The 57671-nt window shown below is 35.9% G+C and carries 56 protein-coding genes, 1 tRNA gene and 2 pseudogenes (2 of these 59 only partly in view); 28 read left to right on the plus strand and 31 right to left on the minus strand.

Annotated elements, in window-relative coordinates; genetic code table 11:
• The 4 genes from argS to AC3QLY_RS14540 all read left to right on the plus strand — a co-directional run.
• Positions 1-1710, plus strand: partial view of an arginine--tRNA ligase gene (gene argS / locus AC3QLY_RS14525; RefSeq protein ID WP_074419356.1) — the 3' portion only. The gene continues 78 nt to the left of window position 1, outside the view; 1710 of the gene's 1788 nt are visible here — the last part of the coding sequence; the start codon falls outside the window, past its left edge; it ends in the stop codon at positions 1708-1710.
• Positions 1711-1790: 80 nt separating this feature from the next.
• A tRNA-Leu gene (locus AC3QLY_RS14530) sits at positions 1791-1874 on the plus strand.
• Between the two features lie 141 nt (positions 1875-2015).
• Positions 2016-3272, plus strand: a complete 1257-nt coding sequence (locus AC3QLY_RS14535; RefSeq protein WP_074419357.1) for a DUF2130 domain-containing protein — start codon at positions 2016-2018, stop codon at positions 3270-3272.
• Positions 3273-3280: 8 nt separating this feature from the next.
• A complete protein-coding gene (locus AC3QLY_RS14540) occupies positions 3281-4381 on the plus strand; it encodes a hypothetical protein (protein WP_074420260.1) in 1101 nt (366 codons plus the stop codon).
• Here AC3QLY_RS14540 and AC3QLY_RS14545 read toward each other — a convergent pair.
• Positions 4373-5002, minus strand: a complete 630-nt coding sequence (locus AC3QLY_RS14545) for a 4'-phosphopantetheinyl transferase family protein (protein WP_074419359.1) — start codon at positions 5000-5002, stop codon at positions 4373-4375. The two genes, AC3QLY_RS14540 and AC3QLY_RS14545, sit on opposite strands and share 9 nt — an antisense overlap.
• 129 nt (positions 5003-5131) lie before the next feature.
• Between AC3QLY_RS14545 and dcd the strand changes: the two genes are divergently transcribed.
• Positions 5132-5668 carry a dCTP deaminase gene (gene dcd / locus AC3QLY_RS14550; protein ID WP_068241373.1) on the plus strand — a complete coding sequence of 179 codons (537 nt, stop codon included), beginning with the start codon at positions 5132-5134 and terminating at the stop codon, positions 5666-5668.
• On the opposite strand, the pseudogene AC3QLY_RS14555 reads toward dcd, so the two are convergent.
• The 3 genes and pseudogenes from AC3QLY_RS14555 to AC3QLY_RS14565 form a co-directional block, all read right to left on the minus strand.
• A pseudogene (locus AC3QLY_RS14555) lies at positions 5665-5742 on the minus strand (tryptophan-rich sensory protein); the annotation flags it as partial. The gene dcd and the pseudogene AC3QLY_RS14555 sit on opposite strands and share 4 nt — an antisense overlap.
• Before the next feature lie 52 nt (positions 5743-5794).
• Positions 5795-6103: pseudogene (locus AC3QLY_RS14560) on the minus strand (TspO/MBR family protein).
• A 9-nt stretch (positions 6104-6112) separates the two neighbouring features.
• Positions 6113-7204: a DUF3810 domain-containing protein gene (locus AC3QLY_RS14565; RefSeq protein ID WP_074420964.1), complete on the minus strand. Its 1092-nt coding sequence runs from the start codon at positions 7202-7204 to the stop codon at positions 6113-6115.
• Positions 7205-7297: 93 nt separating this feature from the next.
• Between AC3QLY_RS14565 and AC3QLY_RS14570 the strand changes: the two genes are divergently transcribed.
• The 3 genes from AC3QLY_RS14570 (at position 7298) to plsX (ending at position 9224) form a co-directional block, all read left to right on the plus strand.
• Positions 7298-7840 (plus strand): YceD family protein, encoded by a 543-nt coding sequence (locus AC3QLY_RS14570; protein ID WP_218330334.1) that lies wholly within the window; start codon positions 7298-7300, stop codon positions 7838-7840.
• 26 nt (positions 7841-7866) lie between these two features.
• Positions 7867-8061, plus strand: a complete 195-nt coding sequence (rpmF, locus tag AC3QLY_RS14575) for a 50S ribosomal protein L32 (protein ID WP_068241381.1) — start codon at positions 7867-7869, stop codon at positions 8059-8061.
• 212 nt (positions 8062-8273) lie between these two features.
• A complete protein-coding gene (plsX, locus tag AC3QLY_RS14580; RefSeq protein WP_074420962.1) occupies positions 8274-9224 on the plus strand; it encodes a phosphate acyltransferase PlsX in 951 nt (316 codons plus the stop codon).
• Between the two features lie 53 nt (positions 9225-9277).
• On the opposite strand, the gene AC3QLY_RS14585 is transcribed toward plsX, so the two are convergent.
• Both AC3QLY_RS14585 and AC3QLY_RS14590 read right to left on the minus strand, forming a co-directional pair.
• Positions 9278-10360: a mechanosensitive ion channel family protein gene (locus tag AC3QLY_RS14585; RefSeq protein WP_218330333.1), complete on the minus strand. Its 1083-nt coding sequence runs from the start codon at positions 10358-10360 to the stop codon at positions 9278-9280.
• A gap of 149 nt (positions 10361-10509) precedes the next feature.
• Positions 10510-11139 carry a WbqC family protein gene (locus tag AC3QLY_RS14590; protein WP_218330332.1) on the minus strand — a complete coding sequence of 210 codons (630 nt, stop codon included), beginning with the start codon at positions 11137-11139 and terminating at the stop codon, positions 10510-10512.
• Positions 11140-11492: 353 nt separating this feature from the next.
• Between AC3QLY_RS14590 and AC3QLY_RS14595 the strand changes: the two genes are divergently transcribed.
• A complete protein-coding gene (locus tag AC3QLY_RS14595; protein WP_218330331.1) occupies positions 11493-11843 on the plus strand; it encodes an LEA/WHy family protein in 351 nt (116 codons plus the stop codon).
• Between the two features lie 5 nt (positions 11844-11848).
• Here AC3QLY_RS14595 and AC3QLY_RS14600 read toward each other — a convergent pair whose 3' ends face one another.
• Together AC3QLY_RS14600 and pyrE are read right to left on the minus strand one after the other, a co-directional pair.
• Positions 11849-12262, minus strand: coding sequence for a hypothetical protein (locus tag AC3QLY_RS14600; protein ID WP_218330330.1), 414 nt, complete (start codon positions 12260-12262; stop codon positions 11849-11851).
• A gap of 33 nt (positions 12263-12295) precedes the next feature.
• Positions 12296-12928 (minus strand): orotate phosphoribosyltransferase, encoded by a 633-nt coding sequence (gene pyrE / locus AC3QLY_RS14605; protein WP_074420966.1) that lies wholly within the window; start codon positions 12926-12928, stop codon positions 12296-12298.
• A gap of 116 nt (positions 12929-13044) precedes the next feature.
• Here pyrE and AC3QLY_RS14610 point away from each other — a divergent pair, with 116 nt between their 5' ends.
• Positions 13045-13461: an NUDIX hydrolase gene (locus AC3QLY_RS14610; RefSeq protein ID WP_074420957.1), complete on the plus strand. Its 417-nt coding sequence runs from the start codon at positions 13045-13047 to the stop codon at positions 13459-13461.
• Here the strand turns inward: AC3QLY_RS14610 and AC3QLY_RS14615 are convergent.
• From AC3QLY_RS14615 to pyrR, 4 genes are read right to left on the minus strand one after another with little or no spacing between them, the layout of a single operon-like run.
• Entirely contained in the window at positions 13458-13892 is a 435-nt protein-coding gene (locus AC3QLY_RS14615) for a hotdog fold thioesterase (protein WP_317196278.1), read from the minus strand. The genes AC3QLY_RS14610 and AC3QLY_RS14615 overlap by 4 nt on opposite strands.
• A 4-nt stretch (positions 13893-13896) precedes the next feature.
• Positions 13897-14367 carry a pantetheine-phosphate adenylyltransferase gene (gene coaD, locus AC3QLY_RS14620; RefSeq protein ID WP_074420956.1) on the minus strand — a complete coding sequence of 157 codons (471 nt, stop codon included), beginning with the start codon at positions 14365-14367 and terminating at the stop codon, positions 13897-13899.
• A 44-nt stretch (positions 14368-14411) separates the two neighbouring features.
• Complete coding sequence (locus AC3QLY_RS14625) at positions 14412-15338, minus strand: aspartate carbamoyltransferase catalytic subunit (protein WP_492989918.1); 927 nt, start codon at positions 15336-15338, stop codon at positions 14412-14414.
• A 28-nt stretch (positions 15339-15366) separates the two neighbouring features.
• Complete coding sequence (gene pyrR, locus AC3QLY_RS14630) at positions 15367-15894, minus strand: bifunctional pyr operon transcriptional regulator/uracil phosphoribosyltransferase PyrR (protein ID WP_074420954.1); 528 nt, start codon at positions 15892-15894, stop codon at positions 15367-15369.
• A 63-nt stretch (positions 15895-15957) separates the two neighbouring features.
• Between pyrR and recF the strand changes: the two genes are divergently transcribed.
• Together recF and AC3QLY_RS14640 are read left to right on the plus strand one after the other, a co-directional pair.
• Positions 15958-17040: a DNA replication/repair protein RecF gene (recF, locus tag AC3QLY_RS14635; protein ID WP_492989920.1), complete on the plus strand. Its 1083-nt coding sequence runs from the start codon at positions 15958-15960 to the stop codon at positions 17038-17040.
• An 18-nt stretch (positions 17041-17058) separates the two neighbouring features.
• Positions 17059-17340 (plus strand): DciA family protein, encoded by a 282-nt coding sequence (locus AC3QLY_RS14640; RefSeq protein ID WP_068241404.1) that lies wholly within the window; start codon positions 17059-17061, stop codon positions 17338-17340.
• Between the two features lie 8 nt (positions 17341-17348).
• Here the strand turns inward: AC3QLY_RS14640 and AC3QLY_RS14645 are convergent, their stop codons facing one another.
• The 4 genes from AC3QLY_RS14645 to AC3QLY_RS14660 all read right to left on the minus strand — a co-directional run bounded on the left by AC3QLY_RS14645 (position 17349) and on the right by AC3QLY_RS14660 (position 20763).
• Positions 17349-17771 (minus strand): CBS domain-containing protein, encoded by a 423-nt coding sequence (locus tag AC3QLY_RS14645; protein WP_218330327.1) that lies wholly within the window; start codon positions 17769-17771, stop codon positions 17349-17351.
• 188 nt (positions 17772-17959) lie between these two features.
• Positions 17960-19000: an ABC transporter permease gene (locus AC3QLY_RS14650; protein WP_218330326.1), complete on the minus strand. Its 1041-nt coding sequence runs from the start codon at positions 18998-19000 to the stop codon at positions 17960-17962.
• Positions 19000-20103: a BT_3928 family protein gene (locus AC3QLY_RS14655; protein ID WP_218330325.1), complete on the minus strand. Its 1104-nt coding sequence runs from the start codon at positions 20101-20103 to the stop codon at positions 19000-19002. Before AC3QLY_RS14655 ends, AC3QLY_RS14650 begins: the two co-directional genes overlap by 1 nt.
• Before the next feature lie 123 nt (positions 20104-20226).
• The gene (locus AC3QLY_RS14660; protein WP_218330324.1) at positions 20227-20763 is read right to left on the minus strand and encodes a DUF1599 domain-containing protein; all 537 of its coding nucleotides are present in this window, start codon (positions 20761-20763) and stop codon (positions 20227-20229) included.
• 151 nt (positions 20764-20914) lie between these two features.
• Between AC3QLY_RS14660 and folP the strand changes: the two genes are divergently transcribed.
• On the plus strand, positions 20915-21748 hold the full coding sequence (gene folP, locus AC3QLY_RS14665) for a dihydropteroate synthase (protein ID WP_218330323.1): 834 nt from the start codon (positions 20915-20917) through the stop codon (positions 21746-21748).
• Positions 21749-21796: 48 nt separating this feature from the next.
• On the opposite strand, the gene AC3QLY_RS14670 is transcribed toward folP, so the two are convergent.
• Together AC3QLY_RS14670 and AC3QLY_RS14675 are read right to left on the minus strand one after the other, a co-directional pair.
• On the minus strand, positions 21797-22723 hold the full coding sequence (locus AC3QLY_RS14670) for an FKBP-type peptidyl-prolyl cis-trans isomerase (RefSeq protein WP_074417759.1): 927 nt from the start codon (positions 22721-22723) through the stop codon (positions 21797-21799).
• 52 nt (positions 22724-22775) lie between these two features.
• A complete protein-coding gene (locus AC3QLY_RS14675) occupies positions 22776-23783 on the minus strand; it encodes a DHH family phosphoesterase (RefSeq protein WP_218330322.1) in 1008 nt (335 codons plus the stop codon).
• Positions 23784-23919: 136 nt separating this feature from the next.
• On the opposite strand from AC3QLY_RS14675, the gene AC3QLY_RS14680 reads away from it, so the two are divergent.
• Positions 23920-24336 (plus strand): nucleoside-diphosphate kinase, encoded by a 417-nt coding sequence (locus AC3QLY_RS14680; protein WP_068241422.1) that lies wholly within the window; start codon positions 23920-23922, stop codon positions 24334-24336.
• Between the two features lie 212 nt (positions 24337-24548).
• On the opposite strand, the gene AC3QLY_RS14685 is transcribed toward AC3QLY_RS14680, so the two are convergent.
• The 3 genes from AC3QLY_RS14685 to AC3QLY_RS14695 form a co-directional block, all read right to left on the minus strand.
• Complete coding sequence (locus tag AC3QLY_RS14685) at positions 24549-25349, minus strand: DUF6089 family protein (RefSeq protein ID WP_492989923.1); 801 nt, start codon at positions 25347-25349, stop codon at positions 24549-24551.
• A gap of 196 nt (positions 25350-25545) precedes the next feature.
• Positions 25546-26469, minus strand: coding sequence for a lipoyl synthase (gene lipA / locus AC3QLY_RS14690; RefSeq protein WP_081301400.1), 924 nt, complete (start codon positions 26467-26469; stop codon positions 25546-25548).
• Positions 26470-26639: 170 nt separating this feature from the next.
• Complete coding sequence (locus AC3QLY_RS14695) at positions 26640-27458, minus strand: hypothetical protein (RefSeq protein ID WP_218330320.1); 819 nt, start codon at positions 27456-27458, stop codon at positions 26640-26642.
• 40 nt (positions 27459-27498) lie between these two features.
• Between AC3QLY_RS14695 and AC3QLY_RS14700 the strand changes: the two genes are divergently transcribed.
• Positions 27499-27909, plus strand: a complete 411-nt coding sequence (locus AC3QLY_RS14700) for an OsmC family protein (RefSeq protein WP_074417754.1) — start codon at positions 27499-27501, stop codon at positions 27907-27909.
• Here AC3QLY_RS14700 and AC3QLY_RS14705 read toward each other — a convergent pair whose 3' ends face one another.
• The 4 genes from AC3QLY_RS14705 to AC3QLY_RS14720 all read right to left on the minus strand — a co-directional run bounded on the left by AC3QLY_RS14705 (position 27910) and on the right by AC3QLY_RS14720 (position 31931).
• Positions 27910-29211: a DUF2851 family protein gene (locus tag AC3QLY_RS14705; RefSeq protein WP_228733063.1), complete on the minus strand. Its 1302-nt coding sequence runs from the start codon at positions 29209-29211 to the stop codon at positions 27910-27912.
• A gap of 38 nt (positions 29212-29249) precedes the next feature.
• A complete protein-coding gene (locus AC3QLY_RS14710) occupies positions 29250-29828 on the minus strand; it encodes a Maf family nucleotide pyrophosphatase (RefSeq protein WP_074417753.1) in 579 nt (192 codons plus the stop codon).
• 43 nt (positions 29829-29871) lie between these two features.
• Positions 29872-30813 carry a geranylgeranylglycerol-phosphate geranylgeranyltransferase gene (locus AC3QLY_RS14715; RefSeq protein WP_074421038.1) on the minus strand — a complete coding sequence of 314 codons (942 nt, stop codon included), beginning with the start codon at positions 30811-30813 and terminating at the stop codon, positions 29872-29874.
• 329 nt (positions 30814-31142) lie between these two features.
• Positions 31143-31931 (minus strand): Rossmann-like and DUF2520 domain-containing protein, encoded by a 789-nt coding sequence (locus AC3QLY_RS14720; RefSeq protein ID WP_074421039.1) that lies wholly within the window; start codon positions 31929-31931, stop codon positions 31143-31145.
• Between the two features lie 14 nt (positions 31932-31945).
• Here AC3QLY_RS14720 and AC3QLY_RS14725 point away from each other — a divergent pair, with 14 nt between their 5' ends.
• Together AC3QLY_RS14725 and topA are read left to right on the plus strand one after the other, a co-directional pair.
• Positions 31946-32812, plus strand: coding sequence for an alpha/beta hydrolase (locus tag AC3QLY_RS14725; RefSeq protein WP_074421040.1), 867 nt, complete (start codon positions 31946-31948; stop codon positions 32810-32812).
• A 128-nt stretch (positions 32813-32940) separates the two neighbouring features.
• On the plus strand, positions 32941-35493 hold the full coding sequence (gene topA, locus AC3QLY_RS14730; protein ID WP_288096745.1) for a type I DNA topoisomerase: 2553 nt from the start codon (positions 32941-32943) through the stop codon (positions 35491-35493).
• 64 nt (positions 35494-35557) lie between these two features.
• On the opposite strand, the gene AC3QLY_RS14735 is transcribed toward topA, so the two are convergent.
• Entirely contained in the window at positions 35558-36625 is a 1068-nt protein-coding gene (locus AC3QLY_RS14735; RefSeq protein WP_218330319.1) for a fatty acid desaturase family protein, read from the minus strand.
• Between the two features lie 226 nt (positions 36626-36851).
• On the opposite strand from AC3QLY_RS14735, the gene AC3QLY_RS14740 reads away from it, so the two are divergent.
• Both AC3QLY_RS14740 and AC3QLY_RS14745 read left to right on the plus strand, forming a co-directional pair.
• Positions 36852-37724, plus strand: coding sequence for a transglutaminase family protein (locus AC3QLY_RS14740; RefSeq protein WP_074417745.1), 873 nt, complete (start codon positions 36852-36854; stop codon positions 37722-37724).
• Positions 37725-37936: 212 nt separating this feature from the next.
• The gene (locus AC3QLY_RS14745) at positions 37937-38434 is read left to right on the plus strand and encodes a methylated-DNA--[protein]-cysteine S-methyltransferase (RefSeq protein WP_074417744.1); all 498 of its coding nucleotides are present in this window, start codon (positions 37937-37939) and stop codon (positions 38432-38434) included.
• A 5-nt stretch (positions 38435-38439) separates the two neighbouring features.
• Here AC3QLY_RS14745 and AC3QLY_RS14750 read toward each other — a convergent pair whose 3' ends face one another.
• The 3 genes from AC3QLY_RS14750 to recG form a co-directional block, all read right to left on the minus strand.
• Positions 38440-39483 (minus strand): PorP/SprF family type IX secretion system membrane protein, encoded by a 1044-nt coding sequence (locus AC3QLY_RS14750; RefSeq protein WP_081300457.1) that lies wholly within the window; start codon positions 39481-39483, stop codon positions 38440-38442.
• 4 nt (positions 39484-39487) lie between these two features.
• Positions 39488-43177 (minus strand): DUF7948 domain-containing protein, encoded by a 3690-nt coding sequence (locus tag AC3QLY_RS14755; RefSeq protein ID WP_492989930.1) that lies wholly within the window; start codon positions 43175-43177, stop codon positions 39488-39490.
• Positions 43178-43283: 106 nt separating this feature from the next.
• A complete protein-coding gene (gene recG, locus AC3QLY_RS14760) occupies positions 43284-45395 on the minus strand; it encodes an ATP-dependent DNA helicase RecG (protein ID WP_492989932.1) in 2112 nt (703 codons plus the stop codon).
• Positions 45396-45524: 129 nt separating this feature from the next.
• Between recG and AC3QLY_RS14765 the strand changes: the two genes are divergently transcribed.
• The 4 genes from AC3QLY_RS14765 to AC3QLY_RS14780 all read left to right on the plus strand — a co-directional run bounded on the left by AC3QLY_RS14765 (position 45525) and on the right by AC3QLY_RS14780 (position 50391).
• Positions 45525-47138, plus strand: coding sequence for an amidase (locus AC3QLY_RS14765; RefSeq protein WP_074417741.1), 1614 nt, complete (start codon positions 45525-45527; stop codon positions 47136-47138).
• A 169-nt stretch (positions 47139-47307) separates the two neighbouring features.
• Positions 47308-48600, plus strand: coding sequence for an MgtC/SapB family protein (locus AC3QLY_RS14770; protein WP_074417764.1), 1293 nt, complete (start codon positions 47308-47310; stop codon positions 48598-48600).
• A 79-nt stretch (positions 48601-48679) separates the two neighbouring features.
• Positions 48680-49675 (plus strand): tryptophan--tRNA ligase, encoded by a 996-nt coding sequence (gene trpS, locus AC3QLY_RS14775; protein WP_074417740.1) that lies wholly within the window; start codon positions 48680-48682, stop codon positions 49673-49675.
• An 80-nt stretch (positions 49676-49755) separates the two neighbouring features.
• Positions 49756-50391, plus strand: a complete 636-nt coding sequence (locus AC3QLY_RS14780; RefSeq protein WP_068241453.1) for a deoxynucleoside kinase — start codon at positions 49756-49758, stop codon at positions 50389-50391.
• 94 nt (positions 50392-50485) lie between these two features.
• On the opposite strand, the gene pckA is transcribed toward AC3QLY_RS14780, so the two are convergent.
• Positions 50486-52099, minus strand: coding sequence for a phosphoenolpyruvate carboxykinase (ATP) (pckA, locus tag AC3QLY_RS14785; RefSeq protein ID WP_492989935.1), 1614 nt, complete (start codon positions 52097-52099; stop codon positions 50486-50488).
• A 318-nt stretch (positions 52100-52417) separates the two neighbouring features.
• Between pckA and AC3QLY_RS14790 the strand changes: the two genes are divergently transcribed.
• Positions 52418-53815: an FAD-binding oxidoreductase gene (locus AC3QLY_RS14790; RefSeq protein WP_288096369.1), complete on the plus strand. Its 1398-nt coding sequence runs from the start codon at positions 52418-52420 to the stop codon at positions 53813-53815.
• A gap of 63 nt (positions 53816-53878) precedes the next feature.
• A complete protein-coding gene (locus AC3QLY_RS14795; RefSeq protein WP_218330315.1) occupies positions 53879-54544 on the plus strand; it encodes a hypothetical protein in 666 nt (221 codons plus the stop codon).
• Here AC3QLY_RS14795 and AC3QLY_RS14800 read toward each other — a convergent pair.
• The gene (locus tag AC3QLY_RS14800; protein ID WP_218330314.1) at positions 54513-55064 is read right to left on the minus strand and encodes an LOG family protein; all 552 of its coding nucleotides are present in this window, start codon (positions 55062-55064) and stop codon (positions 54513-54515) included. The two genes, AC3QLY_RS14795 and AC3QLY_RS14800, sit on opposite strands and share 32 nt — an antisense overlap.
• A gap of 106 nt (positions 55065-55170) precedes the next feature.
• On the opposite strand from AC3QLY_RS14800, the gene AC3QLY_RS14805 reads away from it, so the two are divergent.
• The 3 genes in view from AC3QLY_RS14805 to AC3QLY_RS14815 are tightly spaced (at most 12 nt apart) and all read left to right on the plus strand, a layout consistent with a single transcriptional unit that may run on beyond the window.
• Positions 55171-56628, plus strand: a complete 1458-nt coding sequence (locus AC3QLY_RS14805; protein WP_218330313.1) for a sodium:solute symporter — start codon at positions 55171-55173, stop codon at positions 56626-56628.
• 4 nt (positions 56629-56632) lie between these two features.
• Positions 56633-57271 carry an O-methyltransferase gene (locus AC3QLY_RS14810; protein ID WP_218330312.1) on the plus strand — a complete coding sequence of 213 codons (639 nt, stop codon included), beginning with the start codon at positions 56633-56635 and terminating at the stop codon, positions 57269-57271.
• Positions 57272-57283: 12 nt separating this feature from the next.
• Positions 57284-57671: the 5' portion of a glucosaminidase domain-containing protein gene (locus AC3QLY_RS14815; RefSeq protein WP_218330311.1), read on the plus strand. It continues 698 nt past the right edge of the window; the window shows 388 of its 1086 coding nt (coding positions 1-388); it begins with the start codon at positions 57284-57286; its stop codon lies beyond the right edge, outside the window.

Below are 57671 nucleotides of genomic sequence, written 5' to 3' on the forward strand. Positions count from 1 at the left end.
CAGGTATTGGTCAATGACACCAAACCTGAATTTACCGGCGATTACACCATTGTATTATTTGCCTTTACCAAAACATTACAAGTTTCGCCCAACCAAATTGGCGAGCAAATTGGCAACTACCTGCTGCAAAACCATGCCGAACTTTTTGCTGGTTACAACATCATTAAAGGCTTTTTAAACTTAACCATTCAACCGGCATATTGGCAGCAATTTTTGAACCATAACTGGCAAAATGTACAATTTGGGCTATCTACCCCTAAACATGAAAAGATTTTGGTGGAGTACTCCTCACCCAATACCAATAAGCCTTTACACCTGGGGCATTTACGTAATAATTTTTTAGGATGGGGCATTGCAGCCATTTTAGAAGCCAATGGATATGATGTAATTAAAACCTGCATTGTAAACGATAGGGGTATTCATATTTGTAAGAGTATGGTTGCCTGGTTAAAATTAGCTAATGGTGCTACTCCAGAAACTACCCATACCAAAGGCGACCATTTTGTGGGTAAATACTATGTTTTATTTAACGATTTATATAAAGCCGAAGTTGAAAGTTTAATAGCCGCCGGACATAGCCGTGAATGGGCCGAAAAAAACGCACCCATTTTGCTGGAAGCACAGCAAATGCTGGTAGAATGGGAAGCCGGCAATAAGGAAGTAATTGCCTTATGGAAAAAAATGAATGAATGGGTTTACCAGGGATTTGATGAAACCTATCAAAAAATTGGCAGCGATTTTCAAAAAATTTACTATGAAAGCAAAACCTATATTCTGGGTAAAAAACTGGTAGAAGAAGGTTTGGCAAAAAAAATATTTTATACCAAAAAAGATGGCAGCGTATGGATTGATTTAACTGCAGATGGTTTAGATGAAAAAATTGTACAACGAAAAGATGGCACTTCTGTTTATATAACGCAAGATATTGGTTTGGCTGAACAACGAGAAGCAGAGTTTCACCCGTCTAAAACCATTTATGTGGTAGGTGATGAACAAAACTACCATTTTAAAGTGCTCAAATTAATTTGCGAAAAATTAGGATTACCCTCTGCCCAACAAATTTATCATTTAAGCTATGGAATGGTTGAATTGCCGCATGGTAAAATGAAAAGCAGGGAAGGTACAGTAGTAGATGCCGATGATATTGTAGCAGAAATGATACAAATTGCCCAACAAAAAACAGAAGAACTGGGCAAGGTAAATGATTTTACCGCAGAAGAATTACAACAATTATATCACACCATTGGTCTGGGTGCTTTAAAATTCTTCCTGCTTAGGGTTGACCCTAAAAAGAAAATGATTTTTAATCCGGAAGAAAGTATTGATTTTCATGGTTTTACCGGCCCGTTCATACAGTATACCTATGCCAGAATTAAAAGCATTTTAAGAAAAATTAACCAACAGGAAGCGCTACAAAATACAAGTGCTACCAGCTTGCAATTAAGTGCACTTGAAATTGAATTAGCTAAATTATTAGAACAGTTTCCCGGGTTTATTGCCGATGCCGCCAATACACTCAACCCATCTGTTGTAGCCATTTATGTGTTCAATTTATCCAAAATATTCAATTCATTTTATGTAGATCATCCCATTGCACAGGAAACCAACCCCATGCAAAAACAGTATAGAATTCAATTGGCTACCTTAACTGCACATGTTATCAAAACATCCTTACGATTGCTGGGTATTCAGGTACCGGAAAGAATGTAGAAATAAAATAATAATAGCCAAAAACTAAATTGCAGGCAAACATTCAAATACTTATTTTTGCGCTCCTGAATACAATAGCTGCGGAGGTGGCGAAATTGGTAGACGCACTACTTTGAGGTGGTAGCGCCTTCACCGGCGTGGGAGTTCGAATCTCCTCTTCCGCACATTTTCTTCAAAACATACCAACCATTGTTGTAACCAACAGTGGTTTTTTTGTGTCTTTATTTTAATAGAAAGCAACCCACCACTTCCCGGCTCCTCTTGAATTATGTTTACATTTGTCCAGGAATAAAAAATAAGCATATATGTCATCTTTTATCATTACTTGCCCCAAATGCAATCATCAGTTCGAGCCCGGCGAATCAATCAGAGAAGAAATTCAAAACGAATTGCGTAAACAAATGGTGGAATGGCAAAAAACAAAAGATCAGGAATACAAAAACAAGGAGGCTACTCTTCAAAAACAATTAGAAAACAGAGAAATTGAATTTAATAAAATTTTAATTGAACAAAAACAAAAATTACAAACAGAATTAGAAAACAGCATTCAACAACGCATTGCAGCAGACTTTGAAAACAAATTGCAATTGTTGCAAAAAAGCGAAATGGAAACCCGCGAAAAATTAAGAATTGCCAACGAAAAAGAAATTCAATTTTTACAAAAAGAACAAGCCTTACAGCAAAAAGAAACGGAATTAGAATTAACCATACAGCGAAAATTGTTAGATGAAAGAGAAAAAATAAAACATGAATTGCTGCAGGTAGAACAGGAAAAAATGAATTTAAAAGAAGAACAATACCAACTGCGGATGAAAGAATTAGAAAAACAAATTGAAGATCAAAAAAAGTTGGTAGATGAAATGAAACGCAGAGCCGAACAGGGCTCCATGCAATTACAAGGCGAAGTGCAGGAATTGTTGTTAGAAGATGTATTAAGAAACACCTTTCCTTTTGATGTGATTAGCGAAGTGGGCAAAGGGGTAAAAGGGGCAGATTGTATTCAAACCGTACGAAACCAAATGGCGAATACTTGCGGAAAAATAATTTATGAAAGCAAACGAACAAAAGATTTTAATAAAGAATGGATTGAAAAAATTAAAATTGACATGCGCAATTTAGGTGCCGATGTTGCAGTAATTGTAACACAGGCAATGCCAAAAGAAATGGACCGCTTTGGTGAAAAAGAAGGCATTTACATCTGCACTTTTTCTGAAGTAAGAAGTGTGGCCTTATTATTAAGAAATGCATTAATCAAAATTGCAGAAGCCAAAAAAAGCCAGGAAAACAAAGGTGAAAAAATGACCATGCTGTACGATTATCTTACCGGGGCCGAATTTGGAGAACAATGGAAGGCCATTAGTGAAGGATTCATTCAAATGAAACTTTCCATTCAACAGGAAAGAATTGCCATGGAAAAACTTTGGAAAGCCAGAGAAAAACAATTGGAAAAAGTTTTGCTAAATGCAGCACATATTAAAGGTTCGGTAGAAGGTATTGCAGGCAGCGGAGCAGTAAACCTGAATTTAATTGACGATGAATTCAACCTCTTATTACCCGATTAAAATTGGATATGACAAAAGAAAGTATAGAAACCGCTGAAAACTTTTATAAACCCAGCAGAAAGAAACCAATTTATCCAATTCAAAAAGAATTAAGGCATTATTTAATGCGCTTTGGTAGAGAATTGCAATTGCCGGCTCTATATAACGATTTAACCCGATTTACCTACACTTTACCCATTAAAGATAAAAGTGGAAATGATACTTTTTGGGAAAGTGCTATTTATGATATGCGTGATTTGGAGCTTTTGAAAGAAAACTTAGTAAAAAATTATGCCATTTTAAAAACCAAAGGCGATTATAGTTTTATTAATCATTTAGATGTTGCAGGTATTGATTTTTGTTATTTTGGCAACAGTCAGCCTTTCCGAATAAGAATCATTAATAAGTTCAACGACAACCAGGATCACTATTATATTAAACAAGCAGATGCCAGCCGGGTATATGGACTTGAATTGGAACATTTGTTATCGCCTAACCGTATTACCTATTTTACCTGTAAAAACACATTAATTGAAGAACATATACCAGGCATTCCAGGCGATAAATTTATTTCCAATTACTTACATGCACCTGATTTAAATGCTATTCGACTGGCAAAGGAATTTGTAAAATTTAATGAACGTTGTTTTACCCATTTATTGGGCGATATGCGCAGCTATAATTTTGTTGTGAATATTACACCCGATATTGAAGGTTATCAATACCGTATTCGTGCAATTGATTTTGATCAGCAATCCTATGAAGGAAGAAAAAACTTGTACCTGCCACAATTTTTTAAAGAAAATAATGCCTTTGTTGCTTTGGTAGCTAAGTATTTGAATAAAGAATCCATTTCGCAATACCAGGCTGAAGAAAAAACACTGATGGCTTTCAGGTTATCTTCCGCTAAATATAGAATCAAAGAATTATTGGATATTATGAGTAATGACATGATTTCAAAACCGGAAAAAATTAACCAGCTGAAACAAGAGTTGAGCGAACATTTTGAACAACCTGTATTCTTAAAAGCACATACAATGGGGCAAATTGTAAAAATGCAACTGAAACAAAACCTCAAAAAAAGTTTGGCTTTAATACCTAGGCAAGCTACTCCCGGAAAATCATTGTAATGCCGGCGTAGTAAGCCATACCATACACAATTGTTGCAAAAAACGATAATGAAGTAATAATGGTTGTGTTATATCCAGATTTTGAAAGTTGGCATGCAGGGTTTGGGTAATACTGTCTGTTGATTCAATACGCAACATTTCTTTAAAATCAATTTTACCCATCCCCCACCATTTGTACATGGCTTCTTTGGCACTCCACAATAAAGTTGTGGTCGCAATTAAATCGCCACCATACCGAACAAATAAAAATTCATCGGGGTGCATGAATTTGGTACTAATGTTTACAATCTTTTCTTGGGGCATTTCAATATCAATTCCTACTCTTTCATACCTGCTAACAATGGCCGCGGCATAATTACCACAATGCGAAATAGAAAAATGGTATTGTTCATCTGGTAAATAGGGCTTTCGGGTATCGGCTATTAAAATTTCATCATAAGGAAAATCATCAAATAAAAAAGGCAGTAAATATCTGCCAGCGGCATGTTGCAGCTGTTTATGTTTATGGGTAACTTTATGCTGAACAGGTATTTCTTTCAAAAAAAAATCCAATGGTTCTGTTATTTGCCAAATGGCCAGTCGGGTATTTTCGTTAATATTTTGTTGATAAAACAAGGGCATAAAAAAAGGAATAGTTCTTCATGCAGAATTACGAATTATATTGCACTATACAATGTAATTAAAACAGGAATGGGTAATTGGCCATTACATAAAAATGCTTTGAATCAACCATTTAAATAGTCAACACACATGATTTTATCGGATACACGAATTTTGGAAGAGATGGAAAAAGGTACTATCAAAATTGTACCCTTCCAACAAGACTGTTTAGGGAGTAATAGTTATGATGTGCATCTGGGCAGTACTTTAGCCACATATAAAGACCATATTTTAGATGCAAAACTACACAACACAATAGAGTATTTTGAAATACCCGATGAAGGCTTTGTATTGTATCCGCATATATTTTATTTGGGTGTTACTGCTGAATATACCGAAACCCATGCTCATGTGCCATTTTTGGAAGGCAAATCATCCACCGGACGGCTTGGTATAGATATACATGCCACTGCAGGTAAAGGAGATGTTGGATTTTGTGGCAACTGGACACTTGAAATTTCAGTAAAACAACCGGTTAAAATATATAAAGGAATGCCCATTGGTCAATTAATATATTTTCCTGTTGAAGGTGATATTGCTGTGAAATACAACCAAAAATTAAATGCAAAATACAGCCACCAACCCAATAAGCCCATTGAAAGTATGATGTGGAAAAACAGTTTTTAGTTTAACATAATAGCTCCGTTCAATATGGCTGCAAAACTTACCCAGGCAATATATGGTATTAATAACCACGCTGCCCATTTTTGAACGAAGCGCTATAAATGATGGTCAGTAAAATAAACAACCGCATCAATAGTATTTCTGCAAGCGCCCATCCGGTTTTATGCAAATAAAAAATATAAATGACCAGACAATATTTAGCAAGAATTGTATAACAAACAATAATATAGCCTTTTGCTTTTTAGGTGAAGCAGCACTATTTTAAAGCAAATAAAAAGAAACGCCCATAGAGGCATATAAAAATGTCCACACCGGAGCAAACAAACCATTGGGCGGATTAATAAAGGGTTTATTCAAATGGGCATACCAATTTGTGGTGCAGTAACAATGCCACCTGCTGCCCCTAAAACCATAATAGTAATGAGTGCAACAATGAATTTTTAAGCATTAAATTTTTTTATATTTTTTTTGAAAAGCTATTAACAAACCCACTACTTCATTATAACTGTTAATACCGTTCTTTTGTTGATTCGCTCTTAAATAAACATCATACAAATCCATTATCTGTGGGGCAATACTGTTTTGTTCCTGCATAAAAAACCGATTGACCCGCTTAAAATCATTTCTAACCAAGGTATCTAAAGCCGGAGTAGCATCCGGAAAGGTATTTCTCAACAATAATTCATTGTATACATATTTATACAATTCACTGTAACAGGAATAAGCAACATAGGCATTTCCAGATTCTCTGGCAACCAAATAGCCTACAAAATTGGCTTCTTCTTCACCGGCATAACCAATTTGATGTGCCATTTCATGCAATACAGTGTAAGGAATTAATATGCGGGGCATATCGGCCCTTATCTGTGCTTCGCCGGTAAAGGGATTATAATAGCCCCCCCATCCAAAATATTTTGCCCACGGTGTAAACAAACTGTTTTTAATACTTCGGTAATGGTATTGAATAAATGGATACAGTTTTGAAGCCTGTTGATAGTATGTTGGTGCCTGCCAATATAAAGTTATTAAATCAGGAGATGGCAATATTGAATCCTGACCTATTTGTTGTCTTAGGCTGTTTAACTTTACAGCTAAACTGTCTCGCAACACACACAATTCATCATTTGTATAAGGATTTACCTGTAAATGTAGCTGATAAGCAATACCCAATCGATGATAATTCAATCCCCAACTCAACATAAACCAGACATAGGCAACCACAACAATTTTCAATAAATTTTTAAGTATTAACCAAATTTGTGCGCCATTTTTTCGAACCAGGCAGATTTTTATCAATCGAATAACTGAATAACACAAATAAAGACCTATTAAAATATACAAAACATCACCCAAACTAAATGGCAACCAGCCGGTTAACCATCTTAATATTTGGGCATACCCAACATATAGGTGTGTACTGTATAGTTTTTCAACAAAATTTGGATAAAATGTGGCGAACTGAATACTGCCAATCAGAATAATGAGAACATTCCAGATAAAATTTTGCTTTACCAAAAACTGTTTATTTCTTAATTTCATTATCAATTTACCGGGTCACTGAATATGGTATAATAATTTCCTTTTGCTCTTTCAATACGATATTGTACCTTTGCCCACCCTAAAAAACAAACCATGAGCCATAACAGGGAATTTGAAATAGCTTTTGTTGGGTTGAAATCAGGGCTTCATGTTTTTGAATATAGGGTTGAAGATAAGTTCTTTACAGCTTATGGACATCAGGATTTTACCAATTGCAATGCAAATATCAAACTAAGCCTCGATAAAAAGAATGGCTTTATGCAATTGAAATTTGATATTGATGGCACGGTAGATATTCAATGCGACCGGTGTGGCAATCCACTAACCAAACTACTTTGGGATGAATTTAATATTGTAGTGAAAATGGTGGAAGAACCTGATTTAATGAATCATCAGGAAGAAGACCCGGATGTATTTTATATTGGCAAAGGTGAAAGTCATTTGCTGATTGCAGACTGGATTTATGAATTCATTAATCTTTGTTTGCCCATTCAAAACATGTGTAACCCCGATGAATACGGCGGAACATTATGTAATAAGATTGTTTTAGAACAACTCAAAAAAATGGAAGAACAGGTCAATAACGGAAACAATCCCCTATGGAAGGGATTGGATCAAATAAAAGGTTTAGAATAATTTTTTGAAAGTATAAATTTTAGGTTATGCCCAATCCAAAACGCAGACATTCTCAACAACGTAGTGCAAAAAGAAGAACGCATTACATTGCAGAAACCGTTACTTTAAGTAAAGACACCACTACCGGTGAAACGCATGTACGCCATCGTGCACATGTAAGTGAAGGTAAATTGTATTACAAAGGAAAATTAGTAGCTGAAAAAGCACCCTTAAAAGCTTAATTTTCTATTACATAAATGCATACTGCTACTTGTTTTGTAACGAATAGCAGCTTTTTTTGTTTTTATCAATACCTTTACCGAAGCATATATTGTCTACAAACCTTACAGTAGTAGATTTTCAGCAATATAATATTCATCAACGTTTAAACGTTTAGCCACACAGAGTTCCATAACAGGCATTTCTTGTTGAGCAATAAAACAGACTGAATCAAATGAATATAGGAATAGATTTAATGGGTGGAGATTATGCTCCTTTAGAAGCTGTAAAAGGCATTCAAGAGTACTTGCATTCCGGTAATTATCCGCATAAAAATAATATTACCATCACAGCCATTGGTAACGAGGCCACGATAGCTCCTTTATTATCTGCCCACGAATTAAATAACATTCCTGTTGTTCATGCAGATGAAGTAATTGGATATCACGAACATCCCACCAAAGCTTTAAAAGAAAAAAACAAAAGTTCAATAGCCATTGGTTTTCATTTGCTGGCAACCCAAAAAATTGATGCTTTTATCAGTGCCGGTAATACCGGTGCCATGCTCGTAGGGGCACTTTTTAGCATTAAAGCTATTGAAGGGGTTATCAGGCCAACTATAGCCACCATCATTCCTAAAATAAACGGCAGTACAGGTGTATTGCTGGATGTAGGTTTAAATGCAGATTGTAAACCAGAACATCTGGATCAATTTGCTGTTTTAGGTAGTTTATATGCACAACATATTCTACATATTACGCAACCAAAAGTTGGATTGTTGAATGTTGGGGAAGAAGAAGGCAAGGGAAATATTTTGGCCCAAACTACCTATCCCCTTTTAAAAAACAATCCGCACATCCAATTTTCCGGAAATGTTGAAGGGAGAGATATTTTTGAAGACAAAGCAGACATTATTGTATGCGATGGATTTACCGGCAATGTGGTATTAAAATTAGCCGAAAGCTTTTATGATATTGCCAGTAAAAGAAATTTACAGAATGATGCTTACCTAAAACGCTTTCATTACGAAAATTATGGAGGTACCCCTGTATTAGGTGTTTCAAAGCCGGTAATCATTGGGCATGGCATTAGTAATGCCAAAGCTTTTGCCAATATGATTGATGTAGCTGAAAAAATGATTGAAACTGAACTCTGCAAAAAAATCCAAGCAAGTTTTAAAGCTTAGCCGGATCTTGGGTTCATTCATATATCAGCCTGTTCTGAACCAGTTTCCCAATATTACTGCTTTTCTGTTATAAAAGGAATTTCGTTTTGATTTGCATTGGCCAGATAGATGGTTTGTGATGGGAATGCAAACTCTATCCCCTCTTTTTCAAACTTTTCAAATACAGCTAGATTTATGTTCTGTACTGTATTCATATATATCAAATAATCCGGTGTTTCTATATAGTATACATATTCAAAATTGATTGAAAAATCACCAAACGACTTGAGGTGCGCCCGATCAAAAGTGGCACCTGCAGTGCGTACAATTTCCTGAAGCATACCGGGCAATTGACGTAAATGTACCGTACTGGTATTATACACTACACCAATTGACGATACCACTCTGCGCCGTTCCATCCTTTTATAATTATGTATGGTAGATTTCACCAATTCTGCATTGGGCATTACCAATTGCTGACCATCTAAACTTCTGAGATGAGAGGTTTTGATTCCAATTCTTTCAATCACCCCACCGGTATTCCCTACCACAATAAAATCACCAATTTCAAAAGGTTTATCAAAGAAAATAACCAGATAACTAAATAAATCACTCAAAATATTCTGTGCAGCCAATGCTATGGCAATACCTCCAACCCCTAAACCTGCAATAATGGTGGTAACATTGTACCCCAAATTGTCTAATAACATAATAAACCCTGCACCCCAAATCAATACTTTAATTAAAACCAATACACCATTTAATTGCTTTACGCGTTCAGTCGGTTCATTTTTAATGCTCATATACAACAAAACCAGACTATGGAACAGGTAATTGATTAACCGAACGGCATAATACATGGTTACAACAGACAGGCCGGCAGAAAAAATTTTGTCTATTTTGGGAGAAAGGGTAAGCGTATTAATAATGACATAATTGATAAAAAGATAGCTATAGGGAATTACGAACCTTTCTGCAGCTACCACTATCTGATCATCGAATTTATTTTTTGTTTTACTTGTAATTTTTTTAAGAAGCCGGATGATATATCTTTTACAGATCTTAAAAATCATCCAGACAAAAATCATCCAACCCAGCACAATGGCATAATCCAATACTTTATTTTTCCAGAAAATTTGTTTCAGAAAATCTTGCATAACCAATAGAATTTATCTTCAAAAAATAACCACAGCTCCTGAAGTCAGTTCAACAAAAAGAAATCAACCGCCATCAAAAGCGTTATTGCATTAACCTGATTTATCCAGTGTCATTTTCAAACAAATCAAAAACTGCAAACCATAGGTAATTAAACTCCAGTTTGCAATACATTAATAGTATTGGGACCTTCGCAGCAAATAATATCAATACAACTTAAATTTTTTTGAAAGCCAATTTTGGCCTCAAAAACCTGCGGATAATAAACAGGTTGATCAATATTTTGGAAATTATTAGGGCTAAACCTGTTTCTGTAATCTGTTACAAAATTAGGGTATTGTGGTAAAAAGCTATCAGTATACGTCAAATTGACAGAAAATTTTAAACACTGAATTGCCCATTGTAAAGTAGCCAGATTCAGTTCAAACAGCAAAGCGTATTCCTGAAAAATTACCTCATGAAGTGAATCAGCATAATATTCAAAAAAGGGAGAACGATTGTAACAAGACACAATAGTTCGCCAATGCTGTTGCTGCCATTTGGAACGATAGTCAATTTTAACCAACTTAAATAATCCTTTTTGATCCCGTCCTTTTAGAACAGGAACTGTTAAGCCAATCAGTCCATTAGCCCCGGCAACCATACTCCGGTTGCGAAAACTCATTTTTTGCCAGTTATCGCATATTTCAATTTTAACATTTGAAAAATTAAGTAAAGCCTTAAATAATTCAACGTTTATAAAATACTGATTATCAATTACTAATGTTAATTTATTATTCATTTATTCATATAATTTAATTTTTTGTAAATATTGTTATTTTTAGCATGAAATTATCTATTTTTTATTTTAAATAAATAATTATAAATAATTTATAAACAAGTATTTATGTTTATTTTTATCAACTAAATTTTATAGCTCTAAATTTTTCAAACGGGTATTGAAAAAAATCTAAATTGTTTAGCATCAAAAATAAGGCAAATTTTCTTTCAATTGCGTAACTGAAATTTTTGACTACTTTTCATGCAAAATTGTATAGCGTGAAAAATACCATACTCCTATCCTTTTGCATTTTCCTGTTTTGGAGTTGCCAGCAACCTCAGGCCTTTGTTTTTCGTTCTATCCAAAATGTTGCTATGCTGCCAAAAGCAAAAGATTCAATCGGCATTCGATTGAATCTGGCATTTACCAACCCGAATAATTTTAATGTGGTACTAAAAAAAGTAGAGGGAAATATTTTTGTGAACGGCAATTTTATTGGCCATTATTGTTTAGATACTTTATTAAAAATTGCCAAAAAGTCAGCTTTTGAATTACCGGCTGCAATCACCATTTCTAAACAAGTACTTTACAAAAATGCCTGGAACAGCCTTTTGCAAAAAGAAATTTTGCTGGAAGTAAAAGGGTCCAGTAAAGTGGGCAAATCGGGAATTTTTATCAATTTGCCGTTCGATTATAAAGGGAACCAGCGCATTCCTTTTTTCTAAAAAAACTATTGTATGGGTTGTATATGGCAGGGTTTTCCTTTTTGCGGGCCGCCCCCATCTGCAGCTCGTTTACAAATAGGCGGTAATTTTTGATAGGCATCCGGTTCTGCTTTTTCATTATCGGCATCAAATCCGGCATTATTTAGAGCCGTTTTAATTTCATCCACAGAAACCCTGTCGGGTATGTATTGCACCCTGATTTCGCCGGCTAATAAATTTATCTTCCACTGTATCATCCCTTTTTGCATGTTGGCATTGTTTTCAATAATCAGATATTTATCCAGCTGCTCTTTACATTGCCAGCATTTTAAATTATCAGATTTAATGGTAACCCATTGCGGCCTTGCGGCCAGTACCTGACTTTGAGCGGAATGAACAATTAAACCCAAAACAAAAACAAGTGCAATTTTTTTAAGCATAATACGAAAATTTCGATGTGTACATTAACCTTATTATTGTTGCCAGTTGGCCGGATCTGTTCTCCAATTTAGCAATAATTGTTCAGTTGAGGCATCTACCAGCTTTTTTTCGATGGATAGATCAATTAAAACGCTATAATTGGTTAACGAGCGATATACTATTCCAGCTTCTTTAAAAGCTGTTGCTGCTGCTTCAAAACCATAAGTAAATATAGATACCATCCCTACTACTTCCATGCCTGCATCCTGCAGTACTTTTACCACCAGCAAACTACTTTTTCCGGTAGATATCAAATCTTCTACCACCACCACTTTTTTGCCGGGCAGTACAGCACCTTCTATCTGATTGCCCAACCCATGTTCCTTTGGTTTAGGGCGAACATATAAAAATGGTAATTTTAACTGATCGGCTGCCATAGCCCCCCAGGCTATTCCGGCAGTAGCTACTCCGGCAATGGCCTCAGCAGCATCAAATTCACTAAACAATACATTACACAGTTCACTTTTTATAAAGTCACGCTCATAGGGATAAGAAAGTATCTTTCTGTTATCGCAATAAATTGGACTTTTCCACCCACTGGCCCAGGTAAAGGGCTGGTTTGGACTTAATTGTATGGCTTTAATCTGCACTAATTTTTCGGCAACTGCCCGTTCGTTTGTTTGCATATTTACTTTCATTTATTCGCAAAAATCAATCAAATTTTACGCTAAATTAAGCTTAGCCGCCACGATGAAATATTTACCTTGCGTAATATTATTCACATTCTATCAATAAAAGGGATATGAAAAAGAAAATTATAGCCGGTGGCGGATTGATTACCAATGAAGATGATGCAGTTTTAATGATTTACAGAAGAGGTAAATGGGATTTACCCAAAGGCAAGAAAGAAGAAAATGAAACTATTGAAGCTTGTGCACTTCGTGAAATAACAGAAGAAACCGGCTTACAAAATTTGTTAATTGAAGCAGAAATTACTGTTACAGTGCATGAATATATTGATCCATTTTCAGGAGAAGCCATTGAAAAGCACACCCATTGGTTTAAAATGCAAGCCGGTAAAAAGGAAAAATTAGTGCCCCAAAGTATTGAAGATATTGTTGAAGTGAAATGGATTGAGCGCAACGAATTAAATACTTATGTAAAAGAAACTTATCCCACTTTAATAGAAGTATTTCAAAAGGCCGGCTATCTGAATTAGTGTTTTTTAAGAATAGCTACCGTTAACCGGCTGATGCAAATTAATTGATGCTTTTCATTCGTTATACGGATATCCCAAACATGTGTAGTGGCTCCAATATGCAAAGGCGAACAGATTCCGGTAACAAACCCTTCTTTTACCCCTTTTAAATGATTGGCATTAATTTCAATGCCCACGCAAATTTGCTTATCCGGATCAATAATGAGTGCAGAAGCAACACTCCCCAACGTTTCGGCCAATGCTGCGGATGCGCCGCCATGTAATAAACCATATGGCTGGCGGGTATTTTGATTAACGGGCATGGTAGCTTTCAGATAATCACTACCTACTTCTGTAAATTCAATACCCAACACCTCGCCCATCGTATTTTTACCAAGGCTATTTAAGTCAGCAATACTAAGCTGTTCAAGGTACCAGATGTGCTTTCTCACTGAATTAATGATTAATGGTTGCAATCACTTCATCGGGTAAAAACGGGGCAGCATTTCCGCCATTTTTTAAAATATCGCGAACAATAGTAGATGCTACAGATGTATATTTTGGTTCACCGGTTAAAAAAATGGTTTCAATATTCCGATTCATTGTTCTGTTGGCATCTGCAATTGATTTTTCGTATTCAAAATCGCTAACAAAACGAATACCTCTTAAAATGAAGCGAGCACCAATTATGGCACAAAAATCAATGGTTAGGCCTTCGTAACAAATACTTTCCACTTTGGGTTCATTTTTATAAATGGCTTTAAACCAAGCCATACGTTGTGCTGCTGAAAACATTGGATTTTTTGCGGCATTAATACCTATACCAACAAAAATTTTATCGAATAATGGTAATGCCCGGTTAATAATATCCACATGCCCTAAGGTTACCGGATCAAAAGTTCCGGGAAAAAGACAGATTCTTTGCATAGCATTATTTTTTTCTGAACAAGAATATCTACTCTTTTTCAGTGTTAAGCATTACGGTTCGATAATAAATATAAAGCAGCCATACGCACCGCTACCCCATTTTCTACCTGGTGTAAAATTATTGAAAAGGGACCATCGGCCACATCGCTATCTAACTCAACACCGCGATTAATAGGTCCTGGGTGCATAATCACAATTTCTTTACCCAAATTTTCTAATAACCGGCGATTAATGCCATAGCTTAAATTGTATTCCCGCAATGATGAAAACAAGGGTTGATTTTGCCGTTCTAATTGGATGCGTAACACATTGGCCACATCGCACCACTGCAAAGCTTCTTTTAAACTGTAGGTAACCTTTACACCTAAAGCAGTTGTAATATAAGGTGGAATTAATGTTGGAGGCCCGGCTACCATTACCTCTGCTCCCATTTTGTTCAATAAATAAATATTGCTCAATGCTACACGGCTATGCATGATATCACCAATTATGGCCACTTTTAAACCTTTTAAAGAACCAAATTTTTCAGTCATGGAAAAGGCATCTAAAAGGGCTTGTGTTGGATGTTCATTGATACCATCACCGGCATTAATAATAGCTGCGGGAATATGGCGGGCTAAAAAATGGGGGGCACCACTGGCGCTATGGCGCATCACCACCATATCCACCTTCATACTTAAAATATTATTCACCGTATCTAACAGTGTTTCACCTTTTGCAGCCGATGAACCACTAGCAGTAAAATTGATGGTATCTGCACTGAGCCTTTTTTCAGCCAATTCAAAAGAGATACGCGTACGGGTAGAATTTTCGTAAAATAAATTTACAATGGTGATGTCACGAAGAGAAGGAACTTTTTTTACCGTCCGCTGCAATACCTCTTTAAATTGTGTTGCAGTATGCAGAATAAGTCCAATATCTTCTTTTTGAAGATCCTTAATACCAAGGAGATGTTTGGTAGATAGTGCCATTAAAAAGCGAAGATAATGTTTTCACAAATTAGCTGTCTAATAATTCTACATATTCCTCCTCATCTGTTTCTAACCAATGTACTTTTACCTTTTGGGAAACAATGGTATCAATAGATCGGCCAATATAATCGGGCTGTATTGGAAATTCTCTGCTGAATCTTCTGTCAATCAAGACACATAAAGCTACTTTGGCCGGTCTGCCAAAATCAACCAATGCATCTAAGGCAGCTCTAATTGTTCTGCCGGTATATAGCACATCATCTATCAGTATTACATTTTTGTTTTCAATATTAAAAAGGATATCTGTTTTATTGGCACGGTGCAATTCCTTTCGAATATCGTCCCTGTAAAAAGTAATATCTAATTTTCCATAATGAAATGTTTGTTGTGGCAATAATTGCTGCAATGCCTGGGCTATTTTATTGCTAAAAAAAACCCCACGGGGCTGTAAACCTATCAACACAGTATCCTGCAAATCGGGATAATCTTCTCTAATTTGGCAAGCCAAACGTTGTACGGTTAAATGCAATTGTTCCTTTGTTAGTATTGTTTTCAAACCCTGCAATTTTTTTATAAAAATACGTGTTTCAATTTATCCTGCTTATTTTGCAAATCTATCATGCTTTATTTGAAGAAGATATCATTATTTCAATTTAAAAATTACGACAGTAGCAGTTGGGAGTTTACTGAAGCTGTAACCGGGATATGCGGACCAAATGGTACCGGTAAAACCAATTTGCTGGATGCAATTTATTATTTGTGTTTTACCAAAAGTTATTTTACCAGACAGGATACATTTTCAGTTCAGCAAGGTAAAAAGGGTATGCGTTTGGAAGGTTTGTTCGAAAATAATAATCAATCTTTTGAAACTGTTGCCATTTTACGGGAGAATAATAAAAAAGAATTTTTATTAGATCGGGAAACTTATAAAAAATTTTCTGAACATATTGGCCGGTTTCCCTGTGTAATGATTGCTCCCGATGATGCTGCAATTGTTGTAGGACTGAGTGAAGAAAGACGAAGGCTGATTGATACCATTTTATCACAATACAATGCTACTTATTTAGAAGCACTGATTCAATACAATAAATTACTACAACAACGCAACAGTTTATTGAAACAAATAGCCGGCACCGGGCAGCACGATATTACTTTGTTGGAAGCCATTGATATCCAGTTTGTGTATTATGGCGGCATTATTTACCAACACAGAAAAAAATTCACTATTGAATTCATTCCAAAAATTTTGGAAAACTATCAATTAATTGCAGGTAGCGATGATGGTATTTCAATCAGCTACATCAGCCAATTGAATGAAAACAGTTTTAAAGATTTACTGAAGGCTTCGTTACAAAAAGATATGCTGTTACAAAGAACCAATTCCGGCATTCATAAAGATGATCTTGAAATAACCATGCAGGAAAACAGTTTTAAAAACAGGGCATCACAGGGGCAGAGAAAAACATTGTTGTTAGCCATTAAACTGGCAGAATTTTCTGTTTTAAAAGAACAAAAAAAAGTTGCTCCCATTATGTTGTTGGATGATGTGTTTGAAAAATTAGATGAGCAACGAATGCATCAGTTATTTTATATAGTTTGTGTACAGGAAAACTGTCAGGTATTTATTACGGATACGCACGCCGAAAGACTCAGCAATTATTTAAAAAAAATGCAGGTAAATTTTAGTTTAATTACATTATAACCAAATTATCTTTACAGCATGGGAGAATTTAGTATTGGAGATGCACTCCATCAGTTTGTAAATAAAAGCAATTTACGCAATGGGCTGAGAGCCGTTCAAATTACCCAAATTTGGGAAGAAGTGATGGGTAAAACAATTGCTAAGTACACTACAAAAATAGAGATTATTAATAATACATTATTTGTATATACGCCTGTAGGCCCATTAAAAAATGAGCTACAATATCAAAAAAGCCAAATTATTGAACGTATTAATGAGGCGTTGCAGGAAAAACTTATTACTGAAGTAGTTATTCGCTAACTCCAATATTAAGCATAGGTATAATCTTCATTATGCTTTAAATGTTGTTCTTCTGCAGTTTCCTTTAAAATGTCATAAATACTTAGAACACCTAAAAATTTATGCCCTTTAAAAACCGGCAGATATAAAATCTGGAAACTGTTCATTAATTCCATACAACGTTCTGTACTATCTTCCGGTTCAACAATCGGGAAATCTTTTATCAAAATATCTTTTACAAAAGTTTTTTCCGGACACAGTCCGTTCAATGCAATTTTATGCAGGCAGTCTTTTTCACAAACAATACCTTTATACTGGTCATCATCCGTAACAATAACATAACTAACATTCGCCACCTTCATTAAAACAAGCGCTTCCAGAACAGTTGCTTTGCTGCTAATATAATTAAATTTAGCAGTTTGTTTTTCTAACAATTCATGTACATTTTTCATACGTAAGAATTTGTTTTATTACATGCGGCATTCACAAATACATATATATATTATTTTATAAAATAAAAATATATAAGTATAGGATTTGTTTAAAAACCACATGTAAGAAGGTGATTGCAGAATTGCATGATAAAGGTAGTAAAAACGATTATGGAAGAAATGATAAAAATCAGTTAATTAGAACTATGTTATTTTACTCTGGGATCAATCCATGCATACAAAACATCGGAGAGTATATTCATTACAATAAAAAAGCAAGCTGTTAACAAAACACTGCCCATAACTACCGGAAAATCAAGTTGTTCCAGAGCATCTACCGTAACTTTTCCAATCCCATTCCAACCAAAAATATATTCCACAAAAAATGCGCCTGCCAGTAATTCCGCAAACCAACCGGTTATGGCAGTAATAATAGGATTCAATGCATTTTTTAACGCATGAACAAATAGTACTTTAGTACGAGTTAATCCTTTGGCATATGCTGTTCGAATATAATCCTGTTGCAACTCATTCAATAAACTACTTCTGGTTAATTGGGTAAAAATGGCAAGCGGTCGTATACCCAAAGTAATGGCCGGAAGAATTAAGTTTTTCAAGTCTAGTTGCTTTCCTTTAAAAGGATCAATATAATATAAACTGCCCAGCATGTGCAGACCGGTATATTGAGACAATAAAAAACCAAACAGATAAGCTATTACAATTCCTGTAAAAAAAGAAGGAACAGAAATTCCCAATATGCTGGTAAATACAGTGGTTGTATCGATCCAGCTTCCTTTCTTCACAGCAGCCAAAACACCTAAGCTAATGCCTAACAAAAACGCCATAAGTATAGCCGCAACAGTGAGTAATATGGTATTGGGAAATGCCTCTGTTAAAATTGCTGTTACTGTTTTCCGGCTTTGATAAGAACGGCCTAAATAAGGCAGTTTGATACCAACTTTATAATGGCCACCAATGAAAAAGCCATTTAAATTTTTTTGAAAAATGGCCTTTTCGGGATAAATAGAAAGTGGAGAAACATCATTGATGTAAATTAAAAATTGTTTCCATTTGGGTTCATCCAATGCCAATTGTTTCCGAATATTTTGAATGGTGGCTTTGTCAGCAGTTTGCCCCATGATTAATCTTGCAGGATCACCTAAACCTTGAAACAGTGTGAATACCAGCAACAAAACACCCAATAGTACCAGCATTCCATATAATGATTTTTTTAGAATAAAAATTGCCATTATTCTTGTTTTAGAAAAGCCAATACGCTTTGTGCATCTGCAAAACTTATTTTATTTTTTACAGTTGGACCTTGCATTATAATATAAGTTGGATTTACTCTTGCAGCGGTTTTCATCACTGTTGCATCGCATTGTAATACGTTAACATTTGGGAACAAACGCTTTCCTTCCGCCAGGTCAGCCGTAACGATAAAAACAGGAATATGCATACTGCCGGCATCCTGGTATATTTTCTGAAACATCTCTTCCCACTTTTTTACATTCGAAAAATCACGGGAAAAAAGAAGAATATACCTGCCTTTTGTTTGTAAAAGGGCCTGTGTAGTATCAGATCCATCAGCGGTTTGTAATGCAAAATCGGCAATGGCGGCCGTTAACCCATTGCCTTTTTTAATCAATTTGGCAGATCTGTCAACAAATACATAACTGCTATCTAAATCATCCGGAATACTGTCTTCAGCAAACTCAATCATTTTTCCATCTTTTTGATATTGAAAAGTATAGGTGTAAACATCCGAAACTGCATTTTCTGGTGTTTTCATTTCATCTAACAGATTGTTCCCAATTTTATAGGGCAAACAATCAATAAAGGGTAAATGCCGCAAAACATACCATTGTGTAATAGCTAATATCAGCACTACGCCAATTAATGTAACGAATGCAACGCCTGATGAAAAGAAAGGCTTTACATATTTAGTTGTGAAAACAAGAAAAATAATGAGTATTAATAACAATACGTCCTTCGTAAAAGTTTGAATGGGTGTTAAAGGAATACAATCTCCAAAACAGCCACAAGCTTTTATTTTGCCACTGAATAAGACGTAGCTGGTTAAAAATGTAAAAAATACAATCAGTATCAATAATAACCTGCTAAAAAACCGAGCCTTCCAGCCAATAATAATGGCAACGCCGGCCAGCACTTCCAAAAGATTCATACCAAATGCCATGTACAATGAAAATGAATCGAAAAAATTCCAATGCCATGCCTCAAAAAATTCCTGCATTTTGTAACTTAACCCAAGTGGATCATTGGCTTTTACCAAACCTGAAAAAATAAATAACAGCCCCACCAACCACCTGACAATTATTATTAAATATTTCATGGCAGTAATTTTAATTCGTTAATCTGTTAATAAAATTCAAATGGCAAAATGAAAATTAAAAAATATTTTTATAACCAAGTTTCAAACAACTTGATAAAAGCTAGCTTAATTTATATCCTGTATTTATTCATGCATTAATATTAATGCAAATACGGCATAATTGATAATATCAATAAAATTGGCATCAATTCCCTCGCTTACAATCGTTTTGCCATCATTAAATAAAATCTGCTTGATGCGCATCAATTTCATTAGAATTAAATCGGCAAAACTTTCCTGACTCATTTCTCGCCAGGCCTCACCATAATCATGATTTTTATTTTGCATAATGTTTTTGGCAATCTGTATTTGCTTTTCATACCACTCTTCTACCTGCGTAACCGGAATTTCTTCTACTTTGGCATCTCCAATTTCAAGTTGAATTAATCCAATCACTGCATAATTCACAATGGCTTTAAATTCAGAGGCGATATCATCTGCTACCAATTGTGTTTTTTTATCTTGTATCGTTCTAATGCGCAATGCCTTAATAAATAACTGATCTACCACAGAAACAATTCTTAAAACACGCCAGGCTGTTCCATAATCTGCCGCTTTTTGAACAAAAATTTTTTTACACTGCTGTATTACTGCATCGTACTGCTGGTTAGTAATGTTCATATTCATTTGTTAAAGGCCTGAGTATATAACCCGGTTATTCTATTGAAATAAAGAATGCAATATAATTTTGATGAAAATATCAATTATTTTCAATTAGAACAAACAGACTGCTTTACTATTAATTTTGTTGCAAGATAAATGAAAGCAAAGAATGTATACGCTCAATTGTAATGGAAGGTTATTGGTAATTGAAAAACCCATCATTATGGGCATTATTAATGCAACACCCGATTCTTTTTTTAAAGACAGCCGGCAAACCACCATACAAACAGCAGTTGAGCAGGCAGAAAAAATGACAAAAGAGGGGGCTGTTATTATAGACATAGGCGGACAAAGCACCCATCCTAAAAGTAGTCTGCAAACAGCTGCAACAGAAATGGAACGCATTATTCCGGTAATTACACAAATTCGTAAAACGTTACCTGAAGTTTTTATATCGGTAGATACTTTTTATGCCTCTGTAGCCAAAGCTGCTGTTGAGGCAGGTGCTGATATAGTGAATGATATTAGCGGTGGAAATTTAGACCCGAAAATGATTGAAACGGTTGCAAATCTGCACGTACCCTATATTTGTATGCATATGCAGGGCACACCTCAAACCATGCAAAAGTATACTTCATACGAGGATATTTGTTTAGATATTGTAGACTATTTTATCAAAAAAACCACGCTGGCAAAAGAGGCCGGAATTATAGATATGATAATTGACCCCGGCATTGGATTCAGCAAAAATATTCAGCAGAATTTTTTATTGATTAAACAACTCAGTATTTTTCAGATACTGCATAAGCCCATTTTGTTGGGCATTTCAAGAAAGTCTTTTTTATATAAAACACTTCAAAAAGAAAATGCCAGTGAGGCACTTAATGCAACAACAGCCATGCACATGGCGGGTTTAATAAATGGTGCAAACATTTTACGGGTGCATGATGTAGCTGCTGCGCAGGAGTGTATTACATTGTACAATGCTTATATGGCATCATAAAAAAAGCCCCCTTTCAGGAGCTTTCAAAAACTGAACAATCTATACTTTTTATTTAACTGGTTTCACTGAACCGGGTAATAACGGAGCAGGTGCTTTTTGTGGAGCTGGTATGGTTACATCCGTAACTTCAATATCAAAAATTAAATTGGTGTATGGAGGAATCACCGGAGGACTGCCCTGTGGACCATAACCCAACATAGCAGGTACCAATAAACGGCCCTTCCCTCCTTTTGCAAAATATTTCAATCCATCATCCCAACCCTGAATTACATTGTGTTTGCCAACAACAAAGGTAAAGGGTGGCTTTTTAGCAGTAGCCGTATCCATATTGCCATCAAATTTTTTTCCATTTTCAAGGTAGCCTTTATAATATACAGATGCCTGCATGCCTGAATCGGCTTTTGGCCCCTGGCCTTCTGTTTGTACCTCTACCAAAACTCCATTGGGTGATTGGATAGTTTTAATATTATTTTTTGCAGCATAGGCCTGTAAATCTTTAATTTCTCTGCTTTTCTCCTCTTCCATTTCTTTTTGGTAATCAGCATTAACTGCTGCATCATTATTGTAAACTTTCAAAATATCCACCCTGCCATCTATAGTACCGCCTTTTTTAAACAGTTCATTGTATTCAGGAATCATGCCCAGATTTTTGAGTGTATCAATACTCATTACAAAATTAATTTTATCGCCCGGAGCACATTGCAATAACACTTCAGTAAAGCTATGTTTACCAAAAGATGCAGTATCAATTTTTACAAATGCAGGAATATGCCCGAAAGTAGAATTCAAGATAGAGTCTTTCCCTCCCACTTTCATTTTGTATTCAATATTAAATTTAATAATATCACCTTGTTTTAACAGCACCTTACTATTGCCATGTATAATTTTATATACCAGGCCCGTTTTGGTTTTGTTGTACTGATGACAACCTGCAAGCAGCAGCGCAACCCCCAGAATTGTTGTTGAAATTTTCATTGGTTTATGTATTGTTATTGTTTACAATTTAGTTAGAACAAATTTTAAAACATTATTGCAGGGCTTCCTTGTAAGCCGGAATAACATTGTAAAAATGTTCTAAAGTTTTTTCTAAAGTATCACTACTTCTGCCCCCGGCTGCATTTTTGTGTCCGCCGCCTTCAAAATGATTACGGGCAAATATGTTCACATCAAAATCTCCCTTACTACGAAAACTCCATTTTCTTTCTTCATTCCTGTCAATTACAATGGCCCCAAACTTAATGCCTTTAATGGTTAATAAATAATTTACCAAGCCTTCCGTATCGCCCGTTTTAATATCATATTGAATGATATCAGCTCTGGGGATTGACATGACTGCCGTATTGTATTCGTACAATACCTCCATTCTGTTCAGTAAAGCATTCCCAATAAAACGAAGCCGATTTTCTAAAAAACTATCATAAATGTTATCATGAATGGGCGTATGCTGTAAGCCTAAATCTTTAAAATGTGCCACCATTCTGTGTACTGATGCTGAAGTTGCAGGAAACCTGAACGAGCCGGTATCAGTCATTGTACCAGTATATAAACAAGTAGCAATAGTTACATCTAATAATTCAGGACGTTCAGATTGCATAATAAAATCATACACCATTTCGCAAGTAGAACTTTTGGCAGTATTACTAATGCCAAATTGAAATGCCGATTCTTGTGGTTGTTCATGATGATCAATCAGTACTTTAATCCCTTCGGCTGCTTCTAAATGTTTTTCGAGGTGTTTGGTTCGGTGTAAAACATTAAAATCTAAACAAAATAAAATTTCAGCAGATTGAATGAGCACAAGTGCTGCATCTTTTTTTGCTTCAAAATCAATAACTTTATCCGCATCCGGCATCCAATCTAAAAAATCTGCCCAATTGGTGGGTGTAATAACAGTAACATCGTGTCCGGTTTTTACTAAAAAATGATATAAACCAAGGGCTGAACCCATGGCATCGCCATCAGGTTTTTGATGTGTTGTAATAATAATTTTTTTGGGCGTTCTCAATAGTGGATAAAATGCTTCAATTGCTTTCATAATCAGGTGGGCAAAAATAGAGTAAATCTATATGCCATTAACAGCTTTTTAAAAAGATAAGCATTTATTTAGCAGGAATATTGGAAGCACTGTAACCTAAATCATTAATTTTGCAGCCAAATTGAATAAAACATTTATGAGTAACAGAACTTTTACGATGATTAAGCCCGATGCAACTGCAAAAGGTTATACCGGTGCCATCTTAAACCAAATGATTGAAGCGGGTTTTACTATTAAAGCCATGAAGTGGACAAAATTAACCACTGAGCAGGCTGCCGAATTTTATGCCATTCATAAAGAACGTCCGTTTTTTGGAGAGTTGGTAACTTTTATGAGTAGTGGTCCCATTGTTGCTGCTATTTTAGAAAAAAAAAATGCAGTGAATGATTTCAGAAAATTAATAGGTGCTACCAATCCGGCTCAGGCCGAAGAAGGTACCATCCGAAAAAAATATGCAGCATCTGTTGGTGAAAATGCAGTACATGGTAGTGACAGTGATGAAAATGCATTGATTGAAGCTGACTTTTTCTTCTCAAAATTGGAAAGATTTTAGTAACCTCCTCAAAGTGGCATGATTTTTTCTACTATTTGAACGGTTTTTTAAGGGTTTAGGGTTGAAAAAAGGCTTCTGTAAATTGAAGCCTTTTTGAATAAAGTAAATTGAAGTACTTACTTAATATGCATTTCTTCTATAAGTGCGGGTTTTGGGTGCGAACGGACCACCACCGGGATGGCTAGTATAATATCCGCCAAGAAAAACATTATCTAACCGCACTGAGAAAGTAACCTGAAAAGAATAGAAAGCATCTTTATTATGAGGATTACCACGTGGCATAACAAAGGTGGTTTAGCACCGGGACTTACCTCATCACCCCTAAACGATAATGAAGCAGCTTCTAACTGACCTGCAGCAATTAATGCGTTGGTTGCATATTTTGGTGTACTTACGTCATCTAAATAATCGGTAAAAAGGATGCGATAATTAAATTCAAAACCAACTGCAAATGCGTCTGTAACCTCATAACGCACTCCGGCCCCAAATGGAATATTCAGTTGCATTCTATGATAAGGCTTTGGATAACCGGGTTGATTTAAATATTGTCCCTCTGTACCAATATCATGAAGGTAAACTTTGTTCCCGTTGCGATCGTAAGTGGTGGGGTTAAAATGGTATATTCCAAAACCGCCAAATACATAAGGCACAATATTATAAACATTCCGGTCTAAAATATCATATTCCATCATATTAGAAACTTCCCATATAAAATTTTTAAAATTTAAATTACGGGCTCGCAGATCTGCTCTGGGAGATAAAGCATCATTCCCTTTTACACCCAATAAAGACAATCCTAAACGATAGCGTATTTTTTCACCTAAATCGTAGGTTGCACCTCCCATAACATCAGGAGAAACTTGTTTTAATGCAGGGGGACCCTGTATTAAATCGCCCAGATAAGCGCTAACGCCTAATCCACCAAAAGCACGAACACGTTGTGCCAAAGAAGGGGAACTTAATGCTAAAAAAGTAATTAGCAGAAATGTGCGATGGGATGCTTTTAAATGCATTAAAAAGAGTTAGTGGTTTGTAATTGATGATGTACCTAACTCAGGTTAATTACTTTTCGAATATATTGATTTTGTACAATTGTTAGCAATAACTGTTCCAATTATTCAAAAAATGCATAGGAATCATAGCTTCATCTTTTCAATCAAAAAAAATAGTATTTCCCCCATCTGTCTGCATTAAAGCTTCGGGGTTGTTTTATTTACTTTTTTCAGCCAGCCATTTGGCGCGACCATACCCTTTTAAAACATGCTTTTCACTATGGTAAGAAGAACGCACCAAAGGGCCACTTTCTACATAATCGAACCCAATTTGATAGCCAATTTCTTTTAATTCAGCAAATTCATCCGGATGTACAAAACGCTGAACAGGCAAATGTTTGGCAGTTGGTTGTAAGTACTGCCCTAAAGTTAACACATCACAATCAACAGTTCTTAAATCATGCATAGTTTGTATCACTTCTTCTTTGGTTTCGCCAATACCTAACATTAAACCTGTTTTGGTGCGCATACCACCTGCTTTTAAAGTTTTTAACACTTCTAAACTTCTGTGGTATTTGGCCTGTACCCGAACTTTTCGGGTCATTCGTTCTACTGTTTCCATGTTATGGCTTACAACCTCAGGTGCAGCATCAATAATTCTTTGTATTTGATTGGATATGCCTCTGAAATCGGGAATTAATGTTTCCAGAGTTGTTGCAGGGTTTAAGGCTTTTATGGCTTTTATGGTATTGTGCCAGATAATGGAGCCGCCATCTTTCAATTCATCTCTGTCAACACTGGTAATTACTGCATGTTTTACTTTCATTAAGTGAATGGCTTCTGCAACCCTTTGAGGTTCATCCCAATCAACCGGTGCAGGCCTGCCTGTTGCTACAGCACAAAATCCACAACTGCGGGTACATACATTACCTAAAATCATAAATGTTGCAGTACCTTCTCCCCAGCACTCACCCATGTTGGGGCAGTTTCCACTTTCACAAATGGTATGTAATTGATGGGTATCAACCAAACCTCGAACATGTTTGTAACTTTCGCCAATGGGCAGTTTTACCCTTAACCAATCAGGTTTTTTTATTCTTATAGCATTTGTTGTTGCTGAAATAACCGGTAATTCTTCCACAAAATCTGTTTTTATAAAATAATTGCAATACTGCTGTTCATTTGCTATTTTAAAATATTTGCTTCCCAAACTTTGTACATGAAGCAATGCATATTTCTGATAGCCGTAAAATGAATCATCCTTCGCTCAAATAAAACAATATACGTAATAAAAGGATGTGCAAATTTACATTACTTTCTTCTTCCAAATACTATGGCAGCATACGCATTAAAGAATAATTTTCTATCAGAACTATTCACCATAATGGGCATATTCTGTGTATAGTATTCCAGATTAACGCCTAACTCTAATGCAGAAAGTAATTCGTTATACCTTCCATAATCAAACCGAAGTGCTGCCCGTGCCTGCACACCGGGAACATATTTTATTTCATTCAATCCTTTACTAAATCCGGATGAGCCTTGAATAAGCGTATAATCGAGAAATGCAGTTGGATTATCTGAATATTTAATATCGTTTACCTGATTGGCATTGTTTGGATCCTGAACCTGCAAATAGTATGGTTTTAACATGCCTAAACTAATACCACCGCCATAAATTGCTGAAACAGCAACGCCGTTTTTATTACCCTTACCACCAATTAAACGTTGCTGGCCAAGTCCTAATTTAAAACAGTAGAAATTATTCTGCTTTCCGTAAATGTAGGGATTACCCAAAAAAACAAATCCACCCCCTACCAATGGTACAGATGTTTTTTCTTCGTGTTTGTCTTTATGCTCACCTAACTCCATCCACCACAAATTGGTTTTAGTAATGGTTTTATATTTTCCATGTTCATAAAAAATACCATACCCATCGGTATTCAATTTCACGCCAAATGCTCCTTGTTTCTGATAAATGAGTGCCCCTTCTTCTTCCTGCTTAATTAAATTATTAATTCTTTCTCTACGTTCTACAGCTTTTTGTTGTCTGCTGGTAAGTGCATTTGTACTTTGTGCAAATAAAAAAACTGGTGCCAGGGCTAAGGTTAATACAATTAATTGCTTCACAAGAATTATTTTAATGCTAATTTAGATAAAAATTTAACCTATGACTTCAATTGTATTGTATAAAGGAAATTTAAGAACAGAATTAACACATTTACAAAGTGGAACGTTAATTGAAAATGATGCACCCACCGATAATCAGGGGAAAGGGGAAAGATTTTCACCAACCGATTTGGTAGCTACTGCTTTGGGTAGTTGCATGATTACAACAATGGGCATTAAAGCCAATACAATGAACATTGATTTAACCGGTACCAAGGCTGAGATTACGAAAATTATGAAGAGTGATCCCAGAAGAATTGGTAAAATCATTACCCATATCATATTTCCAACTTCTTTGCAGCAACTGGATGAAAAACAAAAACAAATTTTAGAAAATACGGCGCGTACCTGCCCGGTAGCAAGAAGCCTGCACCCGGATTTAGAAACAGATATTCAGTTTACTTGGGAATAATTACTGGCTGGTTTGCTTTAGTATTTTATGACCAACCATACAGGATAAACATTTTTTTTCTGAACAATATTGTCGGGATAAATGAATGAATGCCTGCGAATCGAATGCATTTTTGTTAGGAATTTGATATTGTAACCAGTTACTGGTAATCAAATTTTTTTCGGCAGGAAGCAGCGTTAACCATTGAATTACTTTGTTTTTATAATTGTCGTCATTATGATAATGCCCATATGCAAACAACATGGGGCTTACAGTATTAATGATTAAAGTATTGATCATTTGCCTACCTAATTTTTTGGGTAGATATGCAGTTGGTTCATCAGTTAAATTGTAATGATAATGCCAGTAATCATTTGCAGTAACGTTAAATAATGCGCTAACCTGTTGGATAGTAGTGGCTTTCTTTACCGCATCAAACAAATGAAAAGATTGATGAATGAGCATGGCCAATTGTGCCAAACGAACGGTTGGAAAATTTGCAGGTCGCATCCTTAAAAATTTAGGTAATGCATTTGCCGGTTTCAGGGAATATTTTTTTTGCAGAAATAGATACTCCTTTTGCAGCATCTGAACATATTTATCTTCAAAATCATTCCTGTTCAATAAATTGGCCTGACCAAGTAACAGCGCTTCTAATTGTTGAATATTGTTTTTGTGCTTTGCCAATATATTTACAGGTGTTAATGCTGCCATTTCCTGAAACAGCAATGCGTTTTGTGTTAGTCCAAAATTATAAGCCAAAACCTGCCAAAAAACCGCTTCCCAATGGCCTTTGGTTGCATGTAATTTTTGAATGATTTTTTCAGTATTTCCCATTAACTTTTCAACGGCCAGTCTTTCTTTCCATGCCATCCATTCTAAATAACTCAATGCAGGTAAATGAAGTGAACAGGGTATTTTTTGCGGGGTTTGTAATAATTGCTGATAATGTTCTAATAATAGTTTAGACACCCGGTTGCACAAACTTAGCGTGTGCATTGAATTACCGGATGCATCGGGTATTGCTTTGTTATTCTGCCAAACCACATGTAAAATAACATTTTTAAAATGCGGATCATTTTCGTGCTGATGTGCTAACCAATCGGAAGCCTGCACATGAATTTCTACATTACCTACCAAAGTGATTTGATTGATTTGAATAACAGCCTCTAAAAAATCGGGGCCTTGATGGGTATTGTATTGCCCCGGTTTAATAACTTTTACAGGCTCTCCTGCATCTGTTACTAATGATGCAGAATTATAATATTGAAACTGCCATATAAAATGCAGCAAACGTTCATTCAGATATTGAAGCTCAGGCATAAGTTATATCAATTAAACTTCAATATATCCAATAATTTTTATTTACACAACAAGTTGTAAATTTTATTGATGGGTAACCCCATTACATTATAAAAATCACCTTCAATGGCTTTAATACCAATAAGGCCAATCCATTCCTGAATGGCGTATCCACCCGCTTTATCAAATGGTGCATAATTGTCTACATAATAAGCTGCTTCTTCTGGTGTAAATGCATTAAAACACACATTAGTTACTTCAGCAAAAGCAATTTCCTTACTTCCGATTAACAAAACTACCCCTGTTATTACCTGATGCTTGCGATCAGATAAACTTAGTATCATTTGAATGGCTTCTGAGCGGTTCGCCGGTTTTCCTAAAATATCATCATCTACTACTACAATGGTATCTGCTGCCAAAATAGATTTATGATTCAGTTCACCATGAAAATCGGCAGCAATTTTTTCTTTTACTGCAAGTGCTTTATTTCGGGCAATATGAATGGCTACTTCATTTTTAGGAAGCGAAACAGGAAAAGATTCGTCGGTTGTTTTTGTAACAACAATAAAGGGTATCCCCACTTTTTCCAGTAATTCTTTTCTTCGGGGGGAGTGAGATGCTAAAATAATTTCTTCCATAATTTTTTGATATACTGATGCAAATTAAAGTATTACACCATATTTACATGGGATGCCCGAAAAATAACATAGAAACAATACCTGTAAGCATGATGATTTTGACCAAAGTACTTAACCGATGAAAATCGGCAGCTGATTGGGCTTTAATTAATAACCGCACTACTTGCAATAATGGAAGTGTAATACATACAAAGCCATACAAGGCGGTTACCCACCATCCAATAAAAGTTACATATAATTGCAAAAGCAGTAAAGCTGCCAATAACACAATTACCCAAACCAATGTAAATATTTTTGTACTGTTTATTCCCCAAACAATGGGCATGGTTTTACAACCATATTTTCGGTCGCCTTCTACATCTTCCATATCTTTAATCACCTCACGAATTAAAGAAATAATAAATGCAAACCCTGCATATAAAATTGTAAACCGAAAAAATTTATGGGTATCTAAATTTGTTATTGGGGGAAATACAAAAAAATAGCGTTGCTCTGCCCACCAAAGAATTAATACTGACCAGGCAGTGAGTAAAGAAATGAGCACATTACCCAACAGAAATTTTTTTTTCAGTGAAGCGGAATAAATGAACAACAACAAAACACTCAAAAAATTGAATATCCCTATAAAAGAGGACTGGGTTGTCTTATCAATATAAAAACCTAACGCAATGCCCACAATACTTAATATAAAATGCCAGAGTATTACCCAACGGCGGCTTATTGTATTGTCAACAACAAGTCGTTTGGGTTTATTGACTAAATCAATATTTAAATCAAAATAGTCGTTAATTACATAGCCGCCGGCTGCAATGCAAACTGAGCTGAATGCTAAGAGAAAGAAAGCTGAAGTATTTAATACATTATCAACCCCTGCTGCAGTAAATAAAGGCTTTACAATGCAATACTCAAACATTACCTGGGTTAAAAAAATAAACAGCAGGTTGGGCCAACGAATGAGTTGCAGAAATGCGTTGATAATTTTCAATTGATTGAATTTATGCGAATGATATTTTTAAATTTAATTTTGATGACAGCATCACGAAAATAAACGGGCTCAACCCGTTCTTGCTCAAATTTATTCTTAATCTTATACAAGTCTTTCCATTTTCGCAGCAAAAATATTGGAAACATACTGATGTTAAGGAATTTAATGCTACTTAATTAGGATCATACAATTAAAAACAATGGGTTTGTAACGATACTGCAAAGAACAATTGTCCACATGGTTGTACAAAAAAATAATTTGGTTTATACAAAAAAAATTATATTGTGTGTACGTTTACGTTCAATTGCTTGCCAAAAAGTCCCTCACGGTTATCCGTTGAGGGATTTATTTTTTAAAAGTTCGTCACGAATACATTCGGTAAACAAATCATACAATTTTGCATATTGAGGTTTTTGCACCAATAAAGCCTGCTGCTTTTGAATAGTAACAGAATCGTTTCGAATGGCCGGACCCGTTTGCATTGCAAAAGGTTCAATAGAATCATGAATTCTTACAGCAGTTTCATGTATCAAAGGAATTAATAGGGAAAAAGGAATGTTTTGTTCCCTACAATATGCAAATGCCATTTGATATAGATAGTTAGAAAAATTGGAAGCAAATACAGCCGCAAGATGCAATTGCCTCTTTTCTTCATCATTCAATACAACAATTTGTGCATCAGTTAAATCATTACACAATTTCATTAAATCTGATAAAACAGACTGGTTACCTATTGTAATGGCCAACGGAAATTCAGGCAATTTTTCAACATGTGCATTCAGGCTTTGTATTGGCCATAGTACACCAAAACTTTCAGTAAAATTTTTGAATACTGCAGCAGGAATACTGCCCGATGTATGCACTAAAAATTTGTTCTTAAATACCGGATGGGCTGCTGTTTCCTGAATCAAATTATCGGGTAATGCAAATAAATATAAATCGGCCCGGGTATCAACATCTTTAATATTTGTTGTAAATGTTGCCTGTAATTGCATGGCCAATGTTGCTGCATGTGCCGGCGTTTTGCTAACAATTTGCAGAATTTTGTGTTTTTTTTGAAATAGTAATTTACCGAATATAGTAGCTACATTACCAGCACCAAGAATAACAATATCCATATATTTGTTTTAGGATGAACAAGAAAACAAAAACCAAACTAAAGGCAATTTATTATATTGTACTGATAAAATTGATTGCAGTTTTCAGTGCCAGAGCAGCCGCCCTAAAAGCATTTAAGGTATTTTCAACTCCCTATTCGGGAAAACCCAAAAGAATACCACCGGCCGAATTTTCTTTTGCTACCCCACTAACGCTGCCCTTTGAAGGTAAAGTATTAAGGGGATGGCTATGGCAACCTGAACCAGAAAAAAATAATGGAAAAAAAATATTGATTGCACATGGCTTTGATAGTTGCAGTTACCGCTTTGCACATTTTATTCAGCCCTTTCTGCAGCAGGGGTTTACGGTTATTGCCTTTGATGCACCTGCACACGAATTAAGCGATGGTAACACTACCAATGTATTAGAATATAGAAATGCCATTGTAGCCATCAAGAAAAAATTTGGCCCATTTGAAGTAAATGTCGGGCATTCGTTAGGCGGAATGGCCATTACGTTAGCTGCTGAAAAATTACAGGACACTTCAAAGTTAATTTTAATTGCGCCTGCAACTGAAACATTTACTGCCATTCACGCTTTTTCAAAGCTCCTGCGTTTAAACGCAAATATAAAATCTGCCTTTGTTCAACACATCAAAACAATATCAAACCATAGTATTCATTATTTTTCTGTTAGCAGGGCTATTGCACATATTCATGCGCCTGTTTTATGGATTCATGATGAATCAGATATTATTTGTCCTTTTAAAAATGTACTTCCCGTACAGGAAAAGCAATATCCGCATATTTCATTTTATTGCACAAAAAGCCTCGGGCACAGCAATATTTATAGAAGCAAATCTGTTAAAAATGCCATTATTTCATTTAGCAATAATGAATAATCGTTTTTGTGATTTAAAGCTTTCAACTAATATTGCATGTACTTTATTGAAAAAATGGCAAAAAAACCATTATTTAACGATTCATCCATAGATTCGTTCGTATTGTTCACCATATATTAAAAATTAGAATGGCAAAGAATTTATTAATCGTCGAATCACCCGCAAAGGCAAAAACCATAGGCAAAATCTTAGGGAATGATTTTGAGGTGAAAAGTTGTTATGGCCATATCAGAGACCTGGAAAAAGATGATATGGGCATTGATGTTAATAAAAACTTTGAGCCACGCTATATTGTTCCGGATGAAAAACAGAAAGTAGTTAAAGATTTAAAACAATTGGCCGCCAAAGCAGCAGAAGTCTGGTTAGCATCGGATGAGGACCGTGAAGGAGAAAGTATTAGCTGGCATTTGGCTGAAGTACTGGGGTTAGACCCGAATAAAACCAAAAGAATTGTATTTCATGAAATAACCGCACCTGCCATAAAAAAAGCTGTTGAAAATCCAAGACTCATAAATATGAATCTGGTGAATGCACAACAGGCCAGAAGGGTATTAGACCGATTGGTGGGTTTTGAATTAAGTCCGGTTTTATGGAGAAAAATTGGCATGCAACGCAGCCTGAGTGCAGGCCGTGTGCAAAGCGTAGCAGTTCGGTTAATTGTAGAAAGAGAAAGAGAGATTAACCAGTTTATTCCGGAAAAAAGCTTTAAAATAGAAGCAGCATTTACGGCACCTGATATAAACCAAAAACTCGTAATTTTTAAAGCCGAGGGCCCTTCAAAAATTGCTACCAACGAAGCAGCCAACCAGTTTCTACAGCAATGTATTGGCGCTAATTATACTGTTAAGCAGGTTGAAGTAAAGCCTGCTAAACGTACACCGGCCGCACCTTTTACAACCTCTACACTACAGCAGGAGGCCTCCAGAAAATTAGGATATGGAGTTAGCAAAACAATGTTACTGGCACAAAAATTATACGAAAGCGGTTACATTACTTACATGCGTACCGATAGTATTCAGCTTTCTGATACTGCATTAACTGATATTAAAAAAGAAATTAACGAGTATTACGGCAGTCAGTACCACCAGCCTCGTAAATTCAAAAACAAAAACGAAAGTGCGCAGGAAGCCCATGAAGCCATTCGGCCAACCTACATGAGCAGACATACCATAGATGAAGCTGATACCAAAAAATTATATGAACTCATCTGGAAGCGAACCATTGCTTCGCAGATGAGTGATGCCGCATTTGAAAAAACCATAGCTCAAATAGGCATTTCTACCAATGCGGAAACGTTAACAGCCACTGGAGAAACGTTGAAATTTGATGGTTTTTTAAAAGTATATTTTGAAGGACGGGATGATGAAGATGAAGAAGATACAGAAAAAATGTTACCACCATTATCAGAAGGCCAAAAATTAGAATTCAAAGAAATGATGGCAACAGAAAAATACAGCCGCCCTCCGGCAAGATATACGGAAGCATCACTTGTAAAAAAATTAGAAGAGCTGGGAATTGGAAGGCCATCCACTTATGCGCCTACCATTACCACCATTGTTAAAAGAAACTATGTAGAAAAAAGAGACAAAGAGGGTGTACCCCGGCAAATTACCTTACTAAAACTTACACCCGAAAACAACATTGAAAAAAATATTATAACTGAAATTACCGGTGCCGAAAAAGGGAAATTGTTCCCAACTGATTTGGGTATACTGGTTACTGATTTTTTAAAACAGCATTTTCAAAAAATTATGGATTATGGCTTCACAGCTAAAATTGAAGAAAACTTTGATGAAATTGCTGAAGGTAAAATTCAATGGAATAAAATGATTGATAATTTTTATCAGCCATTTCATGTAGATATTGAACATACTTTAGAAAATGCAGAACGGGCAAAAGGTGAACGCGAATTAGGCACAGATCCGGCTACCGGGAAAAAAGTGATTGCCCGAATGGGTCGTTATGGTGCTATGGTGCAAATAGGCACTGCCGAAGAAGAAGAAAAGCCGCGTTTTGCTAAACTAAACCCTAATCAAAGTATTGAAACCATTTCATTGGAAGAAGCACTTGAACTATTTAAATTACCCCGCATTTTAGGTGAATATGAAAATCAGGAAGTGAGTGTGAATATAGGCCGGTTTGGTCCCTATGTTAAATGGGGCGATCAATTTATTTCATTGCCTAAAGGCGTAGATTTAACTGAAATTGAATTAGATAAAGCCATCACATTCATCACACAAAAAAACCAGGCAGATGCACCCATTGCTACTTACAAAGATTTGCCGGTTACTAAAGGAAAAGGAAGGTTCGGTCCCTTTATAAAGTGGAATGATGTGTATATTAATGTACCCAAAAAATACAATTTTGATACATTGAGCAAACAGGATATTGAAGAATTAATTGAGGCGAAGATGGAAAAAGAAGCCAATCGCTTTATACAACAATGGCCACAAGAAAAAATTTCAATTGAAAATGGTCGTTGGGGACCATTTATTCGCTTTCAAAAGAAAATGCTGAAGCTGGGCAAAAAACCCGATGGCACAAAATATGAACCAGCAGAATTAGAAACGATTACTATAGACACTGTAAAAGCCATGATTGCAGAACAAGTTCCGAATGCTTTTGCAAAAAAAACAAAGGCTGCTGCAAAAAAATCGGCAACAACAAAAACAAGAAAATAAATACAATAAAAAAACCGGAAGCATCACAGTCTGTTTTTTTACATGTTAATTTTTCTGAAATACTTTAATAGTACCTGCCCATTTTTCTCAAAAAACGAACATGCGCAGCAACAGCACCCCGTACAGTAGGATATTCAATATACTGCAACTGATATTCCTTACACACTGTTCTAACGATTTTACTGATAGCCGGATAATGCACATGCGAAATTTTAGGGAATAAATGATGCTCTATCTGAAAATTTAATCCACCCACCAACCAACTCACTAATTTATTATGGGTGGCAAAATTGGCGGTTGTTTTTATTTGATGCAAAGCAAATTCATCGGGTAATTTACTGCTTACCGGATCAGCTTCAGGAAAATCGGTACCTTCAACAGTATGTGCCAACTGAAATACAATGCTTAAAATAAAGCCTGTTACACAAGTCATAGTAAAGAAACCTGCCATCCAGTCTATCCAACCAATAAAATAAATCGGGATAACTACAAATGCCATAAAATGGAATGCTTTGATAAACCAAAACCCAAGATGATCGCGTATCTCCATTTTTTTCAGGGCAATATTGCCAATTTTACCGGAAAAATATTTTTTATAATCTGCAAAAAATATCCAGAAAACATACAATAGCATATATAGTACAATAAAGTAAATATGCTGAAAACGGTGTACCCAGTATTTTTTTTGTGTTGGTGCCATTCGCATTAAAAAGCCAACTTCTATATCATCATCTATCCCATCAATATTGGTAAAACTATGGTGAATCATATTGTGTTTTACATTCCACATAAAGTGATTGGCTCCTACCAAATTCACTGAACGTGCAGCTAAGTGATTCAGCCATTTACTGCGGCTAAAGCTGCCATGACTGCCATCGTGCATAATATTAAAACCAATGGCAGCAACTACACCCCCCATTATGATTAACTCAGGAATAGCAAAATACCAGTTGGGGGTAAAAAAAATAAGATGCACATATAAAAAGCCAAAAAACAACATTAATAAAATAGCTTTTGTAAATAAAGCTGCGTTGCCAGTAGCTTCAATACCGTTTGTTTCAAAATATGCATTTACTCTGCGCCTTAGCTCAGCATGCAACGAATCTTTAACAGCAGGAAATTTAGGAATCATTCTATTCAATTTATAAAGTAAAAAACAAACTGCAAGGTACATGAATTAACGCTATCCAATACGTTAAAACGCAATGAACGCCACAAAATCAAAAACATTGTATTCGTGTATAAAAAATATTTCCACAACAATAGAATAACTTCTGCTTAAAAAAACAAAAAAAGAGCTTAGTTTGGTATTGTAATTAAAACATACTGCCATTCAAACAACTACTACGATAGCCTATATGCAACAAACGAAAGAAATAAATGCTTTGTTTTCGCTGATAGACGACCCGGACGAAGAAGTATATCATACCATTGCTGAAAGAATTGTTTCTTTTGGAAAAGGTATTATTCCCAATTTGGAAAATCTGTGGGAGAATACTCCCAATACGGAAGTGCAGGAGAAAATTGAAATGCTGATTCACCAATTGCATTACAAAGACTTAACAAACGATTTTATTGAATGGAATAAAAATCCTTATCACGATATATTATTGGGTGCATTATTAGTGGCAAAATTTCAATATCCCGATTTACACACAACTCCGGTATTACAGGATATAGAAAAAATAAGAAGAAATGTATGGCTGGAACTGAATAGCTATTTAACCCCGCTGGAACAAGCCAATGTATTATCGAGCATTATTTATAACTATTATAATTTAAAGGGCATAGAAATTAGCTATAACCACCCCGATGATTTTTTTCTGCATAAAGTAATAGAAACCAAAAAAGGCAATACCATTACCAACAGTATTATTTATCAGGTATTGTGTAACCTTTTAGAAATTAATGCCCGAATTATTAATATTCCAAGGCAAATGGTCATTGCTTATTTTCATTCAGATTATGACGCAACCACCTATAAAGGTCACCCACAGGAAAAAATTCATTTTTATGTAGACAGTATTAGCGGGCAAGCCTATTCACATGCAGATATTGAAACTTATTTCAAAAAAATTTCAGTACCACCGGTTGCTTCCTACTTTAAACCAATGCCGAACCAACGTATTATTCAAATTTTATTGCAGGAAGTTGCCAAATGCTTTACCCTTCCTTCTAACCAATACAAACAAGATGAATTATTGGCATTAGCAGCCTTATTAGATGATTAAATCATTTTTATTATATAAAATAGTTTGTATATTACAAAATAATTCATTTTCTATTTTTTAAAATAAGGATTTAAAATTTCACCTACCTAATCCAATACCACTTTGCAATTGAAGCAGGATAGAAGACGAAGAAAGTTCTAATTGTGAAAATGAAAGCAGCTCATTTCGTAATTTTACTACATATCCATTGTTAGCAATGATTACCACACATCATGAATGAAAATTACTATACATATTACGAAAGTCCGATAGGCTTAATAAAAATAGGGGGCACAGAACAATACATTACCGAATTAAGTTTTATTGATAATAGCCAGCAAATTGCACATGGCATTCCGGGCATCAGTGATTTATTGCATCAATGCACGGAAGAATTAATTGAATTTTTTCAGGGAAGAAGAAAAATTTTTGATTTGCCGGTTTACCAGGAAGGTACTCCCTTTCAGGAAAAAGTGTGGAATGAACTTTTGGCCATCCCATTTGGTAAAACCATCAGCTATATGGATTTGGCAAAAAGAATGGGTGATCCGAAATGCATACGGGCAGCAGCAACTACCAATGGGAGAAATAAAATTGCAATTATTGTTCCATGCCACAGGGTAATTGGCAGCGACAAAAATTTAACGGGTTATTCGGGTGGTTTGTGGAGAAAAAAATGGTTATTACAGCATGAATTCAAAATTGTACATGGTATTCAAACCCTTTTTTAATGCTGCTAAAAACGAACAGCCTTTGGGCATTTTAATTTTTTGGTATTATCATTCCCTCCATAAATACCTGTTTTAACCAAAGAAATTTCATAAGCCCCCTGCGAACCATTATAACCACTTAATGAAGATGTAGTAGCATCATAATTAAACGTAACTTTTATATTACTTACCTGATACCCAATCATGGGGATAGCAGCATCGCCCAAACGATAGTACATTCCCAGAATTAACTGACTGTTTCCATCACCACTTAAATTTCTATTGGCATTCATACCTATTACCGTTTCAGTTACATTACCCATTTTACTGAAGTACATATTGGGATTGAGTATCCACAAATTTTGAATTTTAATATTCCCATTCATAAAAAAATTGTAACGCGGATCAACGGTATTGTTACTTACTGAAGGAGCAAAAAAACTTTCTTTTGGCCGATTGAAATGTTGAATACTTACACCCAGATTTAAATAAATATTATCAGTTGCAAAATAGGCATAATTAATCCCAGCATTTAGATCCATATAATACACAGATGTATAATAAAATGGCTCATTAGATGGGATAGCAACATCAAAAAATTTACCATTCCATTGATCATTAAAAGTTAGTTTACTGGCATCTACCCGTTTATTTACACCACCTACACCAAAACCTATACTTAATAACCCATCATAACCCAATACCTGGTGGTAAGCCAAAGATGCATACCCTTTGGTAGAAGTGAGTGAGCCATCTCCGGCAGCATCGGTTAACAACACACCGCCTATACCCACCCACCCATTTTCAAAACGATTGTTAAACAGCTGGGCATCGCCCCACATGCTCATGGTTTTATAAGGGTTGCCAATATTGGCCCATTGGTCCCTGTAATTAATACCGAACCTGTAATCTGATTCAGGATTAAAACCGGTATTTGCCGGATTTATCAATAATGGCGCATTAAAGTATTGGGAAAAGTGTAAATCCTGAGCATACAACTGATGCACTGCTAATACATGTAACATTAGCAGTATTAACAACATTTTATATACAATTTTTATACTACTCATTTCATTACTTTAATAAGGTAATATCTCCCGTTTTTGTATATTTTTTTCCATCCGATGTTTCAATCAACAATACATAATGATACACATCCTGTGGCTGAATTACGCCGTTATATGTACCATCCCACCCCCCCGATTTTGTGAAACCCTGATAAACCAGTTTACCCCATCTGTTATAAATATTCCATTTCATTTTGGTAATGCCATATCCTTGCACATAAATAACATCATTAATACCATCACCATTTGGCGAAAATGCTTTGGGCACATCAAACAAGGGCGCAATTAATGCCTGAACCGGCAGGCATTTTTCATCAACACATCCCGATTTGTTGATAGTTTGCAGACAAGCTGTATAATTTTTGGTTGAATCGTATATATGACTAACGGGGGTGGCTATACTGGTGGTAATGGTTGAATCTCCATCTCCAAACAACCATTTATAACTCAAAGCAGGCTGCGACAGATTAGTAAATTGAATGGGCGTATTAGTAACCGGAGGCTGCGGTGCCACACTAAAGTCAGCAATTGATTTTATTTTCATTTGTACTATTTGAGTGGTGGTGTCTGATTTATTGCAGGTATTTGGATCATTTGCAATTAGGGTAATGGTATAACTGCCTGTATCATTGTATTGATGGGTAGGACTAATGGCTGTTGAGCTGCTACCATCTCCAAAACTCCAAATAAAATTGGTTCCACCAGTTGATGTATTGTTGAATATGGCAGTATAAGGAACACAACCAATAGCCGGTGTTTGAAATGCTGCTTTTACATTGGCAGCAATTCTAATTTGTAAAACAGTGCTATCATTTTGATTACAGTAGCCGGTATCTTGCAGTATTAAACTGACATTATAAATACCCTCTGATGGAAATGTGTGTGTTTGCGGTTGTGTGCCGGTTACAACAGAGGTACCATCGCCAAATTTTAAAATAAATGATTGGCCGTTAAATGGCTTATTGGGAGGTGAAGTAGAAGTATTGTTGAATTGAAAAGTTAATGATTCGCAACCACCAATTTTAGCCGCATTTAAACCCAAAGTAGCCGCATCATTCCGAACACGAATGGTAACATAAGATGTATCACTAACATTACAACTATTCGGATCGGTAGATACCAGCATTACTTTATAAAAACCAATATTTTGAAATACATGCGATGTTTTTGGAGTAGTAGTTGTTACTTGAGTAGAGCCATCATTAAAATCCCACATATAAGTTTTTCCCTGAGCTACTGTATCTGCAAAATCAACATTTAAAGGCACACAACCCGATGTATCGCGGGGAATACCATTGGCTGCAGCCTGCAGGCCTGAAGAAATGCCTGCTAAATTAAAAGCAATTTTAAGTGCCATCATATTGCAATCGGGGCCATTATTAGTTGTAGAAAATACATAGGGTGGGCTGCCGGTTAAAACAGGATTGGCGGGTGGGCCTTGTTTACAAGAACAGATGGTTTGATAAATAATACCATTTTTATCGAAACGGCTGGTGCCACCATCCACATGATCGCCTAATGCACCATTCTGTCCAAAATAGCTGCCAAACAATTGGCTTTGTGCATTTTTTTCTAATACAAAGAAATAAAAATCGGCACCATCTGTAGTGTTTTGCAGATAATTGGGAGTTGACATATTTCTAACCCCACTATTCAAATAACCGTCATCAATATCAATACCACCACCCCAGCCTGATACATATACATTTTCACAACGATCCACCAGAAAAGCTGTTGGGGAGATATTGGGCTGCGGACTGCCGGGTGCTCCAAATGTTGCTGAATAAACAAAATCTGATAAGTCGGGTTTTAATTTGCAAATAAATTGTTTACCATCTGTTTGCCCCTGTGCTTGATTAAAAGGAGAATTAACTACCTGCCATTTGCCATTTGTAGTTCCCATAATATAGGGAAAGCCCAACTTATCGAATTGCACTCCAAATAACATGTCTGCTCCATTCGTGCCAAAATAACTGCTATTGATTAATTGAGAACCATCATTACTGATGACTGCTACAAAACCATCGCAAATACCACCCTGATATGTTGAAAATTTTACATTTGCACCAATACCGGGAAAATTCGTACTGGCAGTTCCACCGGCAACATAAATGTTATTGTTGGTAGGATTGATGGATAACACAAAGGCGGCATCGTTATCATTCCCTCCTAAATATGAACTGAATAAAACCGAACTTAAATCCGGAGTAGCTTTTATTATTACTGCGTCCTGAAAAAAGCTACTGCCATTGGCACCTCCATTGTTTTTTTGGAAAGCATTTGCAGAAACGGGAAAATCCGTTGACTGTGTACAACCTGCTAAATAAATATTTCCTGCTCCATCAATAATCACTTCGCTTCTGGCATCATCGCCATAATTTAAGCGAGTAGATTGATAACCGGATGTACCTGTATATTTTCCCCGAATATTTACACCATCATCGGCACTACCACCGATAACCAGTGAGCCCACAATGCCGGTACCTGTAGCATTTAGCTTTGTGATAAAAATATCAAATCCTCCACCCGTTCCAACTTTATTGGTAGAGGGGAAATTGGCAGAACTGGTCCTTCCGGCAATAATTAAATTGCCTGCATTATCGGTTATTAAACTATGGGGTTGTTCATTGCCATTACCACCCAAATAGGTGGCATATACTCTGTTTCTGCCGGTTGGATCTAACTTCATAATTGCTACATCATAAGGAGAAAGTTCCCCCTCTCTTACCCCACCCTGAAAAGACGTTTGAAATGCGCCATTGCTCACAGGAAAAGATTGGTTATCACCTGCAAATACAATACCGCCGGCATAAAAATTTCCCGAATTATCGTAAGTGGCAGTATAGCCCCAGTTTTCAGCAGTACTGCCGGAAAAACTGGAAAAAACAAATTGTGGATCAATAACCAGTGTTGCAGCAGGATCTGTTTTTTCAACATTAAACTTTACAATACTACCCTTTATGTTGTAGGTACAAGGCACTATTTGCTTGCCCGATAAATTAACAGCATAACTATAGGGTTTAGCCTCTTTTAAATTTTGTACAGAAGTTTGAATAATGAGTTCACCGTTTTTTTGCTTCAGTCCATTTACTCCATCATAATATAACGCGATTGTATTTACGTTACCACCTGGATTTACAATGATATCATATTTTAAAGTGCCGTTGGTGGTGTAATAACGAACATCAATATTTGGATATATATTTTTGCAGGTAATGGCCTGATAAACTTTACAATTTTGCCCCCATTTAGTGGGGTCATTCCCAATTAAATAATTGTTGGCAGTTGCCAACGGTTTATCAGGAATAATTTCAGGATTGGGATTGGCATTTAAAAACTTTACCTGATATACATGCAATCTGAGTACTTTTTTCCCATTGCCGGCATCGGCTTCAGGGGGTGCGATGGCTGTAGTAGTTTGTCCATTTGCATTTACCTGTTGAATGTATTTAATGTAAGGTCTCGAAAATTGTTGATGGGGAGATAAAGTAGCATAATCTTCAGGACTATATAGTAACATTCTGAAACCACCATCTTTTTGAATGGAAAAAGCTCCGATGGTAAGGTTTCCTCTGTAGGCTATATCATTATTCCACTGACCTTTATTCTCAACAAATTGCAAATTGGACTGCGCTTTACTTTGCTGCAGCAAACCCATTATACAGAAAGCAAAAAGAAAGTACCTTATCCCACTCATACATAATAAGTTTTACTGCCAGAAAAATACATCAACAGAAAGCAATAGTAAGTTACAAAATCCCTACCATATTGTTAAATAACAGGTTGCATTTATAAATGTTTAATCAGGATATTTTACTCCATCCAGTTTTACCCTTTGATGATTGCAAAAACAAACGCAGACAGCTATTTTCCTGGGATTGTAATTCCATATCTTTTTCTACCAATTGTTCTGCCTCCATTCTGGCCACTTCTAACATTTGTCTATCATTCACAATACTGGCTAGTTTAAAATTTACTGCCCCGCTTTGTCGGGTACCTTCAATTTCACCAGGACCTCTTAATTCCAAATCTTTTTCAGCAATCACAAATCCATTATTGGTGGCACACATTATCTTGATACGTTCTTTGGCCTCAGCGCTTATTTTACTACCTGTTAAAAGGATGCAAAAACTTTGTTCGCTACCCCTTCCTACCCTGCCGCGCAATTGGTGTAACTGCGATAAACCAAATTTTTCAGAACTTTCAATCACCATTACAGAAGCATTGGGCACATTTACACCCACTTCAATAACAGTGGTACTCACCATAATTTGCGTTTCGCCTTTTACAAAGCGTTGCATATTCAATTCTTTCTGTTCAACCGGTTGTTTGCCATGCACCATACTAATGCTGAACCTGGGTTCGGGGAAAAAACTTTTAACCTGCTCGAAGCCCTGCATTAAATCTTCATAACTTAGTTTTTCACTTTCTTCAATTAATGGATAAATAAAATAAGCCTGCCTGCCTTTTTCAATTTCAGATTTTACAAAATCCATCACACTGGCACGGGCATGTTCAGCACGGTGAACGGTTTTAACGGGTTGCCTGCCGGGTGGTAATTCATCCATTACACTATAATCCAAATCTCCATAGGCTGTCATTGCAAGGGTTCGCGGAATGGGTGTTGCCGTCATTACCAGCACATGCGGTGGGATGGCAGCTTTTTTCCAAAGTTTGGCACGTTGTTCTACACCAAACCGATGTTGTTCATCTATAATCACCAAACCTAAATTTTTAAACTGCACTATATCTTCAATAATGGCGTGGGTTCCTACAATAAAATGGATGGAATCATCCAACAACCCTTTTAAAATTCTTTTTCGTTCTGCGGTTTTAGTACTTCCGGTTAAAAGTGCAATTTCAAACGGCATTTCTTTTAATAAATTACACAATCCTTCAAAATGCTGTTGGGCCAATATTTCAGTTGGCGCCATCATACAACTTTGAAAACCATTATCTGCTGCCAATAGCATGGCTAATAAAGCAACAATGGTTTTACCGCTTCCTACATCGCCTTGCAACAAACGATTCATTTGATGGCCTTTGGCCGTATCTGATCTAATTTCTTTCAATACCCTTTTTTGTGCATTGGTTAATTGAAAAGGCAAATACCTGTTGTAGAAAGTATTAAAATAATCGCCAACTTTTTCAAACAAAACTCCCCTGCTGGCGTTTTGTCTTCTTAGTTTTACTATATGCAAGCGTACCTGTGCAATAAAAAGCTCTTCAAATTTTAAACGGCGCAATGCAGCTTCATAAGCTTCCGGATTGGCAGGAAAATGAATGGCCTGATAGGCTTCAAAACGAGGCACTAATTTTAATCGATTACAAATTTCAGGTGGTATATTTTCGGATATGCAACCAGATGGAAGAATGGAAAATAATTGCTGGGTTAAGTGTGCTATCTGCCGACCACTTAATCCCCTTGCTTTTAATTTTTCAGTTGCCGGATAAACCGGTTCTAAATAATTTTTTGCAGTAATATTTTGTGGCTGTTTCAACTCTATTTCAGGATGAACTAGTTGGGGTTTGCCATTAAAAAAACTCACTTTCCCAAATACAAGATACGTTGCGCCAATTTGCACATTTTTTTGAATCCAGGTAATACCCTGAAACCAGGTAAGTTCAAGCATTGCACCGGATTGGTCTGATAACTGACCTACCATTCGCCTGGCACGTTTTTCACCAATTACCTCCAATGCAATTAATTTTCCGGCCACCTGAATATATTCAGTATTGAACTGAATGGATGAAATAGGACTAATAACAGTTTTATCAATATGTCGGTAAGGAAAATGGTTTAATAAATCTTCATACACAAAAATGCTTAATTCTTTTTTAAGCAAATCGGCTCTGAGAGGCCCCACGCCTTTTAAATATTCAATAGGAGTTTGTAATATGTTTGTTGTTTGCACGTTAGTTACCACAATTTATTCAACACAAATAACAAAAGTAAATACTAAGGTCGTTCATTTAATATGAATAGCACGCAGTAATCATAAAATACTTTACTTTTAAATTCAAATGCACAAAAACAAACTACAATGGATAGAAGGATTTTTATTAAAAATGGTTCATTAGCAGGATTGGCCATTACTGCTATTGCAACAGAAGCGGCCGTTGCAAATATAAACAATTATACAGCAGCAGATTTTCCTTTAATGGAAACAACTATTGATGCTGTTCAACAAAACATGCAGGAAGGTAAATTAACTGCACGTCAGTTAACTGAAATGTATTTAAAAAGAATAAAAGCCATTGACCAATCCGGGCCGGCCATCAATGCTGTAATTGAGGTGAACCCCGATGCCCTTGCCATTGCAGAAGCATTGGATAAAGAAAGAAAAGCAGGTAAGATTAGAGGCCTCTTGCATGGTATACCTGTTTTAATTAAAGACAATATTAATACCGGTGATAAAATGATGACGACAGCCGGATCATTGGCATTAGAAGGGAATATTGCCGATAAAGATGCATTTGTAATTACACAATTACGAAAGGCGGGTGCCGTTATTTTAGGTAAAACCAATTTAAGCGAATGGGCCAACTGGCGTTCAACCCGATCTACAAGTGGCTGGAGCAGCCGTGGCGGACAAACCAAAAATCCCAACATGCTAGACAGAGGACCTTGTGGCTCCAGCGCAGGTTCCGGAGCTGCTGTTTCTGCTAATTTATGTGTAGTAGCAGTGGGAACTGAAACAGATGGTTCAGTCATTGCGCCTTCTTCTTTCAATGGTATTGTAGGCATTAAACCCACTGTTGGTTTAGTGAGCCGTAGTGGCATTATACCTATTTCTGCAACGCAGGATACCGCAGGCCCAATGGCCAGAACTGTGAAAGATGCTGCAATTTTACTGAGTGCCATGACAGGAATAGATGAGGCTGATGCAGTTACCTTAAACAGCAAAGGAAAAGTACCGGCAGATTATACTCAGTTTTTAGATGCTTCTGCATTGAAGGGAAAAAGAATCGGCATTGAAAAATCTTTTTTAAAAGGCCATGAGGGTGTTGTGGCATTGTATAAAGCAGCCATTGAAACCTTACAGCAACAAGGCGCTACCGTTGTAGAGGTTGAATTGCTGAAATTAACCAACCCTTTAGGCGAAGCCGAAAATATAGTTTTACAATACGAATTTAAAGATGGCGTAAATCGCTATTTGGCAAGCGCCAAAGGCAAAGTTCATTCCTTAAAAGAATTAATTGCATTTAATAATGCAAATGCTGCCACCGTTATGCCCTATTTTAAACAGGAATTATTAGAACAAAGTGAAGCAAGGGGAACATTGCAGGATGCCGCTTATCAGGAAGCGCATGCAAAGTCAACTTCTGCAAGAGCAATCATTGATAACCTGATGAAAACAGAACGCTTAGATGCCATTGCCGGTACCAGTATTGGCCCCGCCTGTTGTATAGACCTAATTAATGGGGATTATGATACCGGATTTTATTTCTGCCCACCTGCAGCCATGGCCGGTTATCCACATATTTCTGTTCCAGTTGGTACTTTGCAGCATCTGCCGGTTGGTTTTTCTTTTATTGCCGGAGCTTTTGAGGAGCCCAAATTATTAAGCATAGCCTATGCTTTTGAACAAGCTACTCAAAAAAGAGTTGTACCGAAGTTTATACCCAACTTTATTCCAACAGCACCTTTGGTTTAATATACCTTGCATACTTCCATACTTTTTAACAACGCCTCGCCAACAATGAGGCTTTGTTATGCTTTTATTTTATAACCACCGTATGCTTTTTAAAACAAAAATTACTTTTCTGTTTTTTCATTATCTTAACCCATCAAAATTTGCCTTACTAATTTTTCATATACCCCTTATGTTTCAATCACTGTTGCATTACGTTCCAAATGATTTACAAATGTTTATACTGGTAGTGGTATTTGCATTCATCATTGGTTTAGAACAGCGGCGGTACCACATCAATGAACCATTTGAAAATTTATTTGGTACCGACAGAACATTTACACTATTAGGCATTCTGGGTTACATTTTGTATATAATTGATAAGCAGCAATTATATACATTCATTATTGGGGCTTGCTTTAATATGCTCTTACTGGGTATTTATTATTTTCAAAAAATTAGTACAGAAAAGAAGTTTGGATTAACCACTATTCTGATTGCATTAATTACTTACACACTGGCGCCTCTTGTTTATACGCAACCACTCTGGCTAACATTTAGCATTGTAATTCTAACTTTAGTAATTACAGAAGCTAAAAAAAGTTTGTTTGCTTTTTCAAAATTATTTGATGAAGATGAATTTATTGTTTTAGCTAAATTTTTAGTTTTAACAGGTGTTATACTTCCTTTATTACCCGCACAGCCTATTTCAGTATCTATTGCAGTTTCTCCTTATCAAATCTGGCTGGCTGTTGTAGTCATATCCAGTATTTCTTATGCCAGCTATTTGGTTAAAAAATTTATATTCCCCAACGCAGGAATTATCATCACCGCAATATTAGGCGGCTTGTATAGCAGCACCGCCACAACCGTTATTCTGGCCAGAAAAAACAGGGAAAACCCCGATGACAGTACTATTTTACCAGGTATATTATTAGCAACGCTCATGATGTACATCAGGTTATTTATAATTGCCTATATTTTTAACAGCACCATTGCATTTGCACTATTACCTTATTTTTTATTTTTTATATTGGTAACATCTATCATCATTGCAGGATTGTTATGGTTACATCGGGAACAGAAAGTAAATAAAACGACTACCTTTCTAACCACCAAGGGCAATCCATTAGAATTTAAAACAGCATTGGTTTTCGCTGCATTATTCATTCTGTTTTCGCTTTTAACCAGCTTTGTATTTCGTGTGTTTGGCAATAGTGGGTTAAATGTTTTGGCATTGGTTGTAGGTGTAACAGATATTGACCCCTTTATTTTAAATCTGTTTCAGGGCAGAATGGTGATAAGTGAAGGCGTGATTGTATTAGCGGTTTTAAATGCTATTGTCAGCAATAATATTTTAAAAATGTTGTATACCATTGTATTGGGTGCGCCACTTCTTCGAAAAAAAATATGGATAAGTTTTGGTATTCTAATTGTATCTGGTATCGGTATTTCTTTATGGTTATTTCTGACTAAAGGCACTTAATACATAAAAATTGCTATTGCTTAGAAAAAAAACGAAGGCAGGAATGTACAAACAGGTTACTTAAATTATCTTCGCCGCTATGAAAAAAGAAACAGTGTTAAGCGGTATACGCCCCACCGGATACTTGCATTTGGGCAACTATTTTGGTGCCATGCGTAATTATGTAAAAATGCAGGATACCTATAATTGTTATTTTTTTGTAGCCAACTGGCATAGCCTAACTACCCATCCCGATACGAAAGCCCTTCAGGAAAGTGTGTACAGAGTAATTGCAGAAAATGTAGCCTGTGGATTAGACCCCGAAAAAGTAGCATTGTATGTACAAAGTGATGTGCCTGAAATTGCAGAGCTCTATTTGTACCTGAACATGTTGGCTTATAAAGGTGAATTGGAAAAAACAACTACTTTTAAAGATAAAGCCAAACTGCAACCCGATAATATCAATGCAGGGTTATTAACCTATCCTGTTTTAATGGCTGCAGATATATTGATACACAGAGCTGTTAAAGTGCCTGTTGGCAAAGATCAGGAACAACATTTAGAGATGGCCCGCAATTTTGCCGAACGTTTTAATTTCAGGTATGGCCATATTTTTCCTGAACCCCATGCTTTTAATTTTGGTGATAACCTGATTAAAATAATGAGCTTAGATGGAAATGGGAAAATGAGTAAAAGCGAAAACCAAATGGCCACCATTTTTTTAGCAGATGAAGATGACATTATTCGCAAAAAAATCATGAAGGCGAAAACAGACAGCGGACCTACTGTTCCCAATTCATTGAAGCCTGACTATATTAAAAATTTATTTACCTTGATGAAAATAGTCAGTAAAGCAGAAGTGTATGATACATTTAATGAAGATTATAAACAATGCAACATACGCTATGGCGATTTTAAAAAGCAACTGGCTGAAGATATGGTAGCCTTTATACAACCTATCAGAGAAAAAGCAGCAGCTATACAAAATGATAAAATTCTTTTACACCAAATCATGAAACAAGGGGCTGAAAAGGCTAGGGAAAGTGCCCATGCCACACTTCAGGAAGTAAGAAAAGCAATTAGAATGATTTATTAAAAACAAGCACCACTTACTAATTATTTATTACATTCACCGATAAACAGCAATCCCTTTCTAATTAAAATATTTTACTATAAATGGCTAAAATAAAAAAACCAAAACATATTGCAGTAGCCGGCAATATTGGTGCAGGAAAAACAACACTTACTGAAATGCTGAGCAAGCATTACAAATGGATTCCGCAATTTGAAGACGTGGACCACAATCCTTATTTGATGGATTTTTATGAAGACATGCCACGCTGGAGCTTTAACCTGCAAATTTATTTTTTAAACAGCCGCCTGAATCAGTTATTAGATATTCAAAGAGGTACCGAAACCGTAATTCAGGACAGAACCATTTATGAAGATGCTACTATTTTTGCACCCAATTTGCACGATATGGGTTTAATGCCTAAAAGAGATTTTGAAAATTATTATACTTTTTTTCAAACCCTCAAAAGCATGATTCAACCACCCGATCTGCTCATTTATTTAAAAGCATCAGTGCCTACCTTAGTAGCTCAAATTCAAAAAAGAGGCCGGGAATATGAAGACAATATTCGCTTAGATTATTTGAAAAAACTAAACGATTATTATAAACAATTTGCCGATAATTATAAAGAAGGTCCTATTTTAATTGTTGACTGCGATAAAAATAAATTTGCTGAAAACGAAGAACATTTGGGTGAAATTATCAGCAAAATAGATGCTACATTATTTGGATTATTTTAAATCAATTGTAAATAATTATCCTACACAAAAAATCCCGCAGAAACAACGGGATTTTCTCATTTGCCAGAGCAATCGAAGAGACCAAAATTTAAAATCAGGCAGTAGTTTTGGGTGCGGCACAAACAATATCCTGAGGAACACCTGATTTGTATTTTTCGAAATTTTGATTAAACAATGTAGATAGTTGATGTGCTGCCTTATCATAAGCATTCCTATCACTCCAGGTGTATCTGGGATGTAATAACTGAACCGGAACACCGGGGCAGGTTTTAGGAATTTGAACGCCAAAAACCGAATGCGTTTCAAATTCTACATGATTGAGTTTTCCAGACAATGCAGCACCAACCATGGCACGGGTATACTGCAAATTCATTCGTTTACCCACGCCATAACCACCACCGGTCCAGCCTGTATTTACCAACCAAACTTTAACTCCATGTTTTTTAATTTTGTTACCCAACAATGCAGCATATTTACCTGGATGCAAGGGCATAAACGGCGCTCCAAAACAAGCACTGAAGGTAGCTTTTGGCTCTGTTACGCCTGCTTCGGTACCGGCTACTTTTGCGGTATAGCCGCTAATAAACTGGTACATGGCCTGTTCGGTACTTAATTTACTGATAGGTGGTAATACACCATAAGCATCGCAGGTTAAAAAGAAAATGTTTTGGGGAATACCGGCAAAAGAAGGTACTAAGGCATTGCTGATATAATGTAATGGATAACTTACCCTTGTGTTTTCTGTAATGGATTTATCTGAAAAATTGATTTGATTGGTATTTGGATAAAATACAATGTTTTCCACTAAAGCGCCAGGTTGAATGGCCTTAAAAATTTCTGGTTCTTTGGCTGCATCCAAATCTATACATTTTGCATAACAACCGCCTTCAAAATTAAATACACTGTTGGCATCCCAACCGTGCTCATCATCCCCTATTAATTTTCTGCTTGCACCTGCACTCAATGTTGTTTTGCCGGTACCGCTTAAACCAAAAAATAAAGCAACATCCTCTTCATCACCCACATTTGCACTACAATGCATACTCAGGGTTTGATGCTGTAAAGGCAATAAAAAATTCAAAACAGTAAAAATTCCTTTTTTTATTTCACCGGTATATGCCGTTCCGCCAATTATAATGGTTTTTTCGGTAAAAGAAATAATAGCAAAATTGCCTTGTCGGGTGCCATCTGTTGCGGGATTAGCCAAAAAATTAGGTGCTTGAATAATGTGCCAATCGGGCTCAAATTCATGCAACTCCTCGGCACTTGGCCGAATAAACATATTATAAGCAAATAAATTACTCCACGGGTTTTCATTGATAACTCTGATTTTGATGCGATAGTCGGGATGTGCACAGGCAAAAGCATCTCTAACCCACAAACTTTTTTGATGGTTACAATAATCAATTAGCTTTTGCTTTAATGCATCAAATTTTTCGGCATCAAAAGGAATATTAAAATTATTCCAGTCAACGGTATGTTCGGTTAAACTGTCTTTTACTATAAACCTGTCTAAAGGACTTCTTCCGGTAAATTTTCCAGTTTCCACACACAACGCACCCGTATTATTTAAAACACCTTCCGATCTTAAGAGTGTTTGTTCGGTCAATGTTTTCGTTGAAAGTTGATAATGTATTTGTAAATTAAGTGAAAAACCAAGTGTGCTTAACTGTTCAGGCAATAGCGATTGATTCATTGTGGCAATCATACAAACAATCATTTGTTAGTTTTACAAAGATATAGTCATGCATTCCAGTTTAACAAACAACGTGTATCCATTACACTTTTAAAAAAATTTAATTGTTTTCAGTAATAACAATTATTTTTTAAATAAACCAAAGTAGAATTTACATGCACCTGATTAAAACCGTTATTTCTTTTACAGCATTCGAAAAATAAAAAGTTATTTATTTTTTGCATTTCTACATACTTTTTTATCCCGGTTAAAATGATTATCCTGTTTAAAAAGGGGAATTATCTGCATTTGAATTTACCTTTACTACTTTTTTATAAAACCATTTTGTAAATGATGACCCCTGAAATGATTGAAACATTAATTCAGATTGTTGGCAATGAAAATTATATTGTAAATGAAGCAGACCTATTTAAATACGGGCACGATGAAACGGAAACCATACAACAAACGCCTGAAATAGTTGTAAAGCCCAAAAATACTGCAGAAGTTGCCGCAATTATGACTTTATGCCATCAAAATTGCATCCCGGTTACCCCCAGGGGGGCCGGAACCGGTTTAAGCGGTGGCGCTATTCCACACAAAGGTGGCGTAGTATTAAGTTTAGAAAAATTCAATAAAATCATATCTATTGATGAGCAAAATTTACAGGTAACTACCGAACCGGGTGTAATTACCGAGGTACTACAAAATGCAGTAAAAGAGAAGGGTTTATTTTATCCGCCCGACCCCAGCAGCAAAGGCAGTTGTTTTATTGGGGGAAATATTGCCGAAAACAGTGGCGGACCCAAAGCTGTAAAATATGGTGTAGTGAAAGATTATGTATTGAATCTGGAGGTTGTTCTGCCAGATGGTACCATTATTGAAACCGGTGCCAATGTGTTAAAAAATTCAACCGGCTATAACCTTACCCAGTTAATGGTAGGAAGTGAAGGTACTTTAGGAATTGTTACCAAAATTGTATTAAAATTAATTCCCTTGCCCAAATATGATGTTTTAATGCTGGCAGCTTTCAACAATTTACAAAAAGCAGGTGAAGCGGTAAGTGCTATTTTTAGAGCAGGTTTTGTACCCAGCGGACTTGAATTGGTAGAAATTGATGCACTAAAAATAGTAAATACAATGATGAATAGTCATGCAATTCCGGTAAATGATGCCATTGCTGCACATTTACTGATTGAATTAGACGGCAATCACAAAGACATTTTAATGCAGGAAATGGAAGCTATTGCACTGCTTTTAGAAAATTTTGAAGTAGGCGATTTATTTTTTGCAGAAGATGAAGCACAAAAAAATGAGCTTTGGAAATTAAGGCGCCGTGTAGCTGAAGCTGTGAAATTAGATGGATATACCATTGAAGAGGATAGTGTTGTGCCCAGAGCATTTTTGCCCGATTTAATTTTGGGTGTGAAACAATTGGCACAGCAATATGGTTTTAAAGCCGTTTGTTATGGCCATGCCGGTGATGGTAATTTGCATATCAGAATAAAAGATCCGAATACCACTACCAGCTTTAATCAACCGCATATTCAAAAAGCATTGGCAGATTTGTTTATTTTAGTAAAAAAATTAGGTGGCACCATTAGCGGCGAGCATGGTATAGGTTTAATTCAAAAAAAATACATGCCATTGGTAATGCAGGAAGCGAATTTGCAAATAATGCGCTCTATCAAAAAAGTATTTGATCCTAACAATATTTTAAACCCCGGAAAAATTTTTGATATGCATTAAGCACTTAGGTTTGTATTGTATAATTTTTAAAACCATCCAATTCATTTCCATAAAAACACAGGTATGAAAAAAACTTTTTTATTGATGGCATTTTTTACAGTGGCTTTGGGCAGCAGCTTGTCATTAAAAGCACAACAAAGGCAAATACCTCCTACTTATTCTAATTCGCCTTATACCAGTAGCACAAATGCCCCCGCCGGCACAGGCTTTCAGAAACAAAACATGTTTATTGGAGGAGGTTTGTCACTGGGTTTTGGCACCTATAGTTTTAATATTGGTGGTACACCCGAAATTGGCTACTCGTTCAATGAGTGGTTAGATGCTGGTGTTTCTATTAACCTCAATTATCAATCCATTAAAGCAGATCCTTATTACAATAATGATATCAGACAAAGAAGCTTTAATTACGGTGGCGGACCATTTGTGCGAATTTTTCCCATTAAACAATTGTTTCTTCAGGGGCAATTTGAACAAAACTGGATTAAATACAATTACCTCAATATGACCAATAATCAGGCTACCAGTTTTAACACCAATGCTTCCAGCTTTTTAGCCGGTGTGGGTTATGCACAACGCATTATTGGACAAAGCACATTTTATACGGTCATTATGGTAGATGTATTAAACAGTCCCTATTCACCTTACAGAAGTTACAATGGTGTAACCAGTACCGCTTTACCTATTATAAGAGCAGGTTTTAATTTTTATCTCCATCCAAAAAAGCAATAATTTCTGAAGGAGTAGCAAACTGGTATAAAAAGCTATCCCAGTTTTCATATAAAAATCCATAATGCTGCATATTTTGTAAATGCGCTATCAATGCATGATAATATCCTGCTGAGTTTAGCAGGATTATTTTTTTATCGTGAATCCGTAAATTATTCCAGGTAAGCATTTCAAACAATTCATCCATTGTGCCATTACCACCAGGTAACACAATGGCTGCATCACATAACTCGTACATCATTTTTTTACGGGTATGCATGTTGTCCACTACTTTCAATTCGGTTAAACCCAAGTGCTGCCGCTCCTGTTCCACCAAAAGTTCGGGAATAACACCGGTAACTTTGCCGCCATTTTCCAATACCGCATTGGCCACTGCGCCCATTAAGCCCACATTGCCACCTCCATACACCAAATCCATATTTTTTGAAGCCATTAAACTGCCCAGTTGCCGTGCATGTTCTACAAAAATTGCATTATTCCCATTTTTACTTCCGCAAAACACAGCTATCTTTTTATATTGCATCTTTATTATTTTAAGCACAATATTAATTGCCTTTATTAAAAGTATGAATAAAGCACTGTAAAATATTTATGATATTGTGTTGAATTATTCATTGAAAGTTGCGCTTATGCCACCCCTACTCTTATTAAGTTTTGTTGTTGCCTACTTTGTAATATTATTAGCCGTAGCCTGGTATACCGGAAAAAATAGTACTAATGATTCATTTTTCATAGGCAACAGAAATAGTAACTGGATGCTGGTGGCTTTTGGAATGATTGGCACATCGCTAAGCGGTGTAACTTTTGTAAGCGTACCCGGAACAGTTAGTACCAATGGGTTTTATTATATGCAGGTAGTATTTGGCTACTTATTGGGGTATATTGTTGTTGCATTTGTTTTAATGCCGCTTTATTATAAATTACAACTTACTTCAATTTACAACTACCTGCAAAACCGTTTTGGTTTTATTGCCTACAAAACAGGCGCCTTATTCTTTATAATTTCCAGAACGGTAGGCGCCACCGCAAGATTATACCTTGTAATTAATGTATTGCAAATATTTATATTAGACGAAATGGGTATTCCATTCTGGTTAACCAGCATCGTTATTTTAATAATGATTTTATTGTACACATTTGAAGGAGGCGTAAAAACTATTGTATTTACAGATACCCTGCAAACCAGCTTTATGTTGATAGGTTTAGTGGTTTGTGTACTTTATATTATGCACCATTTACAACTTTCTTTTTCAGGAACCATTCAACAACTTCAACTAAAAGGTTATACCCATTTTTTTAATACCGATATCAATAGTAAAGGCTTCTTTTTAAAACAAATAATTGGTGGCGCATTTATTACCATTGCTATGACAGGTTTAGACCAGGAAATGATGCAAAAAAACATTAGCGTAAAAACACTGAAAGGTGCTCAAACCAATATGCTCAGTTTTAGTGTCATTATTGTATTAGTTAACTTTTTGTTTCTATTGTTAGGGGGCTTGTTGTATTTGTTTGCTGCACAAAACGGATTAAATTATACCGGAGATGACTTATTTCCCACCATTGCTTTGCACTATTTACCTAAAGCAGTGAGCATGATTTTTATTATCGGACTTATTTCAGCATTATTTCCCAGTGCAGATGGTGCTTTAACTGCGCTTACTTCTTCATTTTGTATTGATATATTGGGCATCAGAAGAGGCCAACTTGCAGAAAATCAGCAAAAAAAAATCAGACAAAACGTACACTTAACTTTCACAATTATTTTTCTGATTTGCATTTTTGTTTTTAAAATAATTAACAGCAAATCCATCATCAACGTAATATTAGATTTGGCCGGTTATACCTACGGCCCACTGCTTGGATTATTTGCTTTTGGTATTTTCAGTAAAAAAATATTGAAAGAAAGTTATGCCATTACTTTTGTATGCCTTATAGCACCAGTATTGGGTTATTTTTTAGAAAAACTGATACCTAATCTTACCGGCGGCTTTAAAATTGGAATTGAGCTATTGCTTATCAACGGATTATTAACCTATTTAGGCTTATGGCTAATTGCGAAACCGGCCGTTAAACAACAAAAATAATCGTATGGAATTATTGAATCCGTTAGCAGAAAAATATGCAGAAAAATTTACCTCTGTTCAAAATGAACATTTGCAGCGAATTTATGCACAAACCAATGAGTTGCATCCGCATGCACACATGATGAGCAACAGCGTGCAGGGACAATTATTATCCTTTCTAAGTAATATCATCCGGCCAAAATACGTTTTAGAAATTGGAGCTTTTACCGGATACAGTGCTTTATGTTTGGCGGAAGGATTAACAAAAGATGGCGAATTGCATACCATTGAGTTAAGAGCAGGAGATGCAGCAACTGCACAACAAAATTTTATCAAATCGCCATTGGCAAAACAAATACATTTGCACATCGGAAATGCTTTAGACATTATTCCAACCCTTCCTTTTGAATGGGATCTTGTTTTTATCGATGCCGATAAAACCGGTTATATTCAATATTATGAGCTGGTATTACCCAAATTGAAAAAAAATGGTGTAATTATTGCAGACAATGTGCTGTTTCACGGTCAGGTTTTAGAAGAACCCATTAAAGGAAAAAATGCAAGCGCCATTCATGCTTTTAATGAATGGGTAGCCAATGATGTTAGAACCCATCAGGTTTTACTGACAGTTAGAGACGGACTTTTACTAATTAGAAAGCGATAAAAAATGAAGTTTTTGAGTTGTTTATTTTTGTTTTTTGGGCTCCATGCAGCCATTGCACAATCGGATAAAACCCTGGCATATATTAACCAATATAAAGATATTGCCATGCAGGAAATGATTAGAACCGGTGTACCGGCTTCCATTACGCTGGCTCAGGGCATTTTAGAATCATCAAATGGAGAGAGTGACCTTTGCAAAAAATCGAACAATCATTTTGGTATTAAATGTAAAAACGACTGGACCGGCGATCGGGTTTTTCATGATGATGATGCCAGGCACGAATGTTTCAGAAGCTACCCAAATGCAGCCGCCTCTTTTCAGGACCATTCTAATTTTCTAAAATCAAGGTCTAATTATCAAAACTTGTTTGCATTAAACCCAACCGATTATACCAATTGGG

It is taken from the genome of Hydrotalea sp. GW822-HT8A01, assembly GCF_058798575.1.

Excerpts from the sequence above, each read along its gene's own strand:
- AC3QLY_RS14535 (WP_074419357.1), top strand. The coding sequence starts at position 2,016 with ATGTCATCTTTTATCATTACTTGCCCCAAATGCAATCATCAGTTCGAG.
- AC3QLY_RS14540 (WP_074420260.1), top strand. The coding sequence starts at position 3,281 with ATGACAAAAGAAAGTATAGAAACCGCTGAAAACTTTTATAAACCCAGC.
- AC3QLY_RS14545 (WP_074419359.1), bottom strand. The coding sequence starts at position 5,002 with ATGCCCTTGTTTTATCAACAAAATATTAACGAAAATACCCGACTGGCC.
- dcd (WP_068241373.1), top strand. The coding sequence starts at position 5,132 with ATGATTTTATCGGATACACGAATTTTGGAAGAGATGGAAAAAGGTACT.
- AC3QLY_RS14565 (WP_074420964.1), bottom strand. The coding sequence starts at position 7,204 with ATGAAATTAAGAAATAAACAGTTTTTGGTAAAGCAAAATTTTATCTGG.
- AC3QLY_RS14570 (WP_218330334.1), top strand. The coding sequence starts at position 7,298 with ATGAGCCATAACAGGGAATTTGAAATAGCTTTTGTTGGGTTGAAATCA.
- rpmF (WP_068241381.1), top strand. The coding sequence starts at position 7,867 with ATGCCCAATCCAAAACGCAGACATTCTCAACAACGTAGTGCAAAAAGA.
- plsX (WP_074420962.1), top strand. The coding sequence starts at position 8,274 with ATGAATATAGGAATAGATTTAATGGGTGGAGATTATGCTCCTTTAGAA.
- AC3QLY_RS14585 (WP_218330333.1), bottom strand. The coding sequence starts at position 10,360 with ATGCAAGATTTTCTGAAACAAATTTTCTGGAAAAATAAAGTATTGGAT.
- AC3QLY_RS14590 (WP_218330332.1), bottom strand. The coding sequence starts at position 11,139 with ATGAATAATAAATTAACATTAGTAATTGATAATCAGTATTTTATAAAC.
- AC3QLY_RS14595 (WP_218330331.1), top strand. The coding sequence starts at position 11,493 with ATGCTGCCAAAAGCAAAAGATTCAATCGGCATTCGATTGAATCTGGCA.
- AC3QLY_RS14600 (WP_218330330.1), bottom strand. The coding sequence starts at position 12,262 with ATGCTTAAAAAAATTGCACTTGTTTTTGTTTTGGGTTTAATTGTTCAT.
- pyrE (WP_074420966.1), bottom strand. The coding sequence starts at position 12,928 with ATGCAAACAAACGAACGGGCAGTTGCCGAAAAATTAGTGCAGATTAAA.
- AC3QLY_RS14610 (WP_074420957.1), top strand. The coding sequence starts at position 13,045 with ATGAAAAAGAAAATTATAGCCGGTGGCGGATTGATTACCAATGAAGAT.
- coaD (WP_074420956.1), bottom strand. The coding sequence starts at position 14,367 with ATGCAAAGAATCTGTCTTTTTCCCGGAACTTTTGATCCGGTAACCTTA.
- AC3QLY_RS14625 (WP_492989918.1), bottom strand. The coding sequence starts at position 15,338 with ATGGCACTATCTACCAAACATCTCCTTGGTATTAAGGATCTTCAAAAA.
- recF (WP_492989920.1), top strand. The coding sequence starts at position 15,958 with ATGCTTTATTTGAAGAAGATATCATTATTTCAATTTAAAAATTACGAC.
- AC3QLY_RS14640 (WP_068241404.1), top strand. The coding sequence starts at position 17,059 with ATGGGAGAATTTAGTATTGGAGATGCACTCCATCAGTTTGTAAATAAA.
- AC3QLY_RS14645 (WP_218330327.1), bottom strand. The coding sequence starts at position 17,771 with ATGAAAAATGTACATGAATTGTTAGAAAAACAAACTGCTAAATTTAAT.
- AC3QLY_RS14650 (WP_218330326.1), bottom strand. The coding sequence starts at position 19,000 with ATGGCAATTTTTATTCTAAAAAAATCATTATATGGAATGCTGGTACTA.
- AC3QLY_RS14655 (WP_218330325.1), bottom strand. The coding sequence starts at position 20,103 with ATGAAATATTTAATAATAATTGTCAGGTGGTTGGTGGGGCTGTTATTT.
- AC3QLY_RS14660 (WP_218330324.1), bottom strand. The coding sequence starts at position 20,763 with ATGAACATTACTAACCAGCAGTACGATGCAGTAATACAGCAGTGTAAA.
- folP (WP_218330323.1), top strand. The coding sequence starts at position 20,915 with ATGTATACGCTCAATTGTAATGGAAGGTTATTGGTAATTGAAAAACCC.
- AC3QLY_RS14670 (WP_074417759.1), bottom strand. The coding sequence starts at position 22,723 with ATGAAAATTTCAACAACAATTCTGGGGGTTGCGCTGCTGCTTGCAGGT.
- AC3QLY_RS14675 (WP_218330322.1), bottom strand. The coding sequence starts at position 23,783 with ATGAAAGCAATTGAAGCATTTTATCCACTATTGAGAACGCCCAAAAAA.
- AC3QLY_RS14680 (WP_068241422.1), top strand. The coding sequence starts at position 23,920 with ATGAGTAACAGAACTTTTACGATGATTAAGCCCGATGCAACTGCAAAA.
- AC3QLY_RS14685 (WP_492989923.1), bottom strand. The coding sequence starts at position 25,349 with ATGCATTTAAAAGCATCCCATCGCACATTTCTGCTAATTACTTTTTTA.
- AC3QLY_RS14700 (WP_074417754.1), top strand. The coding sequence starts at position 27,499 with ATGACTTCAATTGTATTGTATAAAGGAAATTTAAGAACAGAATTAACA.
- AC3QLY_RS14705 (WP_228733063.1), bottom strand. The coding sequence starts at position 29,211 with ATGCCTGAGCTTCAATATCTGAATGAACGTTTGCTGCATTTTATATGG.
- AC3QLY_RS14710 (WP_074417753.1), bottom strand. The coding sequence starts at position 29,828 with ATGGAAGAAATTATTTTAGCATCTCACTCCCCCCGAAGAAAAGAATTA.
- AC3QLY_RS14720 (WP_074421039.1), bottom strand. The coding sequence starts at position 31,931 with ATGGATATTGTTATTCTTGGTGCTGGTAATGTAGCTACTATATTCGGT.
- AC3QLY_RS14725 (WP_074421040.1), top strand. The coding sequence starts at position 31,946 with ATGAACAAGAAAACAAAAACCAAACTAAAGGCAATTTATTATATTGTA.
- topA (WP_288096745.1), top strand. The coding sequence starts at position 32,941 with ATGGCAAAGAATTTATTAATCGTCGAATCACCCGCAAAGGCAAAAACC.
- AC3QLY_RS14735 (WP_218330319.1), bottom strand. The coding sequence starts at position 36,625 with ATGATTCCTAAATTTCCTGCTGTTAAAGATTCGTTGCATGCTGAGCTA.
- AC3QLY_RS14740 (WP_074417745.1), top strand. The coding sequence starts at position 36,852 with ATGCAACAAACGAAAGAAATAAATGCTTTGTTTTCGCTGATAGACGAC.
- AC3QLY_RS14745 (WP_074417744.1), top strand. The coding sequence starts at position 37,937 with ATGAATGAAAATTACTATACATATTACGAAAGTCCGATAGGCTTAATA.
- AC3QLY_RS14750 (WP_081300457.1), bottom strand. The coding sequence starts at position 39,483 with ATGAGTAGTATAAAAATTGTATATAAAATGTTGTTAATACTGCTAATG.
- AC3QLY_RS14755 (WP_492989930.1), bottom strand. The coding sequence starts at position 43,177 with ATGAGTGGGATAAGGTACTTTCTTTTTGCTTTCTGTATAATGGGTTTG.
- AC3QLY_RS14765 (WP_074417741.1), top strand. The coding sequence starts at position 45,525 with ATGGATAGAAGGATTTTTATTAAAAATGGTTCATTAGCAGGATTGGCC.
- AC3QLY_RS14770 (WP_074417764.1), top strand. The coding sequence starts at position 47,308 with ATGTTTCAATCACTGTTGCATTACGTTCCAAATGATTTACAAATGTTT.
- trpS (WP_074417740.1), top strand. The coding sequence starts at position 48,680 with ATGAAAAAAGAAACAGTGTTAAGCGGTATACGCCCCACCGGATACTTG.
- AC3QLY_RS14780 (WP_068241453.1), top strand. The coding sequence starts at position 49,756 with ATGGCTAAAATAAAAAAACCAAAACATATTGCAGTAGCCGGCAATATT.
- pckA (WP_492989935.1), bottom strand. The coding sequence starts at position 52,099 with ATGATTGCCACAATGAATCAATCGCTATTGCCTGAACAGTTAAGCACA.
- AC3QLY_RS14790 (WP_288096369.1), top strand. The coding sequence starts at position 52,418 with ATGATGACCCCTGAAATGATTGAAACATTAATTCAGATTGTTGGCAAT.
- AC3QLY_RS14795 (WP_218330315.1), top strand. The coding sequence starts at position 53,879 with ATGAAAAAAACTTTTTTATTGATGGCATTTTTTACAGTGGCTTTGGGC.
- AC3QLY_RS14800 (WP_218330314.1), bottom strand. The coding sequence starts at position 55,064 with ATGCAATATAAAAAGATAGCTGTGTTTTGCGGAAGTAAAAATGGGAAT.
- AC3QLY_RS14805 (WP_218330313.1), top strand. The coding sequence starts at position 55,171 with ATGCCACCCCTACTCTTATTAAGTTTTGTTGTTGCCTACTTTGTAATA.
- AC3QLY_RS14810 (WP_218330312.1), top strand. The coding sequence starts at position 56,633 with ATGGAATTATTGAATCCGTTAGCAGAAAAATATGCAGAAAAATTTACC.